This window comes from Marinomonas sp. SBI8L, assembly GCF_001624705.1.
In the GTDB taxonomy this organism is placed as follows: Bacteria; Pseudomonadota; Gammaproteobacteria; order Pseudomonadales; family Marinomonadaceae; genus Marinomonas.
This window is the reverse complement of sequence record NZ_JSEO01000003.1, coordinates 1-57,671: the sequence shown is the minus strand read 5'-3', so window position 1 is coordinate 57,671 and position 57,671 is coordinate 1. Positions and strand designations below refer to the sequence as shown.

Annotated in this window: 56 protein-coding genes and 3 rRNA genes (1 of these 59 running past the window's edge); 26 read left to right on the top strand and 33 right to left on the bottom strand. The window is 40.7% G+C overall.

What is annotated here, in order from left to right; genetic code table 11:
• The 7 genes from OA91_RS04435 to OA91_RS04405 form a co-directional block, all read right to left on the bottom strand.
• Window positions 1-561 carry the 5' portion of a hypothetical protein gene (locus OA91_RS04435; RefSeq protein WP_063336512.1) on the bottom strand. 258 nt of this gene lie to the left of the window's left edge, so 561 of the gene's 819 nt are visible here — the first part of the coding sequence; its start codon is at window positions 559-561; its stop codon lies beyond the left edge, outside the window.
• A 280-nt stretch (window positions 562-841) separates the two neighbouring features.
• A complete protein-coding gene (locus OA91_RS04430; RefSeq protein ID WP_063336511.1) occupies window positions 842-1,594 on the bottom strand; it encodes a M15 family metallopeptidase in 753 nt (250 codons plus the stop codon).
• A 1-nt stretch (window position 1,595) separates the two neighbouring features.
• Complete coding sequence (locus tag OA91_RS04425; protein WP_063336510.1) at window positions 1,596-2,873, bottom strand: TRAP transporter large permease; 1,278 nt, start codon at window positions 2,871-2,873, stop codon at window positions 1,596-1,598.
• Entirely contained in the window at window positions 2,867-3,352 is a 486-nt protein-coding gene (locus OA91_RS04420; protein ID WP_063336509.1) for a TRAP transporter small permease, read from the bottom strand. Before OA91_RS04420 ends, OA91_RS04425 begins: the two co-directional genes overlap by 7 nt.
• 38 nt (window positions 3,353-3,390) lie before the next feature.
• Window positions 3,391-4,425 (bottom strand): TRAP transporter substrate-binding protein, encoded by a 1,035-nt coding sequence (locus OA91_RS04415; RefSeq protein WP_063336508.1) that lies wholly within the window; start codon window positions 4,423-4,425, stop codon window positions 3,391-3,393.
• A 193-nt stretch (window positions 4,426-4,618) separates the two neighbouring features.
• On the bottom strand, window positions 4,619-5,533 hold the full coding sequence (locus OA91_RS04410) for a LysR family transcriptional regulator (RefSeq protein ID WP_063336507.1): 915 nt from the start codon (window positions 5,531-5,533) through the stop codon (window positions 4,619-4,621).
• Window positions 5,534-5,685: 152 nt separating this feature from the next.
• Entirely contained in the window at window positions 5,686-6,591 is a 906-nt protein-coding gene (locus OA91_RS04405) for an AraC family transcriptional regulator (RefSeq protein ID WP_063336506.1), read from the bottom strand.
• Between the two features lie 159 nt (window positions 6,592-6,750).
• Between OA91_RS04405 and OA91_RS04400 the strand changes: the two genes are divergently transcribed.
• Window positions 6,751-8,022 carry an MFS transporter gene (locus OA91_RS04400; RefSeq protein WP_063336505.1) on the top strand — a complete coding sequence of 424 codons (1,272 nt, stop codon included), beginning with the start codon at window positions 6,751-6,753 and terminating at the stop codon, window positions 8,020-8,022.
• Window positions 8,022-8,243 (top strand): DeoR family transcriptional regulator, encoded by a 222-nt coding sequence (locus OA91_RS04395; RefSeq protein ID WP_046018712.1) that lies wholly within the window; start codon window positions 8,022-8,024, stop codon window positions 8,241-8,243. Before OA91_RS04400 ends, OA91_RS04395 begins: the two co-directional genes overlap by 1 nt.
• A gap of 67 nt (window positions 8,244-8,310) precedes the next feature.
• Here the strand turns inward: OA91_RS04395 and OA91_RS04390 are convergent, their stop codons facing one another.
• On the bottom strand, window positions 8,311-8,784 hold the full coding sequence (locus OA91_RS04390) for an Lrp/AsnC family transcriptional regulator (RefSeq protein ID WP_046018711.1): 474 nt from the start codon (window positions 8,782-8,784) through the stop codon (window positions 8,311-8,313).
• A gap of 227 nt (window positions 8,785-9,011) precedes the next feature.
• Here OA91_RS04390 and OA91_RS04385 point away from each other — a divergent pair, with 227 nt between their 5' ends.
• Entirely contained in the window at window positions 9,012-10,283 is a 1,272-nt protein-coding gene (locus OA91_RS04385; RefSeq protein ID WP_063336504.1) for an aminotransferase class V-fold PLP-dependent enzyme, read from the top strand.
• A 125-nt stretch (window positions 10,284-10,408) separates the two neighbouring features.
• On the opposite strand, the gene OA91_RS04380 is transcribed toward OA91_RS04385, so the two are convergent.
• Complete coding sequence (locus OA91_RS04380) at window positions 10,409-12,142, bottom strand: BCCT family transporter (RefSeq protein WP_063336503.1); 1,734 nt, start codon at window positions 12,140-12,142, stop codon at window positions 10,409-10,411.
• A gap of 928 nt (window positions 12,143-13,070) precedes the next feature.
• Between OA91_RS04380 and OA91_RS04375 the strand changes: the two genes are divergently transcribed.
• Both OA91_RS04375 and OA91_RS04370 read left to right on the top strand, forming a co-directional pair.
• Entirely contained in the window at window positions 13,071-13,943 is an 873-nt protein-coding gene (locus OA91_RS04375) for a LysR family transcriptional regulator (RefSeq protein WP_063336502.1), read from the top strand.
• A gap of 120 nt (window positions 13,944-14,063) precedes the next feature.
• Window positions 14,064-14,483, top strand: coding sequence for a secondary thiamine-phosphate synthase enzyme YjbQ (locus OA91_RS04370; RefSeq protein ID WP_063336501.1), 420 nt, complete (start codon window positions 14,064-14,066; stop codon window positions 14,481-14,483).
• A gap of 77 nt (window positions 14,484-14,560) precedes the next feature.
• Here OA91_RS04370 and OA91_RS04365 read toward each other — a convergent pair whose 3' ends face one another.
• A complete protein-coding gene (locus OA91_RS04365; protein WP_082827778.1) occupies window positions 14,561-14,977 on the bottom strand; it encodes a MarR family winged helix-turn-helix transcriptional regulator in 417 nt (138 codons plus the stop codon).
• 144 nt (window positions 14,978-15,121) lie between these two features.
• On the opposite strand from OA91_RS04365, the gene OA91_RS04360 reads away from it, so the two are divergent.
• Window positions 15,122-16,072, top strand: a complete 951-nt coding sequence (locus tag OA91_RS04360; RefSeq protein WP_063336499.1) for a catalase — start codon at window positions 15,122-15,124, stop codon at window positions 16,070-16,072.
• Window positions 16,073-16,118: 46 nt separating this feature from the next.
• Entirely contained in the window at window positions 16,119-16,352 is a 234-nt protein-coding gene (locus OA91_RS04355; protein WP_063336498.1) for a hexameric tyrosine-coordinated heme protein, read from the top strand.
• Between the two features lie 68 nt (window positions 16,353-16,420).
• On the opposite strand, the gene OA91_RS04350 is transcribed toward OA91_RS04355, so the two are convergent.
• The 4 genes from OA91_RS04350 to OA91_RS04335 all read right to left on the bottom strand — a co-directional run bounded on the left by OA91_RS04350 (window position 16,421) and on the right by OA91_RS04335 (window position 19,943).
• Window positions 16,421-16,720 (bottom strand): hypothetical protein, encoded by a 300-nt coding sequence (locus OA91_RS04350; protein ID WP_063336497.1) that lies wholly within the window; start codon window positions 16,718-16,720, stop codon window positions 16,421-16,423.
• Window positions 16,721-16,745: 25 nt separating this feature from the next.
• Window positions 16,746-17,186: a hypothetical protein gene (locus tag OA91_RS04345; RefSeq protein WP_063336496.1), complete on the bottom strand. Its 441-nt coding sequence runs from the start codon at window positions 17,184-17,186 to the stop codon at window positions 16,746-16,748.
• Between the two features lie 162 nt (window positions 17,187-17,348).
• Entirely contained in the window at window positions 17,349-18,644 is a 1,296-nt protein-coding gene (locus OA91_RS04340) for an alpha/beta hydrolase (RefSeq protein ID WP_063336495.1), read from the bottom strand.
• Between the two features lie 183 nt (window positions 18,645-18,827).
• A complete protein-coding gene (locus OA91_RS04335) occupies window positions 18,828-19,943 on the bottom strand; it encodes a substrate-binding domain-containing protein (RefSeq protein ID WP_082827777.1) in 1,116 nt (371 codons plus the stop codon).
• Between the two features lie 79 nt (window positions 19,944-20,022).
• Between OA91_RS04335 and OA91_RS04330 the strand changes: the two genes are divergently transcribed.
• The 4 genes from OA91_RS04330 to OA91_RS04315 all read left to right on the top strand — a co-directional run bounded on the left by OA91_RS04330 (window position 20,023) and on the right by OA91_RS04315 (window position 26,728).
• Window positions 20,023-21,144 carry a substrate-binding domain-containing protein gene (locus OA91_RS04330; protein ID WP_157203755.1) on the top strand — a complete coding sequence of 374 codons (1,122 nt, stop codon included), beginning with the start codon at window positions 20,023-20,025 and terminating at the stop codon, window positions 21,142-21,144.
• On the top strand, window positions 21,141-23,606 hold the full coding sequence (locus tag OA91_RS04325; RefSeq protein ID WP_063336494.1) for an EAL domain-containing protein: 2,466 nt from the start codon (window positions 21,141-21,143) through the stop codon (window positions 23,604-23,606). Before OA91_RS04330 ends, OA91_RS04325 begins: the two co-directional genes overlap by 4 nt.
• Before the next feature lie 352 nt (window positions 23,607-23,958).
• Window positions 23,959-26,169, top strand: coding sequence for an ammonium transporter (amt, locus tag OA91_RS04320; RefSeq protein WP_063336493.1), 2,211 nt, complete (start codon window positions 23,959-23,961; stop codon window positions 26,167-26,169).
• A 94-nt stretch (window positions 26,170-26,263) separates the two neighbouring features.
• On the top strand, window positions 26,264-26,728 hold the full coding sequence (locus tag OA91_RS04315) for a gamma-glutamylcyclotransferase family protein (RefSeq protein ID WP_063336492.1): 465 nt from the start codon (window positions 26,264-26,266) through the stop codon (window positions 26,726-26,728).
• Window positions 26,729-26,808: 80 nt separating this feature from the next.
• On the opposite strand, the gene OA91_RS04310 is transcribed toward OA91_RS04315, so the two are convergent.
• The 9 genes from OA91_RS04310 to OA91_RS04270 all read right to left on the bottom strand — a co-directional run bounded on the left by OA91_RS04310 (window position 26,809) and on the right by OA91_RS04270 (window position 35,609).
• Window positions 26,809-28,305: a methyl-accepting chemotaxis protein gene (locus OA91_RS04310; RefSeq protein WP_063336491.1), complete on the bottom strand. Its 1,497-nt coding sequence runs from the start codon at window positions 28,303-28,305 to the stop codon at window positions 26,809-26,811.
• A gap of 5 nt (window positions 28,306-28,310) precedes the next feature.
• Window positions 28,311-28,865, bottom strand: a complete 555-nt coding sequence (locus OA91_RS04305) for a PAS domain-containing protein (protein ID WP_063336490.1) — start codon at window positions 28,863-28,865, stop codon at window positions 28,311-28,313.
• A 277-nt stretch (window positions 28,866-29,142) separates the two neighbouring features.
• Window positions 29,143-30,003 carry an EamA family transporter gene (locus tag OA91_RS04300; RefSeq protein ID WP_063336489.1) on the bottom strand — a complete coding sequence of 287 codons (861 nt, stop codon included), beginning with the start codon at window positions 30,001-30,003 and terminating at the stop codon, window positions 29,143-29,145.
• 177 nt (window positions 30,004-30,180) lie between these two features.
• Window positions 30,181-31,092: a LysR family transcriptional regulator gene (locus OA91_RS04295; protein WP_046018696.1), complete on the bottom strand. Its 912-nt coding sequence runs from the start codon at window positions 31,090-31,092 to the stop codon at window positions 30,181-30,183.
• Between the two features lie 142 nt (window positions 31,093-31,234).
• The gene (locus OA91_RS04290; protein ID WP_063336488.1) at window positions 31,235-31,759 is read right to left on the bottom strand and encodes a hypothetical protein; all 525 of its coding nucleotides are present in this window, start codon (window positions 31,757-31,759) and stop codon (window positions 31,235-31,237) included.
• Window positions 31,760-31,984: 225 nt separating this feature from the next.
• Window positions 31,985-32,638, bottom strand: coding sequence for a nitroreductase family protein (locus tag OA91_RS04285; RefSeq protein WP_063336487.1), 654 nt, complete (start codon window positions 32,636-32,638; stop codon window positions 31,985-31,987).
• 167 nt (window positions 32,639-32,805) lie between these two features.
• Window positions 32,806-33,252 (bottom strand): hypothetical protein, encoded by a 447-nt coding sequence (locus OA91_RS04280; RefSeq protein ID WP_046018693.1) that lies wholly within the window; start codon window positions 33,250-33,252, stop codon window positions 32,806-32,808.
• A gap of 93 nt (window positions 33,253-33,345) precedes the next feature.
• Window positions 33,346-34,122 (bottom strand): substrate-binding periplasmic protein, encoded by a 777-nt coding sequence (locus OA91_RS04275; protein ID WP_063336486.1) that lies wholly within the window; start codon window positions 34,120-34,122, stop codon window positions 33,346-33,348.
• Between the two features lie 11 nt (window positions 34,123-34,133).
• Window positions 34,134-35,609 (bottom strand): methyl-accepting chemotaxis protein, encoded by a 1,476-nt coding sequence (locus OA91_RS04270; protein ID WP_052702297.1) that lies wholly within the window; start codon window positions 35,607-35,609, stop codon window positions 34,134-34,136.
• A gap of 351 nt (window positions 35,610-35,960) precedes the next feature.
• Here OA91_RS04270 and OA91_RS04265 point away from each other — a divergent pair, with 351 nt between their 5' ends.
• The 4 genes from OA91_RS04265 (at window position 35,961) to OA91_RS04250 (ending at window position 39,519) form a co-directional block, all read left to right on the top strand.
• Window positions 35,961-36,986 carry an AraC family transcriptional regulator gene (locus OA91_RS04265; protein WP_063336485.1) on the top strand — a complete coding sequence of 342 codons (1,026 nt, stop codon included), beginning with the start codon at window positions 35,961-35,963 and terminating at the stop codon, window positions 36,984-36,986.
• 110 nt (window positions 36,987-37,096) lie between these two features.
• On the top strand, window positions 37,097-38,428 hold the full coding sequence (locus tag OA91_RS04260; protein ID WP_063336484.1) for a DEAD/DEAH box helicase: 1,332 nt from the start codon (window positions 37,097-37,099) through the stop codon (window positions 38,426-38,428).
• Window positions 38,429-38,434: 6 nt separating this feature from the next.
• Window positions 38,435-38,794, top strand: a complete 360-nt coding sequence (locus OA91_RS04255) for a hypothetical protein (RefSeq protein ID WP_063336483.1) — start codon at window positions 38,435-38,437, stop codon at window positions 38,792-38,794.
• Between the two features lie 23 nt (window positions 38,795-38,817).
• Window positions 38,818-39,519, top strand: coding sequence for a helix-turn-helix domain-containing protein (locus tag OA91_RS04250; RefSeq protein ID WP_063336482.1), 702 nt, complete (start codon window positions 38,818-38,820; stop codon window positions 39,517-39,519).
• Between the two features lie 19 nt (window positions 39,520-39,538).
• Here the strand turns inward: OA91_RS04250 and OA91_RS04245 are convergent, their stop codons facing one another.
• Window positions 39,539-39,931, bottom strand: coding sequence for a VOC family protein (locus OA91_RS04245; RefSeq protein ID WP_063336481.1), 393 nt, complete (start codon window positions 39,929-39,931; stop codon window positions 39,539-39,541).
• 255 nt (window positions 39,932-40,186) lie between these two features.
• On the opposite strand from OA91_RS04245, the gene OA91_RS04240 reads away from it, so the two are divergent.
• A complete protein-coding gene (locus OA91_RS04240) occupies window positions 40,187-40,600 on the top strand; it encodes a MarR family winged helix-turn-helix transcriptional regulator (RefSeq protein WP_063336480.1) in 414 nt (137 codons plus the stop codon).
• Window positions 40,601-40,643: 43 nt separating this feature from the next.
• Complete coding sequence (locus OA91_RS04235; protein WP_063336479.1) at window positions 40,644-41,489, top strand: alpha/beta hydrolase family protein; 846 nt, start codon at window positions 40,644-40,646, stop codon at window positions 41,487-41,489.
• Between the two features lie 15 nt (window positions 41,490-41,504).
• On the opposite strand, the gene OA91_RS04230 is transcribed toward OA91_RS04235, so the two are convergent.
• The gene (locus OA91_RS04230) at window positions 41,505-43,421 is read right to left on the bottom strand and encodes a winged helix-turn-helix domain-containing protein (protein ID WP_063336478.1); all 1,917 of its coding nucleotides are present in this window, start codon (window positions 43,419-43,421) and stop codon (window positions 41,505-41,507) included.
• A gap of 215 nt (window positions 43,422-43,636) precedes the next feature.
• Between OA91_RS04230 and OA91_RS04225 the strand changes: the two genes are divergently transcribed.
• The 7 genes from OA91_RS04225 (at window position 43,637) to OA91_RS04195 (ending at window position 49,674) form a co-directional block, all read left to right on the top strand.
• A complete protein-coding gene (locus tag OA91_RS04225; protein WP_063336477.1) occupies window positions 43,637-44,434 on the top strand; it encodes an alpha/beta hydrolase in 798 nt (265 codons plus the stop codon).
• A 255-nt stretch (window positions 44,435-44,689) separates the two neighbouring features.
• Entirely contained in the window at window positions 44,690-45,634 is a 945-nt protein-coding gene (locus OA91_RS04220) for an EAL-associated domain-containing protein (RefSeq protein WP_063336476.1), read from the top strand.
• 259 nt (window positions 45,635-45,893) lie between these two features.
• Window positions 45,894-46,181 carry a DUF2607 family protein gene (locus tag OA91_RS04215; protein WP_009832985.1) on the top strand — a complete coding sequence of 96 codons (288 nt, stop codon included), beginning with the start codon at window positions 45,894-45,896 and terminating at the stop codon, window positions 46,179-46,181.
• 50 nt (window positions 46,182-46,231) lie between these two features.
• Entirely contained in the window at window positions 46,232-47,008 is a 777-nt protein-coding gene (gene zrgA, locus OA91_RS04210) for a zinc uptake protein ZrgA (protein ID WP_063336475.1), read from the top strand.
• A gap of 61 nt (window positions 47,009-47,069) precedes the next feature.
• Entirely contained in the window at window positions 47,070-47,879 is an 810-nt protein-coding gene (locus OA91_RS04205; protein WP_063336474.1) for an ABC transporter ATP-binding protein, read from the top strand.
• Window positions 47,876-49,135: an ABC transporter permease gene (locus OA91_RS04200; RefSeq protein WP_063336473.1), complete on the top strand. Its 1,260-nt coding sequence runs from the start codon at window positions 47,876-47,878 to the stop codon at window positions 49,133-49,135. Before OA91_RS04205 ends, OA91_RS04200 begins: the two co-directional genes overlap by 4 nt.
• 2 nt (window positions 49,136-49,137) lie before the next feature.
• Window positions 49,138-49,674, top strand: coding sequence for a DUF3299 domain-containing protein (locus OA91_RS04195; protein ID WP_082827775.1), 537 nt, complete (start codon window positions 49,138-49,140; stop codon window positions 49,672-49,674).
• A 92-nt stretch (window positions 49,675-49,766) separates the two neighbouring features.
• Here OA91_RS04195 and OA91_RS04190 read toward each other — a convergent pair whose 3' ends face one another.
• Both OA91_RS04190 and speB read right to left on the bottom strand, forming a co-directional pair.
• Window positions 49,767-51,107 carry an ATP-binding cassette domain-containing protein gene (locus tag OA91_RS04190; protein WP_063336472.1) on the bottom strand — a complete coding sequence of 447 codons (1,341 nt, stop codon included), beginning with the start codon at window positions 51,105-51,107 and terminating at the stop codon, window positions 49,767-49,769.
• Window positions 51,108-51,405: 298 nt separating this feature from the next.
• Entirely contained in the window at window positions 51,406-52,371 is a 966-nt protein-coding gene (gene speB, locus OA91_RS04185) for an agmatinase (protein ID WP_063336471.1), read from the bottom strand.
• A 146-nt stretch (window positions 52,372-52,517) separates the two neighbouring features.
• Between speB and OA91_RS04180 the strand changes: the two genes are divergently transcribed.
• Window positions 52,518-53,435, top strand: a complete 918-nt coding sequence (locus tag OA91_RS04180) for a LysR family transcriptional regulator (protein ID WP_063336470.1) — start codon at window positions 52,518-52,520, stop codon at window positions 53,433-53,435.
• Between the two features lie 222 nt (window positions 53,436-53,657).
• Here OA91_RS04180 and OA91_RS04175 read toward each other — a convergent pair whose 3' ends face one another.
• Together OA91_RS04175 and OA91_RS04170 are read right to left on the bottom strand one after the other, a co-directional pair.
• A complete protein-coding gene (locus OA91_RS04175) occupies window positions 53,658-55,145 on the bottom strand; it encodes an aldehyde dehydrogenase (RefSeq protein WP_063336469.1) in 1,488 nt (495 codons plus the stop codon).
• Window positions 55,146-55,238: 93 nt separating this feature from the next.
• A complete protein-coding gene (locus tag OA91_RS04170) occupies window positions 55,239-55,658 on the bottom strand; it encodes a GFA family protein (protein WP_063336468.1) in 420 nt (139 codons plus the stop codon).
• A gap of 171 nt (window positions 55,659-55,829) precedes the next feature.
• Here OA91_RS04170 and OA91_RS04165 point away from each other — a divergent pair, with 171 nt between their 5' ends.
• Window positions 55,830-56,546 carry a ZIP family metal transporter gene (locus OA91_RS04165; protein ID WP_063336467.1) on the top strand — a complete coding sequence of 239 codons (717 nt, stop codon included), beginning with the start codon at window positions 55,830-55,832 and terminating at the stop codon, window positions 56,544-56,546.
• 86 nt (window positions 56,547-56,632) lie between these two features.
• On the opposite strand, the gene OA91_RS04160 is transcribed toward OA91_RS04165, so the two are convergent.
• The 4 genes from OA91_RS04160 to OA91_RS04145 all read right to left on the bottom strand — a co-directional run.
• Window positions 56,633-56,911, bottom strand: coding sequence for a hypothetical protein (locus OA91_RS04160; protein ID WP_063336466.1), 279 nt, complete (start codon window positions 56,909-56,911; stop codon window positions 56,633-56,635).
• 197 nt (window positions 56,912-57,108) lie between these two features.
• A 5S ribosomal RNA gene (rrf, locus tag OA91_RS04155) occupies window positions 57,109-57,223 on the bottom strand.
• Window positions 57,224-57,319: 96 nt separating this feature from the next.
• A 5S ribosomal RNA gene (gene rrf, locus OA91_RS04150) occupies window positions 57,320-57,434 on the bottom strand.
• Between the two features lie 144 nt (window positions 57,435-57,578).
• Window positions 57,579-57,671, bottom strand: a 23S ribosomal RNA gene (locus tag OA91_RS04145); the annotation flags it as partial.

Sequence of the window (57,671 nt, the reverse complement as noted above, 5' to 3'; positions counted from 1 at the left end):
ACTGTGATTGGCAGGATAGTTCACGGAATCAGGCTGTAACCTAAAATTATTGGTAGATACAAAATGCCCTTCTGTACGGCGGATAATTCGTACAGACTCTTGGTTAAATGGATTTGGCATGTATTCAATAAATATCGCGACAGGCTGTGTTTTTTCAGCATCAGTCCAACCTGTAATTAAAGAAATATCAGGCGCAGGAAAAGGCTTTGATTTCCCCATTGTTCGATAAAAGTCTGCAAGACTATTTGCAGCTTCTTCAGCGTTAGTATAACTTCTAATACTCGTTTCATAAGCAGCAAATAAAGCTTCAACATCTTCACTACTCGCTGCATAGTTAGCCGCTGTGGTGGTATATGAATCAGCAGCAACAAATGCCACTCCAGCATCATTAACCCCAGCCCAAATACCATCACTCCCCTGCCTTGTCATAGCGGTGTAATGGGTCACGCCATTTATACCTTGTCGAACATCAGGCTCATTAAACTCTGTAATAGGTATTAGATCGCATTGCTTAAATGTATTGATTTTTTTACCTTCAAACACAACACCAATAGTGCACATAGTCGGTCCTTGTTTTATGTATCTAATTATTAAATTGACTGTTTCATGTTCTGATTACTAAGAAGGGAATCTAATTAATTGAGGTTATGACTCAAATTAACCGGACACATAAATATAGAAGGGACTTTGAAATACAGTATTACAGCAAATTACAGCGCATCGTAAATCTGATGAAATACGTTTTGAGGAGGCTAATTAGGTATTAAAAAAACGCCACGCTTTTGGGTAAAAAAGCGTGGCGTAAACCTAACGGAAATTCATTAGGATGCTTAACCTAAATTTAAATAAACTTGTTCTCTACTATCTCGCTTTCCCATTGTTTAATAATGTCCCTTGGGCGAGTTGATCCATAGAGAGCTTCATCTTTGCCTGTTCGATAGGCCCATAATTGATTACCAAAATCATAATGCCACCATTCACTAGGCAGGTTAGTAAACCCCACCTCTAACATGGCGTGATAAAGGATACGTCGATTTTCTTTTGCCCTGCTTTTATCACTTTTTTCAGTTTCAAGGGCATCAGTCCAAGAGCGTTCATTGGCCTCATCAAAGTGAGTGCCCATCTCTAAAAAGCGCCCCATTTCATCACATAGAGTCACATCTACTGAGCCTCCCGTAAGATGTGGACTAGGCGATTTAACATCTGCACTGGGCGGTGAAACCAGCCGCTTTGCTTTTTCATGCAAATGGCTTTCAGGGTGATCTGGGAAACTCTTCTTCAAAATATTAATCAGGGTGTCATACAAGTACTGTTGTACTGAATAAGGACGCCAGCCATCTAGCACCACTATTTTGATGTTCGATGGAATAAGTTTGGTTGCCTGATGCAACTTTTCAAATACGCCTTCTCGCACAAAGCATTCTGGCATGGCGGTGGCTATGCCCATTTTTGCGTAAAAAGGATAAGTCACGAGTCGATCCGATGTGCTTAAGGGAATTAGATCTTCTCCCATATCACGTATCGGAATCTCTTTATAAAACTCCCAAGAAAACTCTGAAGTACTCGGGATTGGCGTCTCTATTAAATGCTTCATATCAGTTAAAAACACCTGGTAAGAACAAGGTTAAGCTAGGCAAAGATATCACCAGAATTTGGGCGCAAATTGCCACCAACACAAAGGGCCAAATACTCTTAAACATATCCAGAATATCCAGTTTGCTGACCGCTGCTGCCACAAAAACACAGGCTCCCATAGGTGGCGTAATCAAGGCGATAGTAATATTCACGGTTATCACGACACCAAAATGGATAGGGTCGATACCCGAGGCAATTGCCACAGGAAAGAAGACAGGTGTCAGCAGCATGAGTGCTGAAACCTCTTCCATCAACATGCCAATAAAGAAAGTCATCAAGCTAATAATGAGCAACACTGTGGTGGGATTTTCTTTAAAGGGCGCTAATAAAAGTGCTAACTCTGAAGGTAACTGAGCATAGGCTAATAACCAACTCACCACAGAAGATGCCGCAATAATAACAAAGATACTGCCGGTTAAAATCGCAGTATCTGCAATCGCCTCACCCAGTTTCTTCAAGGATAAACTGCGATTTAGCAAACCTAACAAAAGCGCATAGGCCACAATCAGTGCACCAGATTCCGTCGGTGTCACAAACCCAAATACAATACTGGCAACTATGATAAAAGGCGCGAGCAAAGCCGGGGCAGAATACCAAAGCGCAATTAAGACGCCTTTCAGACTGGATCTATCTGTTTGGCTTTTAAGACCCACCTTTCTCACATAGAGATAGTTCATCACAATAAAGGCGCCGCCTAACAAAAGGCCTGGAATCACACCCGCTAAAAACAAATCCCCTACGGATGTATTGGTTAGTGACGCATAGAGAATCATGAAAATACTAGGCGGAATGATAGGCCCAATTAAGGAACTAGCAGCGGTTAACCCTGCCGCATAACTGGTGGCATAACCTTCTTTTTTCATGGCAGGTACTAACAAAGAACCTAAGGCAGAAGTATCAGCCACTGCTGAGCCATTTACGCCAGCAAAGAAGACACTGGAAACCACATTCACATAACCTAGACCGCCACGTAAATGCCCAACCAAAGAATTAGCCAAGCGGATGAGCTGAGAAGTTAAGCCTGAAGAGTTCATCAGGTTACCCGCCAATATAAAGAGCGGGATCGCCATGAGCGCAAAAGAGTCTATGCCGCCAAAGAACTGCTGTGGCACCATGCGATACGCAAGGGAGAAATCAATAAAATAAAAGCCAACTAACGAGGCTAGAATCAGGCAAATATAAAGTGGGATACCCAACAATATATTAATTAAAAAGGTAATAATAATGGCGCTTAACATGCCTCATCCTCTTTTTTCTTAGTTGGAAAAGGTCCTTGTAATAACACCATTAAAAATAAAGCGCCGAAACCAATCGGCATACTCAGAAGAGGCAAGGTTTTACTGATGCCTAACCCCATACTGGTGAAACGCCCCATGGATAAAGAGTACTTAGTGCTAATAAAGGTAAAGAATAAAGCGACCGATAACAGCACAAACCACTGATAATATTTAATCAAACGGCGGGTAAAATCATTGACCATGTCTTCCAGAAAGGACACCTTCATATGTCTTGCGTCCACGTAGGCACAGGACATAATCAGCATGACGCTGGCAATAATGGCGTACCTTGAAAGTTCATCCGACCAAATAGGTGCAGAGTTCAAAATATAACGCGTAAACACGCTGTAGAGTATCAGCAGCACATTTAAAGCAAGTATCGTCTTGGATAAAGACATTAACAGGCGATAAATACCTGATCGGATAATATCTAAGGTCATAACAGCCTCAAAGGCGCCGAAGCGCCTAACCAAATAAATTACTGATTAAAACCAACATCTTTTAGAGCAAGATCAACCCATTTCTGGTCTATGCCCTCGTCTTTCAACCACTGGAAGTAAGAGGGTTGGCCAACTTGGCGAAACGCTTCTAGCTCAGCGGCGGTTGGTCTGTAAACCTGCATGCCCTTTTCTTCTAGGTAAGCAATACGTTCATTTACCTTACTTTCAACTGACTTACGGTTCATGTCGTTAGCTTCTTTTACCGCCTCTAATAAAGCCGCTTTCTCAGAAGCAGACAAACTATTTAGCAGCTCATCATTCCCGACTAAGAACTGATCAGAATACTGAATGTTAGCCAGCGTTAGATATTTTTGTACTTCGTATAAACTACCCAAAATGATGTACATAGGTGGGTTCATTTGCCCATCAGCAACTCCCATTTTTAGCCCCATATAAACATCAGTCCATGGAATCGGCGTACCGGATGCACCAAATGAGTTATAGAGTGCAACTTGGCTTTTATCCATAGCGCGGAACCTTAAGCCATCAAAGTCTTTAGGGGATTTAATTGGTTTTTTGTTATTAGTAAAAGCCAGTAATCCACCCTCTTCTACTACTGCTAAAAGGTGTCCACCTGTACGAGCATAAAAGTCTTTTTCAACCGCTTTCCAATACTCACCCTTATCAAAAAATTCGCGTGCTTTATCAAAGTCACTGAACATAAATGGAATCGCACTGACAAAAATCTCCGGGAACAAAGGTGAGATGCCACCAAAAGAAGCAATATTTAAGCTAGGGATATTTAACACCTGCTCCATACGCTGCTCTTCATTTCCTAACATACTGTTAGGGTATAGTTTTAGTTCTAACTCACCTTGTGTTTTTTCTGACACTAAGGTTTTCAAGTTTTGAGCAAAAAGGTGTACCGCATTTTTATTCGCATCTGGCGCACCGTTGTAACTCAAATTGATTGTTTGAGCATTCACAGCAAGGGATAAGGTCGAAAGTGCGGCACCTAAAGCTAGGGATTTGAACACGCTAGTTGCACCAAACACTTTTTTTATAATCGTCATTTTAGATTCCTCTAAGCATTTTTATCAGTTTGATATTTCTGTGTATTTTTGATCATTTTGTAGCCCACCTTTTACAAACTAAACTTGAGCTGTTGACACCACAAGCCCCAAACTGTTGCATTTTAAGCAACACACAAAAACTAAAATTAGAAGCGACAGCGCACAAAGTATTTTTAGTATTAGGCATTAGGTATTAGTTATCAGACAAAAAACGCATCGTTTCTGACAAGTGATCAAGCAAGGCTTGAGCAGCAAGTGTCAGCTCTCGACCCTCTAAACTCAGCACGCAAACCTTGGCTTTCGCAAAAACAAGGTTATCCATAGGCACAACCTCTATCTTGCCTTGCTCTATCTCTTCCCAAATCGTTAGCCTTGGCATAAAGGAAATACCAAGACCAGACATGACATAATTTTTCAGGGCAGAAACAGAGTTAGTCCGTAAACTAGGTGTTAATTTAAAGTGGTTCAACTCTTCTGCCAGTGTGACTAGACGGCCCATTCCCGTGGATTTATCTATCAAAGCAATGGGGTATTTTACCACTGACTTAAAGGTAGCTGGGCCTGCTAGCTGAGTCAGTTCATGGCCTGGTGGCACGATTAACTCTAAAGGATGTTGAGTTTCTAAATGGCAATGTAATTTGGGGTGATTCGCAGAAGCATAGGTTAACGCGAAATCAATATGCTCTTCTTCGAGTAAGCTAACCGCATCTTGTGCACCAGCCATTTCCACCGTGAGCTGGATGTCCTTATGCTTTTTTAAGAAGGATTGCAGTGGAGAAGAGATTAGATCCCCTATGATTCCCTCGCCCACAGCAATTCTCACTTCGCCTGAACGCAAATTAAGCATGTCATCTAAGCGGGACAAGGTGGCTTGTTCACTGGCACACATCTTTCGATAATATTGCAGCAACTCTTCGCCAGCTGGGGTAATAGGGTTACGGCTATTGGTTCTATCCCAAAGAGGGAGCAATAAGCTCTCTTCCAATTGAGAGAGTAAACGACTCACGGCAGACGGGTTAACATTCAGCCTAGCGGCTGCTTTTCTAAGGGTTTTATATCGTGCAATGGCATTAAGATACTCAAGTGCACGAGGCGGAAGTTTATGCATAAATCACCTTAAAAACGAAAAACTGAACCGAATTAGGGAGAGGAGTTTAGATCGAACTATAGCCTAAAGAGAACTAAATTCGATTGAATTTAATATTCTATGGAAAGCTTAACAGCACATTTGCTGAGCAAATATGAGCCTAACCTTAGTTATTAGTGCGTTTCTAAACGGCTCTCCTGTCGAAAGTTTTTAGGCGTTTTCTCAAAGGCTAATTTAAACTTTTTGGCAAAGTAAGCAGGGCAACTAAAGCCTGTATCGTAAGCGACCTTGGTTATGGCCTTGTTACTTTCCACCAGCATTTGTGCGGCAATTCTTAAACGGTAATTGAGCAGATAATTATTAGGGGTCGTTTTTAACGCATTACGAAATAAGCGATAACACTCACTTTCACTAATGTTTGCAGCAAGGCTAATGTCAGCCACACTAATATGAGTCGCATGGTTGTCATGGATATAGTTAAGCAGGGTATGTAAGCGCTTTTCATTGGTACTGGGCACTTGAGCATTAGACAAAATATCAGGTTTATTCTCGCCAAAAAGGTGCCAGAATTTCATCAAAGCCATGGTCATCACAAACTCATAATCATCACTCTCATTTTGCCAAACCACAAAAGCCGCTTTTAGCTCGTCTATGACAGTCTGATGCCAAGTGACCTCTGAAGAGAATTTATAACTTAATAATTGTTTGTTGTTTAACACAGGCAAAACATGCTTTTTATAGATACGACTAAAGCTCTGGCCTCCTATCATTTGAGGGTTAAAAACGGCATTAAGAATACGACAATCACCAGGGCCATTATTGGTCAACTTATGTAGCGCCCCTGCATTTACAAAGATCATATCGCCAGCGTTAAGGAGCTCACACTTACCTATGCATTCCACCTTGGTACTGCCTTCAACCACTAGCACTATTTCCACTTCATCGTGCCAATGCCAAGGGACTTCTCCACCAAAGAATTTAGAAAACCATTCATCATAAGATGCGCAAGGAAAGTCACTCGCTCCATGGGAGGTAAGCTCTCTACCGCTCTCATCTGTTTCAATTTTATAAATCTGCATACTTATGCCATCACGTTTAATAAATCCAAATTTGGAAGGATTGTTATATTTTAGAATAGCATTTACATATTTTTTTAATAGTACTGGCAGTATCGTTATCGCAATTCATTTACTTAATGCTCTTGCTATAAGGCAAGGCGATTAACGGAAACAAACGCCATGCTCATTTTACTTGTGATTATTTATTTAGCCTTTATTAGCTTGGGAATCCCTGATGCGGTACTTGGCTCATCTTGGCCTATCATGAGCCAAAACCTCAATGCGAGTCTTGAATTTGCGGGTGTAGTTTCTCTGGTTATCAGTTTAGGCACTGTCATCTCAAGTCTAATGACGGCCAAACTTATCAATCAATTTGGTATCGGTAAGGTGGTTGCTTTTAGCGTGTTATTAACGGCGAGTGCCCTATTGGGCTTTAGCATGGCGAACTTTGCTTTAGCGTTAATGCTACTAGCCGTACCTCTAGGCATAGGTGCTGGCGCAGTGGATTCGGCATTAAACAATTATGTGGCACAAAACTATGAATCTAAGCATATGAATTACCTACACTCTTTCTGGGGAGTAGGGGCTACGGCGGGTCCGCTCATTATGGCGAACTACCTCATGCTCAATGAAGGCTGGCGACAAGGTTATATGACCATTGCCCTAATTCAATTTGCCTTGGTTATCATACTCTTTGCAAGCTTGCCTCTTTGGAAAAAGGCTATCACGGCAAAGCAAGAAGAAACCGATTCTGACTCTTATATTTCCAGTAAAGCTTCAAATAGCATTACCAATAACACATCTAATAGAAAGGCTTTTGGCATTCTTGGGGTCAAGATTCAGCTTGTCATGTTCTTTTGTTACTGTGCACTTGAAGCAGGTACAGGCCTTTGGGCAGCCAGTTATTTAAGTATCGAGAAAGGCCTTAGCCCAGAAGATGCTGCCTTTTGGACCGCTGTCTTCTACCTAGGCATTACATGTGGCCGTTTTTTGTGTGGCTTTGTCTCAGGAAAAGTTGCAGGAAAAGTTTCGGCAGCAGGCTCAGAAAAGTCAGCACATAAACTCAATGAAGAAGGCCTTATTCGTCTAGGTGTCATCACCATTATCTTAGGTGTGCTGTTACTTATTTCGCCACTTCCTAGTGCACTTTCCCCTCTTGGGTTAATGCTAATAGGGCTTGGATGTGCGCCTATTTACCCAAATACCATACACCTGACACCAAAACGCTTTAGCGCCTCAGCTTCACAAGCTGTCATAGGTTTGTCTATGGCATGTGCGTACATAGGCACAACCTTGGTCCCACCTTTCATTGGGGCTTTAGTGTCTTATTTCTCTTTCGCCTTATACCCCGCTCTCTTATTCATTTTGGCACTTGGCTTGCTTGTAACAACAGAGAGGCTCAGGGGATTTAGCCCAGAGAAAAAACATAATGGAGTATTAGGGGAAGCCTAATGAAACAGCCAGACAATGGGATTAAAAAACGTGCCTTAATTGCCACGAATGAGCGTAGACAAAAAATTCTTTTCTTAGTGGAAATAGAAGGAGAGGTATCCTCGCACCAATTAAGCCAGCGTTTTAAGATTTCTGAAAACGCTATAGTGCGAGATCTCGCCACGCTCGAAGAGGCAAATTTATTGCGTCAAACGAGCGATGGAGCAAGATGCAGAGAATAAGTTAATTAAGCGACTGATAAACAGCTTCTTCTATCAAAAGAAAAACAGAGACTAAAAGCGCCTAAACTTATTTTTTGAAAAGCGTGATCACATCATGCTCTAGTAAAGATTCCATCACCACAAAGGTCACATACTTACAGTCTGGATGAGTATCCAATAAATCATCTATGGTGCTGGCAATGTATTCCACTGAACTTGCTACAATTTTCACAATAATATCGTCTTGTCCTGCAAGGCGAATACATTCAGTAATTTCAGGGATTTGCTTTAAAGAATCCACCACGGATTTAAACTTGGTTTGGTTTACTGACACAGTTAAATAAGCAGAAATTGGGTAACCCAAGGCTTTTAAATTAACATTGGCGCTGTAGCCAGTAATGATATTGGCCTCTTCTAAACGTTTTACCCTTTCTGCAACCGCAGGTCTTGAAAGCGATACCTTTTCACTCAGTTCAGAAAAGGACATTCTGCCGTCCTTTTGCAGCTCACTTAAAATCTTCCAATCAAGGGCATCCGGCTCTTTTTTTAAATGGTAAGTCATACTCGGGTTTCACCTTCACTTTGTCGGTAAATCACAGATTAAAACAGCAATGCGTCATATAAGGCATCAAGCGGCCAAATTATACTTTAATCAAGCTTTGAAGATGTCAAAAAATGATAACAAGGTCTTTTCGAAAGCTAAAACAAAACCCAATAAAAGGCTTACTTTTCAAAAAATAAGCCTTTTAGTAAGCCAGCACAATTGATTGATTAGAAAGGTGAAAAACAATGACAACAGCGCCAAAGACGACTCTTGATGTCGCATTCGCAAGACAGCAGTTTCCTTTTTTCCAGCTAGAGAACCCAAGTATCCAAGGCTTCTTTGATAATGCCGCCGGAACCTTTACCGCTAACGCTGTGATAGAAAGACTGAACCACTTTTACCTACATAATAAAGTACAGCCATACTCAAATAACCCAATTGGTAAGGCGGCAGGTGAGCAAATGGATGCGGGTCGAAAAGCCATTGCCGACCTTTTAGGCCTAGATGAAGAAACCATCACGATAGGTGCCTCCTCTACTCAAAACTTTAATACTCTGAGCCAAGCTTGTGCTGGATTTATCCACGAGGGGGATGAGATTATCGTCACCCAACAAGATCACGAATCTAATATTGGCGGTTGGGAAAGATTAGCCAAAGCGAAAAATATCAGCCTTAAACTTTGGCCTATCAACCCAGAAACAGGCGAACTTGAGCTTGATGAATTTAAGCACCTGCTAAGTGATAAAACCAAACTGGTTAGCGTGACTCACTCTTCCAATATTATTGGTACTGAAAACCCTATCAATGAGATCGCCGATCTCGCGCATCAAGTGGGTGCTAAAATGGTTGTGGATGGCGTGTCTTTCGCCCCTCATACTTGGCCAGATATCCCCTCTTACAAGGTGGACGCTTACTGCTTTAGCACCTATAAAACCTTCGGAACACATCATGGCATCATGTATATTGCCCCCGACTTTATGTCACTCCTGACTCCCCAATGTCACTTTTTTAACGAGCAGACCAAAAGCTGGCGTTTACTCGATTCAGCAGGCCCTGATCATGGCTCGATTGCCGCCCTTGCTGGGTTAGAAAGCTTCTTTTTAAGCATGCACCAACATCACTTTGATCAGGCCGAAGCGCAAGATAATAGCAGTTATGAAAAAGCACAAGAGATAGCCAAACTCATGCAAGACCATGAAGACAAACTTGGTACTATTTTCTTAGAAGGGATCAAAGGTTTACCCGTAAAATTGCTAGGTAAAAATACCATGCAAGGACGAGAAGCAAACTTTGCGCTTGAGGCTCTAGAGCATTGTCCTACCGGTATCACAGCCTATTTGGGAGAAGCTGGCATTGCGGTTTCTAACAGTCACTTTTATGCTTATCGCTTGCTTGAAGCCATGGGGATTAAAGATATGAGCAAAGGCATCATTCGTATCAGTATGGCTCACTACAATACAGTTAAAGAAGTCGAGAAATTGATTAGTTTGTTACAGGACTACTTTGCTAAGCACTAGTAAGTTTGTGTTTGTTTCATAGCTTTAAACGAGGCTAATAGGCGTTGAAGTAATCCTCATATGCTTTAAAAAAATGCTAGTAGCCAGCCGTCTAGTTAGGTGGCTGACTACTAACAGAAGGAAGATTAGCTCAAATCAGAAATTTCTTTATTAATGATTTCTTGCATCTTTTCCTCGTTCTCTATCAGTTCATTATTTTCTGCCATCAGAGATTTTACTAGTCCAATCGACATAGCAATAATGACAAAAGTAAAAGGTAATGCTCCTGCAATAGAAGCTGCTTGAAGTGCTTTCAATGCTTCTTTACCCCCCAATAATAGAATCACCAATGTCACCGCGCCTAGCATGCATCCCCAAATGATACGCTGCTGTATTGGTGGCCTTTTACCAAAGGCTAATAAGCGGCCCAATACCAAGGTGCCAGAGTCGGCAGAGGTCACAAAGAAGACAACCACAACCACCAGAGCGGCGATTTTAGCGATAGTGGCAACCACACCAGGGCTGATCACATCAAAGGCGGTATAGAGGGTTCCGGCGTAATCCCAATTGTTCACAGCGGTAGTGTAAATACTCATATCAGCGCTATAAAGCGACTCATAAATACCTGCAGAACCAATGACACCAAACCAAACAGTGGACACTAGGGTAGGAATAATCATCACCCCAAGAACAAACTCACGTATCGTTCTGCCACGAGAAATACGCGCGATAAACATGCCAACAAAAGCCGCCCAAGCAATCCACCAGCCCCAATAAAAGATGGTCCAACCGCCTTGCCATGTTCGCTCATCGTCACTGCGAGCTGTCCATAGGGACATTTGCACAGCACTCGATATGTATTCACCAAGCCCTGTTAAGGTACTTGCGATGAGGTAGTTAGCGTTACTCGCCATTAAGAAAAACGCGAGAATAATCAGACAGATCCAGCTATTAAGCTCGGACAGCATTTTAATCCCTTTCGCCACACCAGTGGTCGCCGAAAAGGTTGCTATCACAGTAATTAGAACGATAGACACTATGGTAACTGTTTGAGATTTTTCAGTCAGAACACCTAATGACACCAACCCTGCACCGATTTGCTCAACCCCAAGACCAAGGGTGGTCGCAATACCAAAAATGGTACCAAATACCGCTAAAATATCGACAGCATGTCCTATTGGCCCGTAAATTTTATCGCCAATTAAAGGGTAAAGCGCTGAACGCATGGATAAGGGTAAACCCTTTCGAAAAGAAAAATAGGCAAGCGATAAACCAACAACGCCGTACATTGCCCAAGCCACTGCTCCCCAGTGGAAAACCGTAAGCTTTAAACCACCAGCAGCAGCTTCTGCCACAAGATCATTGGGAATCGGAAAGCCTTCATCGCCAGGCAGTAGGCCTGCATTTAATGCCGCTTGTTTAGCCTCAAAGAAAGCGGCGACAGCCCCTTTAACTTCAGCACTAACAAAAGGATTGCCGCCACTCCAACCACTGGCAAAGTGGATAAGGGGTTCTGACATTGAGAAGAAAAGCATGCCTGCTCCGGTACCACACCCAAACAGCATGGAGAACCAAGCAAAATTTGAAAATTCAGGACGTTCATCATCTCGCCCTAAACGAATTCTTCCTGCTTTAGAAAATAAGACGAACATACAAACCAAAAAGGCCAACATCATTATTGCAATGTAATACCAACCTAAGGTTTGCTCAATCCACGTTTTGATCCCAAAAAAATGTTCACTTGCGGTTTTGCCAAGCAATATCGTGTAAATAATAAAAACTGAAATCATCACGATTGCCGTGATGCCGAGTGTCGAATTTATCCCTTTCAGCATCCCTCTTTTTTCAATGAGCTTATCAAGCTCCTTGTCACTATACATATATTCACCTTTTTCATTGCTTTTTTGTAATCTGTGTCACAGCCGCTACGTTATCTAATGAAAAGTGATGAAAAATATTTACCACTAATTAAGTATTAAGAAGCTAATTTCTTGCGCTGCTTTTCTGATTATATTTGCACCGATTTGGCGCAAATTTCTAACCGTCGATTATGAGTGGGTTGATATAGTAATTTTCGATTATCAATTTACATGCAGAGATACCTCTAAGATTGAATAGATAAACTTCATTGGTCAGGCGAAAGGCCCAACTTCTTGAAACCTAAGCCGAAAAAAATCCGCTATCATTAGAAAATATCTGATCACTCAACAGAAATATAACGAATTGTTTCTATAGTTATGATCGCAATCAATGATTGTTAAGGAACCTGCGAATAAGTCCTCCCGCCTCAGCGTGTGGATAAAAGCGCCTAGATTTATGGCGAGGGGCGTAACTTAATAGTTATTCTATTGATAAGGCCCTCAACTTAAAGATAGTGCTTTTAGACCACGCCCTTCGGGTCTTTCAGAAAAAGCGTCACCCTGTGTTGTCCCTTTTCGAAAGGTGCCTACAGCTCTTATCAGAAAAAAGCGGCAAAGTGACGCCTTGCTTGACGCTTTTTCTGAAAAGACTGAGAAGAGGTGACTTAATCGCAGGTTCCTTAATTAAATTTACTGTAATACCAAGCCAAAACTAACACGCTCAAAATTCAAAATAGAACCCTGCTTTTCAATCTATTTTTCTGGTCTTTTTTTAATCACTTTCTCGTCCGACGGTTTCATCAAATTGAGTGTTTTTGAGTAACTTGTATTCGCCTTTCAATAAGTTTTCTGTCATTCGGTTAGTTAAAATTCAATAGATTATTTAAATTGAAACCTTCAATAGAATCTAAATATAAGATAGATTGCTTTCTCTTATATGAGGCGAGTTATGAATTACGTTCAACTAGAAACCTTCTTGAGTGTGGCGAATACTCGAAACTTTAATCGCAGCTCAGAAGAACTGTGTATTACCCAATCAGCAGTCAGTACAAGAATTAGAACACTAGAGAAATCATTAGGAGTAGAGCTATTCACGCGAGGACGATTTGGTGCCGAGCTTACAAGCTCAGGTGTTAAGTTTCAACAATATGCCACCAACATTTGTGAAGTATGGAAACAAGCACAGCAAGAACTCGCCCTACCCAGAGGCTATGAAGGGATTTTACGTCTCTCCACTCAATTTAGTATTTGGGATAAGTTTGTGAATGACTGGGTGATTGATATGCGAGAGCAATATCCTAACATCGCCCTGCACCTTGAGTCGGACTATTCCATGTCTATGATGGAGCAAATTGTTAATAATTTGCTCGATATCGCTGTCATGTATCAGCCTCGTATTTTATTAGACATAGAGATCATCAAGCTATTCGATGACAAGTTTGTCTTAGTGTCGACCCAAGCCTGCGACCTCGAAACGCTAGATAAAGAGAAATATGTATACATAGGCTGGTGTCCTAACTTTCATAGCGCTCACGCCTCTCAAGTTCCTTTTCTCAAAGCCAAAGGCGTCACCATGGGCCTTGGCACTATGGCGATAAACTACTTAAAGGAGAAAGGAGGCTCTATGTATATTCAGGCGTGGCGAGCAAAAGAACTCTTAGCAAGTGGAGAGTTCCATCTAGTCAAAGATGCACCCAGCATCTTACAACCGGTTTATGCCGTCTACCGTAAAAAAACCGAAGATAATGCACTCTATGATGCCGCCATTAAAAGCTTACACTCAGTGGCAAAGAAAATAGGCACTGGTCATAGTGATATATGATTAATCATGACGATAAAGGCTGTCATTGAGATTAGATAGATTGACCCATGTTGCTCATGCCTATTGCCACATTAATTGATAAACTGATTTCATATAGTCGTACCTAGACGAGTGAGCATTATGTGGATTCAAAAAGAAATAACCATTAAAGCCAAGTCACGTGGCTTTCACCTGATTACGGATGAGCTACTGGCTCAATTACCTGAACTTAGAAAACTCAATATAGGCTTGATGAACCTCTTCATCAAACACACCTCAGCATCTCTTACCATCAACGAAAATGCTGATCCAAGTGTGCGTCGAGATATGGAATCTCACTTCAATGTGATAGCTCCTGAAAACGCCCCTTATTATGAGCATATTTATGAAGGCCCAGACGACATGCCGGCTCATATCAAAGCCAGCTTATTAGGGGCAAGCCAAAGCCTGCCTATCTCTAATGGCAAGCTCAATATCGGCATCTGGCAAGGAATTTTTTTGTGTGAGCATAGGGACCATGGAGGCCCAAGAAAAATCGTAGTGACGCTGCAAGGGGAGTAATACTTTTAAGTCATGCCTTTGAATAGCTCAAAGGCATCTACATAATAGAAACTAACTAAAATGAGGCAAATACGGCCTTATGAAGTCATTAACTTGCGGCACAGTTTTATCATTTGTTCTGCTTCCGCTTTACCTAATCCAGTATTACAAAAAGCCTGCTCTGTGATGGATTCACTTTGTAAGGATAACTCTCGTCCTGCACTCGTTAGTACGATACTTTTTTGGCGGTCATTTCCTTCTATCGCATCTCTGCGTATCAAGTCTTTTTGCTCTAAGCGCTTTAACAAAGGCGTCATGGTGGCCTTACTTAACCCTGTTCTTTTTGCCAACAAACTAATTGAAATCTGATCTTCCTGCCAAAGCGACATAAGCACTAAAAATTGCGTATAGGTGAGTTCTAACGGCTCCAATAACGGCCTATAGATACTCGTTAGGTAATTAGAGGCGGAATAAACGGCAAAACAGAGCTGGTTATCTAATTGAGCAACGGACAAAAAATCACCTTTTACGAATAGTTTATATAAAAACATTTTGCCGTTTAATTATTAACAACACAATATTTAGTTGACGAATAGTTAGTGTACGAATAGTATTTACACAAATAGTTTGATCATAAATAAAAACATGAGGTGATCTTTATGCGTAAGTTAGCTTATATCGGTGCGGTATTAGTCGCGGTACAAGCCTTGCCAGCAATAGCTGATAAGACAGCACTTTCAACAGTAAACTCTTTCGAGAAGCTCTTTGGTGTAACCGAAGGCGAACGCCGAAACCATAGTAAAGGTTTCTGTTTTACAGGGACGCTACAACCTATGGATAAAAGGATGACTCTCTACTCAACCAGCCCTTTGTTTAAATATGAATCACAGGTCATTGGTCGACTATCCCATAAAGGGGGCAACTTTCATGCAGCTGATAACAAGCCAGCAGAATATGGCATGGGGTTATCAATCAAACCTGCCACAGGCAAACTCCATATGATGTCGATGAATACCCTAGACTTCTTTCCTGTCTCAACTCCAGAAGCCTTTGCAGCGTTAATGAAAGCAAAAGCAGAGGGTAAAGCAGCTGTTAAAGCCTTTAAAGAATCAAGCAAAGAGCTGCAAAATTTTAAAGCTCACAATGCCACTAAAACCAAAACTCTCACCCCTTACGAAGGCACTCAATTTAATAGCATTAACAGCTTTTATCTTGAGAATGATCTTGGAAAAAAGACAGCCATTAGATGGTCATTTAAACCTGTGAATGAACAAGGTGTCGTGTTAGAGCCTACACATAATTTTTTCTATCAAAACATGCAAAAGAACCTTGCTAATGGGGAAATTAGCTGGGATATGGTTATTACCTTAGCCAATAAAGAGGATGCAATAGATAACGCCGCAATTCCATGGGAAGGAGAGCATACTCAAATCATTGGGGCTAGACTAAAAGTGACGGCTATTAGCCGCCAAGAAACCGGAGCCTGTAGAAACCTTAACTTTGATCCATTGGTTTTATCCGACGGATTTCTCCCTTCTGACGACCCTTTACTGCAAGCAAGACGTAATGCCTATGCGATTTCTTTTGGTCGTCGTTTAAGCGAGCAATAACCCATCCACTAAACAGAACCTTCTAGCAAAAAATAAGGAATACAAAATGAGCGATCAATGGTTAACAAGTTTATTCACAGATGACCCACAAACAGGCTATGAGTTAGCCATCAAGCTATCTAGAATGGGCGTAAAGTACACTCAACCAAGTGATGATGTGCGTAAAAAACTACGCCCTATTTATGAGCAAGATGCCGACAGCCTTATTGCCTCTTCACAGGTAATAGCGACTAATTTTCAAACCGTTGCCCAAGCGAACAACTTCTGGCAAAAGCAATAATGCTATGACTAAAAAAGAGGTTTAAACTCAACTTAAACCTCTTTTTAAGTCTCGTCATAAAAAGTGGATTATTTCAATCCGCTAAGTAAAGCATCAAATACAGCGTCCATGACTTTTTGCACTTTAGCTTTGGCAGCCACCTGCAAAGTCAGTAATTCTGCTTCTTGAATTTTCTTCTCTCGTTCAAGCTCTATTTGGAACTCTTCTGGGCTCAACTCACCCTCAGCTCTCGCTTGAATCAGTTCATCTAATGAGACACTATTTTTTGCAAAACTTGCTTCTATTGCGCTTGATAACTCACTTGTTAAGTCTTCTTTAGCAAGTGTGTGTTTAACACTTTCTAGCGCATTTTCTATTGGGTTACTCATACTTTAAACCTCCATGATAAGTCTTTTATTGTTTCGCCATTTCTGCTTCGATCATGCTAGAAAGTAAACGCTGATATTGGGCTTGTCTGCGCTTAATCATAAAGTCGCTGAGCGTATTTTTTTGCTTATGAGCCTGCATATCCTGTTGCCACAAGCTTGCAAGAATCGCGGCTTGTTTAACGCTTTCTTCATTCTGTTCGCGTAATTGCTGACGTCTTTCATAGGCTCTAATATCCACATCAATTTTCAAATAGTCTTGTTGAAAATTAGAGTAGGTTCGCTGATTTTCTGGCAAAGCCTTCATTTTCAAATACATGAAATCTATTTCTTTATTTATGATCTCTAATTGAGTCAAACTTTGTGGATCATAATTAGCAACCAACTTAATGCTACATCCAGCGAGAAATACCACTGAAAGTAACAGCAGAAAGAAGGCCGAATAGGGCTTGGTCAATGAGCTCTTCATTTTCGATTTATTCCTTAAATTAATGTCCAAAGAGCATATCAAAAAAGTAAAAAATAAATAGGCAGTTAAAAGGTTAAACACCTGTTTTTAAATGAATAAAACATTAAAAAGCCACTACCTCTATTCCTAGAAGTAGCGGCTTAAACCTAGTTTCGCTAAAGGTTATGTTTGCTCAATAAAATGCCAGATCAGCTTGCCAATTTCTTTATCTAGTACATCATTATGGCCGTCGGTTGCATAACTCTCATCATCTTTACCATCCTCATCAGGCCCAATAATACTAGATGCATCAATCATGATGACTCGCTTGTCCTGTAAATCAAACTTTATGGTTGAGGTACCGCCTGCTTTTGGCCAAACTTCTACTTGAAAATGCTGATTATCCTTAGCGCAGTCTAATCCAGATACTAGCCACTTAGTACTCCCAACATGACATGACCAAAAGGCAATCGGGTTTGCGTTATCATGCTTAGATGTTGTCAGCACGATTTGCGTATTTAAAGACTTAAAGCCTTGATAAGGTGATCCTTCTCTTCCCCATTCATCTTTTCCATCTTTACCAAATCGACGGGCACTAAATGCCCCTTGTAGACCAAAAAATAAATCAGGAGACCAAGTCTCAGTCTTATCAGCTGAGGTCAAAAATGCTTTAGAGAAAAGCGCCCGACTTAATAGCCTTGCTCCCATACTATGGCCTAATAAAACCACCTTAGGTCGTTTGCTTTTTGGTAATGTATTTAGCGTGTTAGGGACAAGTTCATTCAGCATTAAATTAGCCCATGTATAACCTATTTCATCAGCGTCATTAGATTTAGTTGGGTAGCTACTTAAATGGCCTAGTAGCCTTTCAGCATCAGAGCTAATGCTGGACCAAACCGATGGCCAAGTAATTCCAACAATGAAAGGTTTGTAATTTGAACCATGCTTACTTGCTGATTTAATCGAGGCCTTTAATCGATTAAAGCGATAGACAGACTCAACTTGATCATTATTCCAACCCATTGAATAAATCATCAGATGGGTATAATTACCTTCACCCAATACCTTTGCTAAACGATCAAAAGCACCTCGCATTTTATTCAATGAATCGTCCATGCTATAGGTGTTTTGTTCAGGTCTGATTTTATAAAGGTTGTAGTGAAAATCTAAGTCACCTTCACTGTCTTGAAATACAATTTGAGTGGGGAGGATAATTTTTGCTTGGCCTGTAATGGCCCGCTTTGCAGTCAGCTTTTGGTTCACGCTGATATCTGTTGGTATGGAGATAAAGGGGTAATCAATTAAGTCACCAGGGAGGATATTTGCTTTTGCTGAATTTATCTTCTCAAAGCCAATAATCAGACTGTCATTTAACTCAAAGTTTTCCGATCGACCTAGCTCTTGATAAGCCCTATCCGTTTGCGCCGCACTACAGGCATATAAAAACAAAGTCATTAATAAAATAAGAAACTGCTTCATGGTTCCATCCTCATTCTTATCATCGAATAAGTTTTGTACAGGCTGGTTCACTTGTCAAAGAAACTGCCAAAATAGCTATTTGGAATAAGAAGAGAATTTGAGTTTAAGCACTTAGAATAAAAGCACTTTCAAGGAGATTTGCTTCCATCCAATTTGATGGAAGCAAGGTCAGAATTTAAGGTTTTAATCTTGCCTAATACCTGAATAGCGAAAGGCTTCTTTGGTATAAGCATCTAGCTCAGAATGGGTCATTTCATCGTGTACAACCAGTATTCTGCCAAGGTAAAGTTCGGGTAAGTCTAACTCTCTTTTTTGAATGTATAGCTTGATAGATTCGGCTGTGGCAACACCAAGATCATCACTCATCCTCATAGGTGTGGCACTCAATTCACCTAGCTTTATTTTTTCAATTTCCTTCGCTGTACCTCCCCAACCGGTTACAAACATATCATCGAGTTTGTTAGCGTCCCCTAGGGTATCTACTGCTCCCATTGTCATGGCAGTATTGGCATTGTGTATCATTTCCACTTCTGGGAAGTTTTCGAGAAATAACTTAACCCCATCAGAACCACCCAATTTTTGATACTGCCCAAAATGCTCATAATTGTTTACCCAGTCTGCTTTTTCTTCCACACAGTCAATAAAACCTTGGGATCTTTGAGTATCAGTAATACCAGGAATACCTCGATTGGCCGCAAACTCAACATCATTTCCTAGACGCTCAACCACATAATGACACAATACCTCGGCTCCCATGGCGCTTGAGAAATCAAACCAGGCATCAGGTTGGTACTCCCAATGAGGGTTTGGTGTATGGAAGGCCCAAATAAAGGTTTTGAATTTATCCGATGCAGCCAGTTTTTGAATGTTATTAGATTGCAGCTCTAACTCAGAAGGGCCAAAAATCACAAAATCATATGACTCTTTATTACTTAAAACTGAGCGAGTATGTTGTGTTTGTAAAGCGTGCTCTATCTGTCTAGAAGAGTACTGATCAATCACAAAAGGCAGTTCTAACTCCATCAAACGTTTTGTCATAGCCGTGTAATTTCTTACCCAAAAATCAGAGATATCAGCACTTGGATATATGATGGCAATACGAACAGGGTCAGTCAGTTTTACATCAATTGGAGCCGCTTTCGCGTTAACGGTTAATTGAAATGCTTTTAGCTTTTCCTGCTCAACTTGTGTCTTTTTCACCTCATTTGGACTAGCTTGATTAGCACTAACAGAAGTCGAAAAAATCAGAGAAGTCAGCAAAAAAACATTACAAAAGTGGCTAAGAGTGCGTATATACATGGTTTACACCAACTAAACAGATTGTGGAATATTCTTATCTTATACTATAAATATTGATAAATTAAGCTTATATAAGAAGATGCTAATTAAAAGATTCTTAACTATTATAGCCATTATTCTAAGCAGCTATGCTTCGTATTCTCTCGCCAATAATTCGCCAGAAAACTATCTGGATTACGCCATTAAGAAGGTAGAACAAGCCACTAAAAGTAGCCAAGTTTGGGATGGTCCAAAAGATGGCCCAAAGCTTGTTAACAATAAGAAAATCATTTTTGTCGCATCGGATTTAAGAAATGGTGGTGTCTATGGTGTTGCCAAAGGAATTTCAGAAGCTATCTCTAATCTTGATTGGCAATTAAAGTTTATTGACAGCCGAGGTTCGGAAATTCGCCAAGCGGCAGGATTACGAGAAGCAATTAGCTTTCGACCTGATGCCATTATTTTGGGGGGAATCGACGCCCTAAGGCATAAGACCATTTTAGAGCAAGCCAAGAAACAAGGCATAGTGGTTGTTGGCTGGCATGCGGCAGAATTAGCAGGCAGAAATGATGAGCTTGGATTATATACCAATATTACGACAGACCCTTTAGAAGTTGCCGAAGTCGCCGCTTTACTTGCTGTTGTTAACTCAAAGGGCAAAGCCAAAGCCATTGTTTTTACAGACCCTAATTATAAAATAGCCTCTATCAAGGCAAGAGTTATGGTGGACACCTTAAAGAAATGCAGTACTTGCAAAGTATTAGAGTTGAAGCCTTTAGCCTTAGATCAGATTGCTGAGAAGATGCCAAATACCTTGAACACACTGTGGAATTCATACGGCGAAAACATCACTTATTTTTTAACCATTAATGACCTCTATATTGACTACGCCATTCCTTCTTTTGAATCTAGATTAGAGGAAAGCAGAGGTATCCCTCGCAATATATCAGCAGGTGATGGCAGTAAGGCGGCTTATAAGCGAATCAGTCAGCAGCAGTTTCAGCTTGCGACTGTACCAGAACCCTTATACTTACAAGGCTGGCAGATTATTGATGAGCTAAACAGAGCTTTTAGCAATCACCCACCTAGTGGTTACTCTACCCCAATTCATTTAGTCATTCCGGATAATGTGGATGACTTAATCACAAGTGAAAGTTCGGGAATTTATGATCCTAAAAATGGCTATCGAGATGTGTATTTGAAGATTTGGGGCGGTGAATGAAATTAAAAGAAGTTACCATTACTCAGCGTCTCATCTTTTCTAACTTGCTGTCTTTGATGATAGTAAGTTTTGCGATACTGATAGTGATTAGATCCCTCTATTTTGTTGAATCTACTCTTAAAACCCAAGCACATGAACACATTACAGTCTTGTCTGAGCATTCGGATATCAGCCGTCGAGTTTTCAAGTTAACCTCTCGTGTAAAGCTGCTTGAGCAAACCTTCTTGTTTAGTGAAAGCACTCTTTCAGAAGAAGCTTTTCATATTGATTTAGAGCTACAAACCCTACGTGAACTATCAACGAACCGAGTACTATCGCAAAAGATGGATTCCTTCATTGATAACTTCCATCGTTTTTTGGGTAGTTCTTTATCACTTAACCGAATACTCAAGAAAACCCAACAAATTGATGCTTTACTCGCCGAGCAAATTGACGAGCTAGAGTTACATATCTCAGCCCAAAGGTTAGTCGACTCACAAGACAGTGAAAACTGGAGTTATTACAACAAGCTAGACCTTATTTCCATGTTGCGAGAATCCTTCTTGATGACAGGCAAGATGGTAGGCAATATCCACAGCCGAATCACACCAGAAACAGAACAAGTGTTAATCATTGAAGTAGAAAAAGAGTTAGATATTCTACTTTTACATCTCGAGAATGTTGATATCAACACGGCTGAGCTGAGAATTCAAAAACAAAAAATGAAGAAAACCCTGCGTAAATACAACGCAGCACTAAGACGTATCAAGGCAAACTTAAAACAACGTTGGATTGTAATGGATGCCCTAGTGACTTCCCAAAACGAACTCTTGTCTATGGTTGAGCTGACCGAATCCAATGTGCAAAAAGATGCCCTAGCCTTAGCAGAAAACCTGAAAAAAGAGATAAGTCAGTCTCGATTTAATGCCATATTGATTAGTATTTCCGCCTTTATATTATCCATTTTGCTTGTCAGCTTAGTGGTTAAACGGCACATAAGAAAACCTCTGGATGATCTTAGCGAAGGGTTTGACCGAATAGAGTCCGACGGCGTGAATAAACCCATTAACTTAAACCGTACGGATGAATGGAGCCATATCGAGAATACCTTTAATAAAATGGCACTGCGCCTTTCCGATGCTTATTCAGACCTGAATGAAGAGAAAAAGAATTTCGACTTCTTAGCCCACCATGACCCTTTGACGGGTCTAGCAAACCGTCTGCTCGGTACTAAAAAGCTCAATGAAAAAATCCTCAAGGCAAAAGAACAAAGCTCATCCTTCTTATTAATTTATTTAGATATCGATGAGTTTAAAACCATTAATGATTCTTTAGGCCACACTTCTGGGGATAACCTGCTAATCAATGTCGCAAAAGTACTAGAGAAGCTAGTAAATGGCATAGGTTTTGTGTCTCGCATGGGCGGTGACGAATTCATGATAGTGGTCGATGATGAAGAGTCAGTACAACAGGGTGAGGCCATTCTCGAACGCATCAATAAGTCCTTGCGTAAAGCTTATTATATCGATGATAAAAGTGTGTTTGTGTCAGCTAGTATCGGGGTTTGCCAGTTCCCAAGCCATGGTAACGACGACGAAACCTTAATTCGAAATGCCGATACCGCCATGTACCATGCGAAGCGCAACGGCAAAGATCAGTACCGCATTTATGTGGATAAAATGACCTTAGAGGTCACGGATATTATTGAGACAAACTTAGGCCTGCGCCAAGCAATTAAAAACGATGAGCTGGTTGTTTACTTCCAACCTAAAGTCGACCTTCACAGTAAGCGCGTCACAGGGGCAGAAGCGCTGGTGAGATGGGAGCATCCTAAATTGGGGCTACTACAACCTGTCGACTTTTTAGAGATTGCCGAGAAAACAGATCTCATCGTCGATATCGATAAATGGGTGTTTAGAAAAGTCGCCTCTTTAATCAGCCAATGGCAAGCAGAAGGCGTAAACCTTGAAGGCGTACTTTTCTCAGTGAACTTCTCGGCTCGCATGTTTTATATGCCAGATCTAGCGGAACAACTTAAAGACATTCTTGATCAAACTAACTGCCAGCCTCATCAGCTCATTTTAGAAATCACCGAAAGAGACATGATGCGAGACTTTGTCACCTGTGTGCAAAATATCGAAACACTCAGGGCCCAAGGTTATAAGATCGCTATTGATGACTTCGGCACAGGCTACTCATCCCTTTCTGTGGTGAAAAACTTATCCGCAGATTACCTAAAACTGGATCGCAGCTTTATCCAAGACTTAGACACGTCACAGCTTGACTATGAGATTACCAATGCCGTTTTGAAACTTGCCAAAATACTGAATTTATCTGTCATTGCCGAAGGCGTAGAAACCCAAAGGCATTTAGATAAGCTTATCAAGCTGGGCTGTAAACGTGCACAAGGATACTACTTTTCCAAGCCGCTACCTGTAACGACTTGGTTGGAATACTTTGAAGCGAATCAGGGAGATAAGTAGATAAACCAAGCTAAACTAACAATCGTTAGCCAAGCTAAAACCTCACTAAAGAACCAAAATGGTGCACTAAAAAATCTCAAGCACATTAATGAGATAAACTGGTGCACCTATTATTTTGTAGCATAAATAAGCCCACTTAAAACATTAGAAATTTCGAATATAAATAATATAGCCTCTCTCACCTCTTCTAAAATTCACTTCTTTTTTAATCACTTAAGCTGATTTTCAAAACTTCATTCCATTTTTACTCTATTCGGCATCAAACCTGCATTCATATCACTCAAATGTCACATTAAAAGAGCATGTTTAAGCACTTAACCCCATTAAAAAAAGAATTAAGAGTCGAACCACTATGGAAGAAATTCAACCAACACTCGATATTATCTGGATCATGATTTCTGCTGCCCTAGTCATGTTTATGCAAACAGGTTTCACAGCCTTTGAAGCAGGCCTCACCAGAGCAAAAAACTCAATCAATGTCGCAATGAAAAACATGACGGATTTTGTCGTCGCCATTTTTGCCTTTTGGTTTATTGGCTATGGTTTGATGTTTGGAAGTGATGCACTGGGTTTATGGGGCACAAGTGCATTTATGCTTAACGGGTTAAGTGAGCCTAGTGATATTGCCTCTTTCGTATTTCAGGCAACCTTTGCAGGTACGGCTGCAACCATTGTAAGTGGTGCCGTGGCAGAACGAATGCAGTTCATGTCTTATGTTGTGATATCGCTGCTTTTAACCGCCATTATTTACCCAATTTCTGGTCATTGGATCTGGGAGAGTGGCGGCTGGTTAGCCGAAAAAGGCATGATAGATTTTGCAGGTTCTACTGTTGTTCACTCTGTTGGTGCTTGGGTTGGTCTCGCTGGCGTTATCATGCTTGGACCTCGTATTGGTCGTTTCGATGCGGAAGGTAAAGCAAAGAAAATTCATGGCCATAGCCTTATTCTGGCCGTTATTGGTACTTTTATTCTCTTCTTTGGTTGGTTTGGCTTCAACGGTGGCAGTACCCTTGCAGCAACCAAGGACATTGCCGGCATAATGGCGAATACCATGTTGGCAGCATCAGCGTCTGCCATCATGTGTTTTGTCATTTCAGTTTCAAGTAAAAGCAAGACAATCGACATTGAGAAAATTTTAAGTGGTGTCATTGGTGGACTGGTTGGTATTACCGCAGGCTGTGCTGTCGTTACCCCGAGTGGGGCTATCATTATTGGCTTAGTAACAGGTGCGATTGTCTACTTTAGCGAAGAGATTATGCTACATGTGTTCAAGTTGGATGATCCTGTTAATGCCATTGCCGTTCATGGGGTAGCAGGGGTTGTTGGTACCTTAATGTTGGCATTTGTCGCCCCTCTAGAGAACTTAAACAGCGTCAGTCGCTTTGATCAGTTCACCGTTCAATTAACCGGTGTATTGGCAGTCTTTGCTTGGTCCTTCTCAACTGGCTTAATTATGTTTTGGGGCTTAAAAACCTTTAATAAGTTAAGAGTTGAACCCGAGCACGAAAAAGAAGGCTTGAATATTGTGGAGCATGGCGCAACGAGTGGCATCATTGAAACCCTAAGTGCTATGCAAGAGTTTGTGAATGCTCACAGTAATCCTGAGGCGATTGCCGATTTAACCAAGCGTCTTGAGGTTGAAAATGGCACTGAAAATGGTGATATTGCCGTTATGTTTAATCGGCTACTTAGCCAGGTTGAGCAGACTTATGCAAACTTCTCTCAGGGTGTAGACAACCTAAAACACCATACAAGTAATATGAATCTAGACTCTTCTGATATAAGTCTGGCAGTACAGAAACAATTAGCTGACATAGCAAATATCACCAAATCTACCGCGGAATTACACGACTCTCTACACAACTTTGCTAATCTCACTATGGATATCACGCAAAGGTCAAACCATGTAAAAAGCAGCTCTTCCGAATCGTTAGAAATGATAGAGGAAATGAAAGCTACCATGCTTGAAATGCAGGCTAAAGCTGATGAGGCCTACGACATTATGCAGGCCCTAAGACAAGACAGTGATCAAATCGTTAACATTCTCTCTGGGGTACAAGAAATCTCAGAACAGACCAATTTACTGGCGCTTAATGCTGCAATAGAGGCTGCACGCGCGGGTGAAAGTGGACGTGGGTTTGCAGTCGTGGCGGATGAAGTTCGTCAACTATCCAGTAAGACAAACCTTGCTACACAAGAAATAGGTGTTGTCATTGACAGTCTGCAAAGTCGAACGACACATGCAAATCACTTAATGGATGATAACAGGCTAAAAGTCAGGGAAAGCAACAGTTTGATGAGCCAAGCAATAGAGCGATTATCCAGAAGTAACGACGAAATAATCAAGGTACAAAGTGCTAACAGTATCATCAATGAAATGGCGCAAACTGAAAAAGACAATATTTCTTTGCAGCTCAGTGCCGTTGAAGATATCGAAAATGCCTGTACCACGAATTTAAATAAGATCTCCTCTATTGAGAACTCAAGTCAGGCACTAACAAACGTCTCTCAATCCTTTGAAGAGGTCACTTCAAGCTTTAAAACCAGTACAAGACTTCATTAAATCATACCTAGACCAGCATTAATCAAGGTGCTGGTCTAGGTAATATAAGTTCTAACAAGGCCTTCAACTCGAATGGAAGCTTCTAGGATAAAAAATGATCAAGATATTCGTGTTCGGTACTCTCAAAGACGGCTTTCCTAACTTTGAATCTAACAAGGGAACTCGCTTTCGGGGAGATTTTGTCACTAAGGAAGCCTTACCACTTATGTTAGTTGGCGAACGCTTCTCTCCTTGGCTGATTTTGCCTGATACCAAACTTTCTGAAGAAATAGACAAGCGCTTTCAGACTCACCCTGTTAAAGGTCAGGTATTCGAAGTTAATCAAGAAGTACTGGATGAAATGGATAAGCTGGAGCGCATCCATGAAGCAGACGGCTATCGTCGTGTTGAAATAGATGTCTTCTGCGAATCTAGCGCCGAGATATTTACCGTTTTCGTTTACGGCAAACCTTATGAGCAATGTAGGGAGTTAGCCTTTGAAGAGTCTGTGAGAAAAGTGCTTGAGGGAGAGTATTTGTTAGAACACGCAAAGCTCTACTCTAGCCGCAACAAACCCTAACCGAATCTCACTCTTACCAAACTCAATCAAAAAAGCCTGCTCAGGGAGCAGGCTCTGATCATATTGACGCTAGCGTTAAATTAAGCGGTTTTCTCTAAAACAAGCACATCAATTTTACCAAATAGTGCTTGGCTTGATGCTTCCATTTTACGGATATTCTCGACGATATGATTGCGTACTTTCATATCTCCCTGCCAGTTTTCATCTCTGTGATTAAGCGCTTGGCGAATCGACTCATGTACATTTTGATAAGGGGATTCGATTGCACTAAAGCTGGCTCTATTATTAAAGTGCTCACCTTGTTCACCGTAATACCATTGTCCAAACTGACACTCATGGTAATCAAGGCTAACTAGCTCGCGGCTCTCTATCGCATCATCATTCGACACAGCGCGATAAGCATTTTGCTTATACACCATGAGATCCGCTTTCACTAAGGAGCCTGAGGCCTGATCTTTCGCCGTATTCACACATTCCGTTGTCTCTATGGCAGAGGCTAACAAGGCTTCAATATTCTCATCTACATTGCCCATTAGGTCATTGGCTGAAGTAGTGAGGTGCACAGATTGCTCGGCTTGAGTGGTGATCTCCCCCACTCTTTGTGAGAAGGAGTTAAGAATACTCGAAATACCATCGGCAATTTCTTTGGTATTGGACGAGAGCGCCTTTACCTCATCAGCAACAACAGCAAAGCCTCGTCCGTTTTCTCCTGCACGAGCAGCCTCGATAGAGGCATTAAGCGCCAGCAAATTAGTTTGATCGGCAATGGCTGTGATTGACGATAAGGCGGTGGCTATCTTTTGGCTGTCCTGATTTAAGCCATTCACAACTTCTACAACAGACACAGCATTATCATTAATATTCTTGAGTGAGGTGTTTATTTCTTTTACCGCTGCTCGGCTGGTTTGAGTATTGGCAACATTGTCTTTTGCCAGTTTATCTACCTGAGACACTTCTTTCGTGATCTTGGTAAAATCTTCCTGAGTGCTATGTAAATCATTGATCAGGTTATTAATATTCAATTCGTATAAGTCACTATTGAGGGCATTTTGGGAGATGTACTCAACATTCTTACTCATGGCATCCAGAGACTTATTAATATGCTCAAGGGAGAGTTTTAACAAGCCAGGTAAGGCAATGGGAAAAGTAGGTCTGGAGAAGTTATTTTTAACCGCATAGCTAAAGCAGGTATCCACTTCATTAAAGTAGTTTTCTAATATATCGAAAAATTCATTTAACTCCCAAGCAACTTTCCCGACTTCTCCCTGCCCTTTTATTCTGGTGATACGCTGATTAAATTGCCCTTTATTGGCATTAATCAATATCTCGTTAATATTATTGAGTGTGATCAAATAGGAGCGAAAACCTGTGTACATTTTGGCTGATATCACAGAGACAACTAGGGCTGTGGCAATTAAAAACCAATCTAATCCATGCAGGAAAAACACATAGATATACATACTAAGGGCAAGCACGGCGAGTATGGCAGAATAAATTTTAACCTTGGTTCTCAATAAAGGAATATTGGCTGAAACTTTCGCGGCTTTACTGATTTTGGCTGAATAGGTATTAGACATCTTGCTTACGACTTCCTGTGAAACAAGTTAATAACAAAGTCCTGATAATCTAGGTTTTGGCTTTTTAGCTCTTCTTGCAAAAATGCGAGTGACTTATCTACAGCATCTTTATCTGAATGAGCTTGCCTCTCTATGCTCAACATCTGTTGATAAATTGGCTCTATTACTTTGATGGCTGAAGCTGGCGGTTTGCGCCTTACAGACAAATAGCCAAGCAGGTTACCTTGTTGATCATATTCTGGGGTGATATTGGCAAACACCCAATAGTAACGACCATCGCTACGTAGATTTTTCACATAACCAAAAAATTCTTGGCCTTTCTTGATCGTTGACCAAACATACTTAAACACCCCCTTTGGCATATCAGGATGGCGAATAATATTATGGTTAAAGTTAATTAATTGATCTTCACTCAGTAGGGATATTTCCATAAACACCCGATTAGCATAAATAATATGGCCACGGACATTGGTTTTACTGACGATAAACTCCTCGTCTCCAATAGAAACTTCTTCATTTACCAGAGGGAGTTGCTTCATTAGCCCTTTCTTCTTTGGCATATACTCGACCTTATATAAGCGCTGATTGAGACAGGTTTGCACCTATTTCATTACCCTAGATCTGAATTATGCAGGGTATTTAGATGCTAAAAATAAGTGGCGCTCTCACACTTACTTAAGATAAATATGATATAGATTTGACTGGGGTCATGGATTGACATTAGACAGGGATAATCGTCATAAACTGAGCTTTTCTAAAACAAAGCACAGGCAATTAGTTTAAACAAAGTGAGTATGCGGGTGATTCTATGGAGCTAAAAAATTAGTCTAATCAGGCCTAGATTAACGCCTCTTCCCTTCGATTCAGATGATATAAATTATAAACCACTAAAATCAATATCAGAGCGGCATAAGCAGCAATACGCCATGAATCCAAGGGTTCATGGTAAAGGTATATGCCTAACAGCATGCCTAATACAGGAGAGATGAACTGGTAAAGTGGCAAGATTTTAAAGTTAACCCTCTTGGCACCGCTGACGAATAAGGCAAGTGGTGTCACGGTTAATATGCCAAGTAAGAACAAAGCTGACAATGACTCTATCCCCAATGCAATCAGCCCCTTGTCGTTATAGATAGAGTCGTCATATATAAAGCAGATGACAATAGAAACGGGCAGCATAAGCAAGGTTTCGTGCAAGAGGCTTTTGATAGGGTTCAATTGATATTTAGTGTGCCAAAGCGCATAGCCTAAAAATGAGAGTGAAATACCGAGGCCGATTAGGGGGAAAACACCACTTATAAAGCACTCTATCACGAGAATAATTAACGTCAGAGTGACACAAAGCTTGGTGCTGAATTGTCTATCTTTTCCTAAGACTAGGTTAATTGACAATAGCAGAATTGGGAGAATCAAATAGGCATAACTTGCTTCTATTACATACCCTGATTTGACTGCGAAAGCATAACCTCCCCAGTTAATTGAAAGCATCATTGCGGGTAGCAAACTTAATATCAGGTCCCTAAGTTTGATACGAATTGAAGTAAAAAAGTAAGTCAGAAAGAACAAGGTCGCAAAGGCACTGCTTATCTGTACGGTTAATAAAAATAAAGGAGAGTATTCTCCAATAAAGAAGAAATAAAGCGGTAGTGAGCCCCAGATAAGGTTAGATGCAAGAATTTTAAGGTGATATTGGAGCATAGTTTTCTGAGCCTGTCATAATCATCGCATAGTCATCACATAGGATTTAACTAGGTGAAATTGAAGCTTAAACGCATGCTTTGCTGCACTCGTTCATTAGCTTCCTAGACTACAGATTCATCCTCTCAATTACTCAGACAGCAGATGTCAGAAAATCAGGCAACTGGCTTCAAATACTTAAAGCGTTGGCATATGTTGGATAAGAAAGTCGACAAAGGCTTTAACTCGCAAGGGCGTTTTGTCTCGCCTTTGATAAAGCGCGCTTAAAGGAATGTTATAAGTCCAACCTTCAAGGCAGGTTTCAAGTTTTCCCTCAGCGATATACTCTCGACAGGTGAAATCCAACAAGGTTGTGACACCAGAACCATCGAGAGCAAAAGAGAGCAGCATTTCATCAGAGTGGCACATATGAGAAGGGCCAATATCCACCAAGAACCTTTCGCCTTTATCACTAAAACTCCACTTATTTCCTGTTTTGCAATGACGGTAATTGATACAAGGTAAGGTTTTTAGCTCATTAGGATGAGAAGGTTTTTGTCTGTTTTCCCAAAAGCTTGGGCTAGAAACAACATGGGAACCAACGCTGAGTAACTCGCGGCTGATATAGCTAGTATCCTCAAGATCACCCAATATTAAGGCCACATCAATATTATCTTCCACTAGATCACCCAGCTCTTGCCTCACCACTATATCAAGTACTACTTGAGGGTAAGCTTGCTTGTACAGACTGAGTATTTGATGGAAGTTTTTAGTATCGAGCACACTGTGGATTTGGATACGTAATTGACCTTCTTGGTTATCAGAAAAACCAGATAACAAGGCATGGCTATCGGATAGCACTCTGTTTAACTTTTTACATTGGACTAAAAGCGCTTCTCCTTCTTGGCTTAAAGCGAAACTGCGTGTGGTGCGATTAATCAGACTCACAGAGTAAAGTGTCTCTAACTCATCAATATGATTCGCTAAAGTACTGCGCGATTGTCCGAGTGCTTTCGCGGCCTTTGAGAAGCTACCTATGCTAGCGATATGATAAAAACTTTGCAGCCAAATGCTCAGCTTTGCTTGTTTATCACATAGATTATTCCGCATTTATAACGCTCCAGTTAGACCCATTTAGCAGTACCTAGGAAACCTCCCAACGCCATTAGAAGGTACAGCACTTTTTTCATGGCCCACTGTATATTTTAAATAACCATTTATCCATTAAACAAAATAGAAATGATTTCTGATACTAAAACCTGTATCCAAACTGGATGGAAGGAAAAAGCTGGACCTCATCATTTTCATAGCGATCGCCTTGGCTTTCAACCTTGTCACCATCATAAAGTAGGATGTCCAACGCTAACCAAGGGGTGATGGTGAAATTGTTATTTTTAACAAATCGATAGCCAATTCTTGGCGCGGTCGTGATGACAGTGCGATCAAATACTTCATTGCTTTTGGTATGGGTATAAGTCACATCTGCAAAGTTTAACTCCCAGCCGATAAAGACCCCCTCATAATGATTAAAAAGGTGATCATACTTAATACCAAAGCCTTCAAACTCCATATCAAAATTATCATTGCCATGGATATCATCGTCAGCCTCTAGTCCGAATACACCAATTTCAAAACGCTTATCCCCAAAAGTTTGCGCAATACTCAAAGAGTAACCTTTTAAAAGAAAAGGCACGGGGTCAACAGCGATGTCAAAACTATGGGCTGAATTAGCCAGTAAAGCGGATATCAATAAGCCTAGCTTTATTACATGTTTCATTATTCTTCACTCTGTGTGTGACTCATGCATACAAGGTAAATACCTGTGATTCACCTGTATGGGAAATTCATTTTATCGAGCAATGATATTGAACAAAGAAAAAGCTGAATAGTTGATTTAGTTGCAATCTGATTAACCAAATCACAAGCGGAATTTAAGCCTTAAAATTCAGATAATGGCATTTTAAGGCTGGGGAAGTATCTGAAGAAAAGCTATTCGAGCAAGTTATACCAGTGTCATTACTTGCTCTACTGGCTTACGAATTTTTTGAGGCCAGTTACCTTCTGCTGGATAACCGACTGTCACTAACATGACTGGCACACTCGCATCATGGATTGAAAAAGCGGCTTGAACAGCCTCTGAATCAAAGCCACCCATGGCACCAGAAACTAAACCTAGCTCTTGCGCTGCAACCATTAGGCTCATTGATGCTAAGGAGCCAGAACGCATGGCTTCATCACGTCTAACTTGGGCATCATTTTCATGGGATTGAGTCACCATATCGACCCAAGTTTGCTGAACACCAGAGCTAATAATACCCGCATCGACAGACGCCTGAAGTACGTCACCTAGCTCTTTATAACCTTCGGTTTTACCGCACACAATAAATGTCACTGCCGCATCCAGCACCTGAGGTTGGTTAAAAGCAAGAGGAAACAAAGTCTGTTTTGCTTCATTTGAATAAACCGCAACAAATTCCCAATTTTGAAGATTAAACGCACTCGGTGCCAAGCTGGCTAATCGCACTAATTCAGATACTAGCTTGGTATCAATAGTGCGAGATTTATCATATTTACCTACAGAGGTACGTTTTTCTAATACTGATTCTGTACCAGCTTGTATAAAATTTGTGTCTTTGAACTCGGCTAGATTTGTCATCGTTTTCCCTACCTTGAATATTAGTTTTTAGCGTAATTTTTATCCCTACCTTAGATGCTTAAATGACACCTAATGGGATGCTCTTGCTAGATAATTAAATTTATCTTGAAGTTAAGATACATTTAGGATGACAGCTTTTTATCTTGATATCAAGATAAAAAGTAAAATTAATATTCTTGGGTTAATTTTTTAATTGAAGCTTCAACTTTATTGATCACATCAGCCATTGCGACTTCTGCATCACGATCTAGCCCTTGAAATTTTGCGGTAGATAACTTCAAAGATTCGAGCACATCTATGTAGGATTTGATTAACTCTTTATTTCTGACTGAAAATTCAATCAGTTGATTTTTACTCATATCAAGGGCTTGATAAGCTTTTAGATAGGATGAAGTCACAATAAGAAGATTGTTATAAACAGTATTCTGATTTATTTGGGGCTTGGGAATGTTGTCAAAATCAAAATTTTGAAAACAATAAATAACTGCCTCAAACTCCTCTATCTGTGCACCGTACTTATCTCGATATGACTTGTGCAGCCTCTTTTCCATCAAACTAATCAAAGAATAAATAAACAAGAGATTCAATATGACTAATAAAACAGCGTCCATCATGGCGGTCACCAAGTATTTAAAAATAAAAAACTAAATTGGCAGTACTGACGCCACCAATTTAGTCCCTTCTTGCTTCTCATTAAGCAGACAGTTTTATAAGAAATCCTGCCAATCACTTAACCCATATTTCGCCATAATATTTTTTATTTCGCCGGATGCTTTGAGAGATGCCATTTGCTGATCAAAGTAATCCATCATTTCTTTTACGTCAGAGGTTTGTCCCGCATCTGGAGTAAAGGCCATATAGATTTTTGCAGTCGAGGTGCAACCTGCTTCTCTAAATTCATTATTGAGCTGCATATTAGCAAGCTCATATTGAGTTGAGTTATAGGTAAATAAAAACGCATCTATCCTATCGAATTTGGTTTTCTTGATGCTGATATCCAAATAGCTGTCGCTATAGGGGATAAAATCGAACTGATCTGGATTATCAGCAATAAAGGAGTTTAGTTCTTCTATCGAAGTGTCCTGGGCAAGGCCTACTTTTAGTCCGGTAAGCGATTCTGGCCCTGAGTACGTCCAGTCAGAGTGAGACTTAGTAAAGAAACACATCCTTTGAATTCCTACTTCTTGTGTTGGAAACATAAGGTTAGGTGCTTCTTGCTTTGCTGGCGCTAGAAGTGCCTGAGCTTGACCTTTTTCAACAGACTTAATCGCACGGGACCAAGGAAAAGTCGTTACCTTGACTTGATAAGGACTGTCTTTAAAAACAGCCTTTACCGTATCCATAACATACCCTTCTTTATCACCTGTACTACAGAGTTGAGGGCACCAATCGATCGAACTAACCAATAAGGGTTCTGCTGCATAAGCCTGCTGAGCAAACAAAATGGCAGATGAAACGAGTATCTTTGACTTTAGCTGAAACATGAATACACCTTTTAATTGACACGGAATTGGGAAGTGTTTTGCTCTAACTTTTTAGAAGAAGTAAGAATGTTTTCTGATCTATCATTGATATCGTAGAGTTGTTCTAGGCTTTGCTTCCCAGCCTCTACAATTTTCGAAATATTATTAGCTAGGTCATCCGATACCATGTTTTGCTCTTCTGTCGCGGAAGAAATATTGTCTGTCATTGAGCTGATTTGCGCAGTTGCATTAAGAATACTCTCAATCAAACTATCTGCATTTTGAGCCGCATCAACAGACTCTTCACTCACCCCATGAGATAGGGCAATAATCTCAATAACAGAGTTTGTCCCTTGCTCTAGCTTCTCAATCGTTTTTTGAATTTCGGTGGTACTTTCCTGGGTTCTATTCGCGAGAGCTCGTACTTCATCAGCCACCACAGCAAAACCGCGACCTTGCTCTCCTGCTCTTGCTGCTTCAATGGCTGCATTCAAGGCAAGTAGGTTTGTTTGCTCTGCAATGGCTCGAATCACATCCAATAAGGCACTAATACCTTGTACATCATTTTCAAGCACGCTGACGGCTTTGGTCGCACTGTTTAAATGCTCGGATAAGGTTTGATTAGCAACGACGCTAGATTGAATGACCAGGGCAATGGCTTTTGTTTCTTTACTCGCTAACTGAGCTTCATCAGCCGTTTGCTTCACATTTACGGCAATTTCACGGGATGAAAGGCTAAACTGCTTTGTCGCACTGACTAGGTTATCTGTTTCTTCCTGTTGAAACTCTAATAAGGACTTACCTTTGCTTGAGACTTCTTGCAGCTCATTGGAAAGTGTATTTGTCCCTACTGCGCTAACTTGTATTTGCGACACAAGCTTTTGAATTTGATCAACAAAGCTATTAAAAGAAATCGCTAGTTGGCCAATTTCATCCTGATTCAGATGTGATATACGCTGAGTAAGGTCACCTTCACCCGATGCAATGTCTTCAAGCTTATTCACGATTAATTTAATAGGTTTGATAACCATGTAAGAGAGCAAAAAGTGGACTAATAGAACGATAATACTGATTAGGAAAAGTGCTTTGATAAACTCGACTAGGAGTAGCTGCTTTAGCTTAGCTTTTATACTGGTATCATCTTTAACAATATGAACACGGCCGACAACAGAGTCTTTACCTGAATTCTGATAGGTCAAAATAAAATGATATTCTTCAGTAGATTCATTTATTAACTCATCTCCTCCTTCGGTAAAATTTATGTCTGAGATGAATTCGAGGTTCTTCTCTGAGTTTAAAATAGACTGGGTTAGATCTGCATTAAAATTCCAAATAGAACTCGGTAAACTTAACTGTAATCTTTGACCAGAGCTTAATATTTCTTGGTGCTGCCTTTCCTTTAATTCATTTTCTTGTTTTTTATAATCATAAATTGAGAACATGATGATTAAAACAGAGATTGCTAACCATATAGATACGATTAGTTTTAGAGAAATTGATTTATTCATTATCAACACCTAAATAAATAATTTAATTAAGACAATAAAAACCCACATCCAAAAATTAATTTAAATGAAAGAGAAAAAGCGTTCTAAATAACAACAAGAGAATTAATGAAACTATTTATTTCATAATATAAGTATATCCATTCATTTTTGCATAGGACTTATTCATTTTTAAATGTATATTATTAATGTATGACTATGTATTATTCGAATTCGAATATTTGCTTTCAGAATTATAATAAACTAAAAACTGAACCCTTCTATAGTATTTGGTATCGCTCATCTTGCTATTTGGTTACAAGGGTTTCATTTAGCTTCAAAAACACAATTTTTATTATTGGTTAGGATTACTAAATGCAAAAATATGAAAATACGGTTTCTTCTGCATCAGTGCTTAGTTTGATGGAATCAGCGGCTACTCTTTCCTTTTTTTCTGAAGACGAATACATACTGAATAAAGAGGATTTTGTTAATACTGAAGGCAGATCGAATGAACAAATACTGATCGACTTATGGCAATACTTAGACAGAAGCGCACAGACGAAAGGTTATGGTTTACTGCTAGGCGCTTACATCAACCCAGCATTTAAAGGCTTGTTAGCAAGCCTTATTAGCCAATGCGAAACCATAAGAGAAGCACTAGAAAATTATATTCAACATTTAGACTGGGTCAGTTCCTCAGAACATTGGGAAATGAAAACTCAAGCAGACCTGATTGAACTACATTTCACTGTCGATGAAAGTAAGGGCTATCCTAATGCGCTTATAGAAAAAAATCTAAGCTCTCTTGTACATTGGGCCAGAAAGTTATCTCGTCAAGATGTACAACTCGTAACGGCAGAGTTCACTTTTGCTGAACCTGATTATGTTGATATGTATCCAGCTACTTTTGGAGATTCAATTCACTTTTCTGCCTCTTCTAATATGATATGTTTTGACAAAAGTATATTAGAAAGAAAAGTGGTTAGCTTTAACCCTTATTTAAAAGAACTTTTGGAAAGTCGTATAGTAAATGCTAAAACAAGTTATAAAGAAGAAAGCAATTTAAAAGTTATAAATAAAGAAACAGTAGAAGAGCTAATATTAGATTTATTGCCTATTAAAAAAGCAAATATAGATGAAGTTTGCCATCAACTCTTTGTTAGTCGACAAACACTTTATCGTCATTTACAAAAAGAAAATACAAGTTTCAAAGAGATATTAAATCAAGTTAGAAAAAGGCAATCAGCCAAACTTTTAGCGAACTCAGAAATTAGTATTTTAGAGATAAGTGACATTTTGGGTTATACCGAAGTTAGTAGTTTTTATACCGCTTTCAATAAATGGTATGACTTAAGCGTGAGTCAATTTAGAAGAAGACTAACTCACAGTAAAGTTTAAAGAAACAAGAGGGCAAGAACAAAAATAACAGCCCTTATTTTTCACCAAGTTACTGCTATACTCCCGCCATCGCACGTCCTCCTGATCTGCTCCCTATCGAGACCTATTTTATGTCATTCGCTAAACTTGGACTAAGCACCCCTATTCTTAATGCGGTTGCTGAGTTGGGTTACACCCAACCTACGTCTATCCAAAAACAAGCCATTCCAGCCATTTTACTGGATAGAAACCTATTAGCTGCGTCTCAAACAGGGACAGGTAAAACCGCCAGTTTCGTCTTACCCCTATTAGAAAAGCTTTACCGCAATCGACGTTATGCAGGCCAAACTAAAGTCAGGGGCAAACGCGTTCGTATCTTGGTGTTAACACCAACGCGAGAACTGGCCACTCAGGTTGAAGAAAGCATCGCTGAGTATGGCAAAGAATTAGATTTTACCTCAATGGCACTTTATGGCGGTGTTGATGAAGCCCCTCAAAAAGAGCGTTTAATTGAAGGTGTCGACTTTTTAGTCGCCACTCCAGGTCGCTTGGTTGATATGGTCCACCAGCGCGCACTTCATTTTGATGAAATTGAAACGCTAGTGCTAGACGAAGCCGATAGAATGCTCGACATGGGCTTTATCGATGACATCTATAACATTATCGATCGTTTACCTGACGATAGACAAAACCTGTTATTTTCCGCGACTTTAAATGATCATGTACGCAATTTATCTACCACCTTTTCAGGTGTAGGTATGGAAAACAAGGAGTTTTATGATGATCTTTTAGAGATCAATATCTCTCCAAAAGAAACCTCAGCATCAAGCATAGATCAATGGTTGATAACCGTAGATAAAGATACCAAGTCAGCCCTTTTGAGCCATTTAATCAAAGAACAAGAATGGGATCAGGCACTTATCTTTATTGAGAAAAAACACGGTGCGGCTAAGTTGGTTAGCCAGTTAGAAAAGCGTGGCATTAAAGCAGATTGTATCCATGGGGATAGAAGCCAATCAATGCGTGAAAAAGTCCTTGCGAGCTTTAAATCTGGCGAACTTAAGTACCTTGTAGCAACAGGTGTTGCAGCCCGAGGCATAGATATTGGTGATCTAACTCGCGTGGTTAACTATGACCTGCCTTTCAAACCAGAAGAATACATCCATAGAATTGGCCGAACTGGCCGTGCGGGTGCTGCCGGTGAAGCCATTTCCTTTGTCGCTATGGGAGACTTTAAGAATCTTTGCGCGATTGAAAGCCGTTTAGGCCACATTGTGAAGCGTAAAGAGATCGAAGGCTTCCCTGTGCGTAAAACTGTGCCAGTATCTATCTTGAACTATGTACGTAAAGCGAACCGCCCTGATGCTGAAAATAAACAAGCGCAGAACAAAGATACGCAGCCAAAAAGCAACAAAACCGCTAATACTAAAACTGAAAAGAAGAGAGCCCCAAGGCATAAATAATTTGTCATGAAAAAAACAGACAAGAAACATGAAAAAGCAATAGTCACAGCCCTTACTAAGGTCTGTGACCAAGCCCTGGAGGCCTTTGAAGGTTTCCAATGGCTAACCCACCAAGTGGATTTCAATGATATGTCTCGCTCAATCAAGGTGACTTGTGTCTTTGAAACTCGTGCTCAGGTAAGCCGTTTTATAGGTAGCCCGACAGGTGGAGAAAAGCGAAAAGAAATAAACCGGCTGATTCAGTCTGAATTAAAACCGCTCGGCATCCAGTTGCAAGATAGCTTTAAGCAAATTAAATTTGATAGTGAAGAGGCCTGTCTTGAAGAACACCAAGGTAAATGGAACCATAGGCTAGGAAACCTTTAAAACACTAACAATGGGAGGAACACATGAGTCACATCACAGATGTCTGGTCAGCTCACTCCCATTCTAATGGCAGCATTTTAATTTTGCCTGATGGCTGTCGTGATCTCATTATCAAGACCCACCAAGCAGATCACCAAACTAAGCCTTCTTTGTGGTTTGTTTCCCCTCTATTTGAACATACTCAAGCGGTTCAAACTCAAGCAAGCACCCATAGTCTTGGCTTTCGTTTAAAGCCTGGCATGCAGATAGAGCAAGAAAAACTCGTCAAATATATGCCACTTTTTAAGCTTGATAGTTACGACGATAAAGCCATTAGCCACGACAAAAAAAACATTAGTCAACTGGAAGACATGCTCAATGAAGTCACGTCTATCAAACCCTGTGTCGAAGAAGCACTGACATCCTTAGCCAGTAATTTAACTAATGTTACCCAAGCAGCAAAACAACTCGGCATGAGCACTCGCAGTTTACAACGTATGCTCATCAAGGAAACAGATAAAAGCCCTAGCTATTGGTTTCAGCTAGCCAGAGCACGCAAGGCGGCCAAGCACTTGAGCCAAACAAGCACCATGGCTGACACCGCTGATTTATATGGTTATTCGGATCAATCCCATATGTGTCGGGAGTTTCAACGCTGGTTTAAGCTCAGCCCAACTCAACTGCTCAATAACCCCATGCTAATGGCTCAGTTAGACAGCACAGGTTATGGTTTTGATCCTTTCTAAATTTATCAGCCAAGATGTACTAGAGAACAATGGGCGAACACAACTCCACTAAGAAACCATTTAAATCTTTCACATAAGCGGTCGTTTGACCCCAAGGCATGGTTTCCACATCCTGAACCAAACTCGCCCCTGCCGCTAACGCCTTCGTTAACGCCGCTGGTACATCTGTGGTTTCAAACGCAATTTCAAAACACGCATTTAAGTCTGCTTGTGTCCCCGGTTTTTTACCCAAAGACGTCATCAAGGCTAAGGACGAAAATGACAATTTAGTATTGCCGGTCACTAGCTCGCCATAATCACCACTTTCATGCAGCATCCCCCTATTAAACCCAAACGCAGCCTCATAAAAAGCTAAAGTTTCAGATACGTTCTGCACATATAAAATCGTATATTTAAAGGTTAGATTGGCCATATTTTCACTCCATTAATATGTTTTTTCATCAAGGCTCAGCGCTAACAAAATCACTAAAAAATCAGTGTGTTAGCGGCTCGCCTTGTCTTTCACTTCTTCTTAAAAGAGTACAGCTTAGCTAGATGTATTAAGACTGTCTTGAAGATATGCGACACAGATTATTTTTCATAACCCTCTTGTTTTTTGTTTTAGTTTGTATGTAAACTATTTTTAGTTCATATACGTACTATTTGGTTTTTAAGGATATTTTTAGTTTTGGATAAGCGTCTCTTTTTTCTACTTAACATGGCTCAACGCAAACTTTTCAATCATGTGGATAAGGTCTGTGAGCAAGAACTTGATACCCCTGTGACTCAGTTAGCTGCACTGCTCTACATAGTGAAACATGAAGGCTGTGTGCAAAAAGAGTTAGCGAAAGCCATATGTCTCAATAAGTCTGCCATTACTGGACTGATTGCCCGTATGGAAAAAAATGATCTGGTAGAACGTATTGTTGACGCTGAGGATGCGAGAGCCATAAAGCTTTATCCAACCCCAAGTGGCTCACAAAAATCCCGAGATCTGCTGCCCTATATTGAGCAGCTAAATAACACCTTTAATGATGAATTCAGTGAAGAAGAAATCCAAACCGTGCTGAAGTTTTTGAACTTTATTATCCAGCGCTTTTAACCAAGGTCGAAAGGAGCAAACTTTGCTCTGATGAGAGGTCATAATGGAAACAAGAATCTTAGAAACAACGGCAGGGCACACAATTACCGCCCAAATATTCTCCCCACTAGGAGAAAGTAAAGGCGTTTGTATTATTGCCACAGCAACGGGTGTGGCTCAGCACTTATATAATGATTTTGCCAACTGGTTAACTGAGCATAATTATACCGCAGTGACCTTTGATTATGATGGTATTGGCCAGTCGATTGACCGCCATGTTAAGTATTCAAAAAGCGATAAGTTAAGTTGGGCCAAACATGATTGCCCTACGGTTTTGAACTTTGTGAAACAAGCTTACCCTGAGCAGAAAATCACTTGGATAGGCCATAGTGTTGGCGCTCATATGCTAGGTTTTATGGAAGACACAAATGCCATAGATAAAGCAATTACTGTTGGTGCAGGTACCGGAACATGGTGGTATAACGCCAAGCCAACTAAACGTGCTGTTTGGTTTTTATGGTATTTTCTTGTGCCAATTGTTGTGCCTCTCATGGGCTACTTCCCAGGAGATAAGCTCAAGGTGATGTGTGACTTACCTAAAGGAGTCATCATGCAATGGCGTCGTTGGTGTTTAAAAGAAGATTACGCCATTGGCTATGAAGGCGATTGGCTAAGAGAGCGTTTTGCCAATACTAAGATGCCAATTACTGCCTTTGCTTTTAGTGATGACGATATGATGTCGATGAAAAATATCACCATGCTACACAGCTTTTTTACTGGCTCGAAACAAAGCATGGTGAAAATCACACCCTCTGATGTCGGGCAAAAACGCATTGGTCATATTGGCTGGCACAAGGAGAGATACCGTACCCTTTGGGATAAGTACTTTTTAAATGCACTAGAGTCTTAGATAAATAATCTCATGCTAATTTGAAAGCGGCTTCAAGAGACTTAGCTGATCTTGGCTTAAATTCTCTTGAAGTGCTTTTAATCTCTCTAATAAAACACTTGTCTCTATTCTAGTCTTTCCAAACTGAGCTTCATTTAATAAGGCGTAAATTTCAATTTCTCTGATCAAGAGTTTTGCCTCTAACCCTGTTGCTATTTCATTGGCTTGGGATAAATACATGGCTGCCTTGTTATTCTGCGTTGCCATGGCCAAACGTCCACGGATCAACCAAGCAATGGCAAGATCATAGGGCTGTTCTAGCTCACTGATAATGTCGATCGCACGAGCCACTAAATTGTCTCTAACAACCCAAGTTAAACTAGGTTTAAGGCTTTGCTTTAACAAAAGTCGAAACAAGACAGGCTTGTGTCCTTTTAACGTAAGTTCTCTGCTTAAAGTTTCGAACTCAGCATACTCTAGGCTGGTCTGAGGTTTATCTGCTAACAGAAGCGTCAATTTGTCATGATTAAAGAGAGGTGCATCCAATAAAGGCCCTTTTAATAATGGAGCATCTTCATTAGGCGTACTTGAAGCAATATTGCCTTTAACCATTAAGCGTTTTGATCGCAACGCATCAATTCTGTGCTGTAACTGGGATCTTAAGCTTTGTACTAGGTCTTGCTGATTAGCCACATAAAAGCGCTGGCTTATCTCTAACTCAGTTTGCGCTTGCTCAAGTTCACCTTGTCGATAGTGAATAAGGGCTAACCAAAAATGAGCAGACTCTAAAATTGCGGCTTCTTTATTGTTATTCACAAGTTCTCTAAACACAGCTTCAGCCGCTTGCCATTCCCCTAGTTGGTATTGGCTAATCGCCTGATAAAGTACTGACCAAGTATGGCTTTTATCAATCTGCATTGAGGCTTTGAAATAATACTGAGCTAAAACATAGCCATCCGTTTGTAGTGCCTGAAGACCTCTGGCGAAGTCATGCATGGCACTAGGCACATAGGTATACGCATCTAGTTCAGTAAGTTGACTATTCGGTCTTATCTCACGGAAGATTTCACTGGCGACATCAGGCATGGAGACAGCAAGATCCAGGCGTTTTATCTGCTTTCCTTCCTGCTCACCCTCTGCAGTAATCAGCTGATAGCTTAAAACTTGCTCTTCTTTCTCGAGTGAAATGGCGGCTGTTAGCACCATATCAGCTTGATATTTTGTCATTAAATCCGCAGACCAAGCGCTGTGTTCTTTAAGGTTTAATGGCGCTCTGATCTGAGTCGGTGCGATCACTTCAATGGATTCAATCAAGGATAAATCATAGGTCAGCATCTCGCTTAAGCCATATTCAACCCAATTCATTACCTGAGTGCCTGTCGCGTTTTTAAAAGGTAAAATGATGATTTTGGTTATGCCATTCTGACTCGCTTTGTGCAATTGAGCACTTGCCTCCAGCTTGATCTCTCCCCCTTTTTCAAACAATACAAAGTAAGCTGTAATTCCAAGTATCACAAGTAAAAGGAAGGCAACCAATATATGAGGGATTCGGATGAAGTTAGAGAGCCTTTGTGGCTCATCAGTGTCTAGCAAATTGTCCTCACTAGACGTTTCTTTGCTACTAGTAAGACTGACATCGAATTCAGCGACATCTACAGCAATCCATTGATAACCCTGATTCGGCAAAGTACGAATGTATTTAGGTTCGCTGGCAGAATCACCCAAGGCTTTGCGTAATTCAAGGATACTTTGAGAGAGGGACTTTTCTCGATATTGACCGTGTTCCCACAGGGTGTCTAGCAACTCTTGTTTGGATACCACCCTTTGCTGGTGAGAGTGTAAATGAGCTAATAAGGCCACCAGCTTTTGTCTTAGATACACTTCTGTATCATGCGTCAGATTCTTCAACCTACCCGATTTAGGGTCGAACTCAAAGCCTTCAAACTTCAACATGGTACAGATATCACCTAACTTTCAAAAAGCCTCACTATATAGCACAGGCCTTATAACTCAAGGGATTTGACTTTATTTGACCTGTCATTTGATAAGATTTTATCCCTAAACTGACTTCTTTTGTGATGAGCGAAATTATTTGGAGCGATTTGGTTTGCTGCGCTTCCTCAGAGCCCCCATGCTGCAGCTATTAATTAATCCATGAGGAAACAGATATGAAAAATATCATGACAAAACTGGCTGGCGCACTTACCTTAAGCATTGGCTTTTCTGGCGCTTTAATGGCGCAATCATCCCCTACTCTTGTCTTTGTTCACGGCGCGCATTTTAGTGGTAATTCTTGGGCTAAGGTTCAGCAAGAGCTTAACTCTAAAGTAGCCAATATCGCAGTCGACTTACCTGGCCGCAAAGACAACATCATACCGAATAAAGTCTCCCTTGAGCTTTCTGCGGCCTATCTCTGTTCTAGCTTGGGCAAGATAGAAGGTGAGAAGGTTATTATCTCTCACAGCCAAGGTGGTGCTGTGACAAACGCATCACTAGACTTATGCCCAACAGAAACAATCAGTAAATTAATTTACGTGACTGCCGTTGCCCCACAAGAAGGGGAGAAAGCATTTGATGCGCTAACCAAGGTTGATGGCAAAAACTATTTTAATGGTGTGGTTTACGATGAAACGAGCACCTTATTGAATATAAGTAATGATGATAAGTTTGCTGAGACATTTGCCCCAAAGGCGAATAAAACACAACTTAGATGGTTGGCAAAACATGCGGTATCTGAACCCTCTGTATTAGCTGAAAGTAAACTGAGCTTAGATACTGAACGCTATGATAATTTAGCTAAATATTATGTCTTTGCTAAGCAGGATAAAATCATCTCCTTAAGCACCCAAGAACAAATTGCAAGCAAGCTCTCTCTGACGCAAAGTTTTGAGATAGATAGTGGCCACCTACCTATGTTAACTCACGCTGATACCCTAGCTGAGATTATTGAAAATATCGTGAAATAATAGGACTTACCTAAGATGCCTACTGATTTATCTACTAGGCATCTTTTACTTTCCTCACTCAAAATCATGCTATCTTATTAAAGATTAGATCATGCCTCCTTAGCATTCATTCACTGTAAAAGCTCACTAAAAGAGTGCAACTTTAGTTAACAAAACACCCTAAATTCTTGGTTTTCAGCCATTACCTATAGTTGGTTTTAATCTTGCTTAGTCTAGTTATCAGATTAAATAGTTTCCGATTAAGAGTACAAGCTAATGGCAAGAATGAGTTATCTAAGCAGCATAGAGCGTTATCACGAATATCAAGAGGTGATTCAGAGCTTACTTGAATCTATCTTGATGAGTGTAGAAGACAGCCTCACAAAAGGGGTTGATGTAGAACCTCTGGTAAAGAAGTTCCCTTTCTTAGAGATCCAATACTATCTTGATGAATTAGGCCTACAAGCAGGCAGTAATTTATGTTTTAAAGCAGAGCACAAACGTACTCTAGGGCAGTCCGGCCACCAGCAAGATCTCAGTCAGCGCCCTTATTTTTTACAGGTAAAATGGAATAACGAAACCTGCTTTACGGACCCCTATTTTTCCATAGCGACAAAAGAGGTCTGTCTTTCTGTTATCAAGGAGCTTAGAAACCCTAAAGCAGAAGAGTTTTATATTGTACTTGATGTGAGCTTAACCCAGTTAATTGAGTATGTGATGGGCGATACCGCTCGCGCTAATATGACGCCTTATTTTAAAGCTGGCTATGGCGTTATTGTAGGCTGTCTATTCTGCCTTGTACTCTTTCTCATCAGTTGTGTCTTTAGTGACATCTATGCCTTAGTAAAGAGTATTCCTCACGCCTTTGATCCATTACAGCCCTTTAGCATTATTATTTATATTACCTTGGCCTTGGCAGTATTTGATCTGGGTAAAACCATTCTAGAAGAAGAGATTTTGATGCATAAGGATATCTTTAGACATTCTTCTACTAGGCGAACTATCACCCGCTTTATTTCTACTGTGTTAATTGCTATTTCGATTGAGGCCCTACTCACCATGTTTAAAGCTGCATTAGGCCAAGCCGAATATCTACTGCCTGCCATTGCCATGATGCTAGCGGTCGTCGGCTTATTAATCGCCTTAGCTATTTATGTGTATTTAGGCGCCAAAGCAGAACACCTATTATTAAACGCAAGACGACAACAGAAATCACCATAGACGACATAAAGTCCATTAAAAAGCTCAGACCTATACTGGGCTTTTTTACACTTCCCACTTAAAGGTTTCTACACTCAACCTTAGTTAAAAACCCCTTAATAATGGCTGTAAACCTACTCGGCATTAGTTAAATTTATAGACTAACGAGGTCAGTTTACGACCCTTTTTGATCCGTCATAACCTAGGCGGCTTTTCTCTATCCTTTATATTTTCCGATATGTTATATTGTAACAGACTGTTTAACGATTAATTTTATATCATGCTGACCTTGCCTTCTCACCTTAGAGCTTTTGCTATTCTTGCTCTTCTTTGCACGCTTTTTATGAGTGTGATGGCGGTCGCCCATGAAAGCAGTTTTGATGATGATTACCACCATGAACATCAATGTGAGATGTTCTCAGGCATTCATCAAGGCCTAGTTTCTGACCCTGCTTTACCTAGCATTATTCCAATGAAATCGCCTGCATTTAAGCAGGAAACCCTCATATTCAGATCGTTTAACCCAGCTAACCTTAGAGCCCGTTCACCGCCATTATTCCTAAGTTAATTCACCTTTTATTACTTTGTTAATTTTAAACTGATGTTTTAGGAATAATCATGATTGTTAAATCTAAATGGGCTGCACTAGCAGGCCTATGTGTTTCTGCTGGCGCAATTGCTGACCACCACGGCGAAGAAGAAAAACGTGACCATAAAGCCCATGTACATGGGGAAGTAAGCTTTAATATCGCACAAGATGGGGAAGACCTTATCCTAGCGATTTCAGCACCTGGTGCCGACATTGTTGGCTTTGAACATGCACCAGAAACGGCGCAAGAAAAAGAAGCCCTGAAACAAGCTATTGCTCGTTTAGAAAATCCTGCAAGCCTATTTATTTTTGATAAAGGCGCACAATGTCAGTTAAGCGATCATTTGATTGAGCAATCCTTGTCTGCCCATGATGAGCATGATGAAGACCATCACGATGAGCATCATGACGACCATGGCAAAGACCACCACGATGATCACGGTGAAGATCATCATGACGACCATGACGAAGACCACCACGATGAGCATGGTGAAGATCATCACGACGACCATCATGATGAACATGGTGAACATGGTGAACATGGTGAAGATCATCATGACGACCATGACGAAGACCACCACGATGAACATGGTGAAGATCATCACGACGAACATGGTGAAGAAAGTCACGCTGCTTTTGAAATCACTTACCAGTACGAATGTCACAATGTTGAAAAACTAACTGAGATTCAAACTAACTGGTTCAAACACTTCCCTAATACGCAAGAAATTCATGTTAATTTGCTAACAGACAATAGCCAAAAAGTGCTTGAGCTGGATGCAAAACACGCTCACATAGACTTTTAATTAATTGCATGAACTCTCACCAAATGGGCTTAGGCCTATTTGGTGAGTATAGGGTAACAGGATGACAGATTTTCAAAGCCAAAATCACACAGACATAGGGGCACTTGAGCCTTCACAGACAACCCAAGCGACCTTTGCCGTTGAACTTAATAAGGTTCAATTTAGTTGGCCTAAAGCCAAACAAGCCATATTAGATATTGCTGACTTTAAGATTCAGGCTCAGCAGCATTTGTTTGTTAAGGGACCAAGCGGTTCAGGCAAATCTACCCTACTGAGTTTATTAACGGCGATTAACACGCCTCAGCAAGGTAGTATTAACCTGCTAGGAACAGATATCTGTCGTCTAAAACAGGGGCAAAGGGATCAATTTAGAGCGGATAATATTGGCTATATTTTCCAGCAATTTAATCTCTTACCCTACTTAAGCGTGATTGATAATGTATGCCTTGCCTGTGAATTCTCTAAGCAAAGAAAACAAAAGGTATTAGATGAAGGAGCTAACCACAAAGACGCAGTGCGTATTGAAGCCAAGCGTTTATTAACGGCCCTGAACTTACCAGATGAAATTCAAGATAAAAAAGCCAGCCACTTAAGTATTGGCCAACAACAAAGAGTCGCTGCAGCAAGAGCCCTAATGGGCAGCCCAGCGCTAGTCATTGCCGATGAGCCAACCTCTGCATTAGACCATGATAACCGTGAAGCATTTATAAAACTGCTCATGCAAGAAGTGAGTCGTAATCAGGCGACTTTGATTTTCGTTAGCCATGATCCAACTTTAGAACCTTTATTTGAACAAACCATCGACCTTGCCAAGCTGAATCAAAACCCACTAGAGCAAGCTCAATTTAATCAGCAAGGAGAGACGGTATGAGAAACCTCCTGCGTCTCGCAATTAACAGTCTATTAAACCGTAAAGCAACCGTACTGCTGAGCTTATTTACCATCGCCATTTCGGTGTTATTACTATTAGGCGTGGAACAAGTCAGAACCCAAGCGAAAAACAGCTTTGCTAACACCATTTCTGGAACAGACCTTATTGTTGGGGCTCGCTCAGGTCAAATAAATTTGCTGCTTTATTCTGTATTCCGTATTGGTAATGCCACCAATAATATTGACTGGAAAACCTATCAAGACTTTAAAGATCATAAATCAGTTAAGTGGACAGTGCCTTTTTCATTAGGAGACTCTCATCAGGGCTTCCGCGTTTTAGGAACTAACCAGGATTATTTTAAACATTATAAATTTGGTAAAAAGCAGCCACTGATTTTTGCTCAAGGCAAACAATTTGATCAGCTTTTCGAAGCCGTTATTGGTGCTGATGTAGCACAAACCTTAGGTTATGAACTAGATAGCCCTATGGTGCTAGCGCACGGCATGAAAGACATCGGCTTTAGTAAGCATGATAACGCGCCTTTCAAAGTGATCGGTATTCTTGCCCCTACAGGAACGCCTGTTGATAAAACCATTCATGTCTCACTTGAAGCTATCGAAGCGATACATGTGGGTTGGGAGTCTGGTGCATTTTTAGGACATGCTCCCAGCGCAGATAACTTAGAAGCAAGAGAGTTTGAACCTAAACAAATTACTGCATTTTTAATGGGTCTTAAATCTAAGATTCACACCTTTCATGTACAAAGAGAGGTCAATGACTATCGCCTAGAGCCCCTTAGCGCCATAGTGCCAGGGATTGCCCTACACGAGCTTTGGTCATTGATGTCTGTTGCTGAGCAAGCCCTATTAATTGTCTCAGTCTTTGTTGTGATAGCTGGCTTCTTAGGTATGTTAGCTAGCCTACTGACCAGCTTAAATGAACGCCGCCGTGAAATGGCGATTCTAAGAGCACTAGGAGCGAGGCCTCATCATATCTTTAGCTTACTAGTTGTGGAAACCGGCATTATCTGTGGCCTTGGCATTATGCTTGGCATGGGCCTGCTTTATCTGATTCTAGCCATTGCTAGCCCTATTATTCAGCAAAACTTTGGCTTGGCGATTAATATCACAGCGCCGTCCCAGTATGAACTTATGTTAGTTGCTTGCATTCAGCTAAGTGGACTACTAATCGGAATTATTCCTGCTATTTCAGCTTACCGCCAATCGTTAAGCGATGGCATGACCATAAGGATTTAATAATGAAAAACCGCTTATCGTTAACCCAGGTGGGGAAAAACAGACTTCACTCTACCTTAATGACACTCAGCCTATTGTTAGCCTCTTTTGTTTTTTCAAGCAATGCGACAGCGAATCTATTAGAGCTTAAATGGCTGGATTTGGTACCTGAATCTGAACGTATCGCTAGAGAAATGATGTCACAGCAACTTGAATATGGTGACGAGGCCTATGATGCTGATATGCAATCAGAGTTTGGGGCAGTAAGACACGAACTCAGTGGCAAGCAAGTTAGAATCCCAGGTTTTGTGATTCCTCTTGAAGGCGATGCCGATGAGGTCACTGAATTCTTGTTAGTGCCTTATTACGGTTCTTGTATTCACACGCCACCGCCACCACCGAACCAGATTATCCATGTCAGCTTCCCTCAAGGTGCGCCAGACCAAGAGCTATGGGATGTAATTTATCTAGAAGGTAAGCTGATGACAGAGCAAAACATGGTCGGCATGATACAAACTGGCTATCACATCATAGGGTCCAACATCACTCCTTATGAATAGGCCTGATTAGGTAGCCTATGATTAGAAAATTAAAAAGGGGGATCAGATTACTGATCCCCCTTTTTCGTTTGCCTGATCCGTCTTGAATCCGACTAGCCATGAACAACTTCTATGATACGTTTTTTCTCAGCTAGCTCTCTCACCTCAGCATGCATATGGGCTTTATTATAAATATCTAAACTGGCATCCCATTCATCTAGGTATAAGGTATCAATCTCTTTTACATGATGCAGAGAGTCAAATAACTTGCGTACACTTTCCCCATCTGACGAAGTGTTATCCCTTAAGTTTGAGAACTCAAGATCTCTAAAGGCACTCGGCACAAAGACATACTTATCTCCTTCTACCAAACGTCTGAGTAAGGTTGATTTACCCGCACCATTCTTCCCTTGTATTGTGTAACGTCCATAGGGCTGGCGCTGAATATAGGCTTTTATCTCATCAATGCTATCAAACTGATTACCATTAATACTGATATTTTCAAGGTTGATATATTGGCTTGTATCTTCACTCTCTAATTCAAGGTGTTGATCAAGATTAGAAAGCTTGTGAGCGACGCCTTTCCACCTTAAATAATGATTAAAAAACATGAAGGTGTTTTGCATAATCTGCACTTGCCTTGGCAAGGTCACCAAGAATACAGCAATGGCTTCGGCACTGGATAAGCTAAGTAAGTAGAGCGCATTGCCAGCACAGATAAAAGCCAGTGCTAGCATGGCACTTACGCTTGAGACTCCCATCAGAAACAATTCATTTTGAGCCGCTTTTTTCTTCCACACATAGGTATTTTTTAAATAACCTTGTTGCCAGTTTTTAAAGGTTTTAGGGCTACCTGAAATCGTATTCACCCACATTCTGGATAGTACAGAAATTACGGCGTTTCTCTTACCTTGTACTAACTTAGCGTTAGCAGCGATTTTATCTTTTGAGAGTATTTTGATGCCTACCACTAAGAAAATAGCGAGGACATACCAGAGCAGGATACTGATATCTAAAATCATACTCACTATGATGATGGAAAGGAGAGTATTTAATACTGTGCCAAAAATGCTATAGATAGACTCGGGGGCCTCGCCATAAAGCAACATAGATTCAGTGGTCACCCAGCCTTCATGCTCATCCTTATTTTTTTGCCTATCAAGGGAACGCTTGCCAAAGTTAAGCGAGGTGAAGCCAAGAATAAAACGTTTTTGGGCGCTGATTTTCCATTTTTCTAAATAAATCGATGAAATCGCACTGGGGAAATACACAAGAAACAGCGAGACCACAAACAGCATCATATAAAAATAAGTCGTGTCTAAATCCGACTCAATATACTTCATACTTGTGGCAATCAAATAGGTTGATAAAGCAACAATAACTTGCATTATCAATAGCCAAAACAAAGAGATATAAGCATCTCTATTCCATAGAAACCGCATACTGCGTGTCATAATCCCCTCTCCTTCCTTGGTTCAGTCATACCCTATTTTTTAACATTCAAGCTAAAAAACACGATAAGGGATGGGAATACTACAAACTAAACTGAACCCTGTTAAACAAAGTCATAACAGAATCAAAATCAAGAACTAAAGGTCTCAATTTTTAAGACCGGATATGATTTATTTGACATAAAAGTCTCACTTTCTGAGCTTAAGATGCAAAAAAAGCGAGACTAGGAAAGCCTAGCCTCGCTTTAATATCCCTTCTGAATTGAATCAAAAGGCTATGTATAGCTACTTCTATGTATAGCTACTTAGTGAGGTAGTCAGTACCAGCACCTTTGTTAGCAGCTAAAACATATAAGTATTCAAGCGCAAGTGTCGCCCCTGCAAGAGAGGTAATATCTGCATGATCATAGGCAGGCGCGACTTCTACCACATCCATACCAATCAAATCATGACCTCTTAAGCCTCGAATGACTTTCAAGCAAGTATCAACGGTCAAACCGGCCTGTACAGGCGTGCCTGTACCTGGTGCTACCGCTGGATCAAGTCCATCAATATCGAAGCTCACGTAAACTTGCTTATCTCCCACTCGCTGATTAATACGCTCTAGAGTCGCTTTTGCTCCATGCTCATTTACCCAGGCGGCATCTAAGACTTCAAACGGATGGTTTTCATAATCGTAAGCGGTACGAATACCAATTTGAATACTGTGCTCAACGTCTATTAGGCCTTCAGTGACGGCATGGTGAAATAGAGTGCCATGGTCGTATTTAGTACCGCCAGAATAGGTATCCGTATGTGCATCAAAGTGCACCACGGCAAAAGGACCATATTTTTTGGCATAAGCACGAAGGATAGGCAAGGTAATGAAATGATCACCGCCAAAGGTCAAGGCTGTCTTACCCGCTCCTAATACCTTATCAATATGAGCTTCTAAATTATCGACTAAGGTTTGTGGCTCACCGTGCTTAAACAGGACATTACCCGAATCTTCTACCTTAAGGTGATCATCCAAGGCAAACTGCCAAGGCCAACGCGCACCTTCCCACACAAGATTAATAGAAGCGCTACGTACACCTTCAGGGCCAAAACGCGCACCTGAACGCCCAGAAGTAGACATATCATAAGGGACACCACTGACAATGACTTCCGCTTGGCTATTCTGCCAGCTCGAAAGTAAAGGGAATTGCATAAAAGTCATTCCTAGACCGCCATAAATTGGCATATCGGCATCGGCAACCTTGCTTGCAGCTGGCTTATTGTCGGACATGGTGTCTTCCTCTAAATTGTTTTTGTAATTCATTAAGAGAAAGATTAACCTGACTAGCACAATTGTTGAAATGCATATTTCAGGTAAGTATATGCAGCGTATTCATACACCAAGTTTTAAACTTATCTTTAAAGGTGAAAGCTAGCATGAGCGCTTTACGTCAATTCGACCTTAACCTTCTTATTATCTTTGAAGCATTGATCTCTGAATGTCATGTGAGCCGTGCAGCAGAGAAGGTTTTTCTAAGCCAATCTGCTATGAGTCATGCTCTCAATCGACTAAGAACTCAGCTTGATGACCCCTTATTAGTTAAAACAGAGAATGGTTTAACTCCCACTCCTAGAGCATTGGCTATGCTGCCAGATGTTCGCCAAGCATTGAGCCTAGTAGAGCGAACCATAAGCCCAGCTGAAAGTTTTCAAGCCAGTTTGAGTGATAGAACCTTTCGCATTGCCAGCACGGATTTTTTCGAAACGGTCGTTTTTCCTGAATGGTTTAGCCAACTGCAACTTAGTGCGCCAAATGTGAGGATTGAGATTGATCTTATTTCAGAAGAGAGCGCTTTACTAAGATTAGAAAAAGGTGAGATAGATCTTATTGTTGGTATGGATAAAGAACAAAGGTTGCCCTCGCACCTTATCGTTCAAGATTGGCTCACTGAGAAGCAAGTTTGTTTGGCCAGTACTCAAAACCAGAACGCTAAAGAATCTCTTACCTTAGAGGCCTATTTGGCTTTACCTCATATACGATTCTTTGACCTTGAAGGGAAAACGGATAGCAATGTTGATCGCTGGTTAGCTGATCAGACTTTAGAACGTAATCACATCGCCAGCACAACCAACTATATGGCCGCTGCACGCATTGTCGCAAACACTGAGGCGATTATTACGCTTCCCTATCATATGGCGAAGCTTTTCACCCAAATGATGCCTGTCTGTATTGTTACGCCGCCTGATGGATTACCAGCCATTGATATGACCTTGGTTCAGCACCCACTTTATGCCAAGGATTCAGGCATCATCTGGCTTAAACAGGTTTTGTGTGAACATGTGAAGTCACTTTAAAATTACTAACTTTAGCGTTTAAAAAGTCAGCTTAAAATGAGCAACCCGACTTCTTAAAATAAGGCTTCTTACTTCTGAGAGCTCTATGTGATAAAGATCCCCAACAAGAAAAAGCATGACCAGCACTTCTATCCAAAGATAAGAGTGCCGGCCATGCTTTTTTGATGAGTATTACTATCAATCATGCCTTAATGGGCGAGATTAGCCTCAAAGCATCATGTATTAACCTATTCGTATCATGACGTTTTTTAGCTCAGTGTACTTCTCTAGTGCATGTAATGATTTATCACGACCATTACCTGATGCTTTAACACCACCAAAAGGCACGGTAGTATCACCTTCACCCCAAGTATTAACCCAGACCATGCCGCTTTCTAATTGACGACTCACTCTGTGCGCTCGAGAAAGGTTATCCGTCCAAAGAGCAGCACCTAGACCATATTTAGAATCATTCGCTAATGCTAGAGCTTCTTCTTCGGTCGTGAACTCGCTCACAGCTAAAACAGGACCAAAGATTTCCTCTCTGACAAACTCCATTTCGTTATTAGCTTTGTCGATTATGGTTGCTTGAGCAAAGTAACCTTGGCCTTCTTGGTAGTCTTTTACACCACCAAAAACTAGTTCTCCACCTTCTGCCTGTGCTGACTCAATAAAACGTTTAACCGTATTCATCTGCACAGCATCAACCATAGGCCCCATCTTAGTATTTGGATCCAATGGATCACCTGCTTGATATTTGCCAGCCGCTTCAACCAAGGCAGCCATAAACTCAGTCTTGATGGTGTCTTGTACATACAGACGTGAACAGGCGATACACACTTCACCCTGATTACTGAAAATTGAAGCCGCTGCTGAAGCGGCTGCTTTTTTCACATCGCAATCATCAAAAATCAACATAGGTGATTTACCGCCAGCTTCTAACCAAACTCGCTTCATATTAGATTTGCCTGCGTATTCCATCAAAAGTGCAGCAACACGAGTCGAGCCTGTAAAGGCTAAAACGTTAACATCATTATGCATAGCCAAGGCTTTACCTGCCGTGTGGCCAAATCCAGGTAAGACATTAAAAACGCCATCAGGGATACCGGCTTCTTTGCTCAATTCTGCTAAACGTAAAACACTTAACGGAGATTTTTCAGAAGGCTTAAGAATCACGCTGTTGCCAGCAGCTAAGGCAGGAGCTAGCTTCCAACTTGCCATCAACATAGGGTAATTCCAAGGGGTGATACAAGCGACAACACCCACAGGTTCATGGCTAATCAGCGCTAGAGTATCTGTCCCTGTAGGTGCAATTTCGCCATAAACCTTATCAATTGATTCAGCTGTCCACTGAAAACAATCGATTACATCTGGCATATCAATATTCACCATCTCACTGATGGATTTACCCATGTCTAGGGTATCAAGCAATGCCAATTCATCTTTATGCAGATCAATCAAAGAGGCGAGTTTAAGTAAGATATTCTTTCTTTTCTTCGGGTGCATTTGCGACCAAACACCAGACTTAAAGACAGCTTTAGCATTGGCAACCGCAATATCCACATCTGCTTGATCACAACTGGCAACATTCGTTAAAAGTTGTTCAGTAGCTGGGTTAATGCAAGCAAAGGTTTCACCACTTTGTGCCGCTTGGAATTCACCATTGATATAAGCTTGCCCATGAAAGGTCTGACTTTTACTTAACGCTTGCCACTCGGTATAGCTTTTCATTAATAAACTCCTGCTAGTTAATGCAATATTCCCTGATTCTAAAAGAACTAAACCATGAGCGGATATACACCTGAGTAGGTATAAAACGTGGATTTAATCTGTATAACGCTCAAAACAATCCACAGACGCAATGTTTTCATGCCAATCACGACTGTCTTCCATGTAGATATGATTCTGTGGCCCTATGTTTGGTTCGCCATCTAAGGTGCCTGCTGGCACAATCAAAGCGCGGCCACTACCAGAAACATAAGGTACGGACGAGCCGCATTGCGTACAAAAGACATTAGAGATTTGACGACCTGGCACATCAAAGCGATGAATTTTTTCTTGCCCTGATAACCAACTAATCGCCTCTTTATTCACAAATAAGTTGGATACATGAGCTGAACCTGAGATTTTTTGACATTGATGACAATGACATAAATGAAACAGCTTAAAATGATTGTCTACTTCAAATGTCACTGCGCCACAAAGGCAACTGCCACTAATCTTTTCTACTTGCTGATTTTCCATTTTGTCCTCCTTTCAAAACATTAAGCACGTCTTATAGTCTCTAAAAGAATTTACTATGACAAACAATATAATGACCCTCAAGATAAGAAAAACTAATCTATAAATCATTGATTGATAAGAGAATAGGTTTCAAGCAATAATTCTAACTAGGATTCATCAGGCGCTTTACTTATGCCATATCTAGTTCAAGTCATACTTCTGACCTTAGCCGCTGGGCTTGCCATGCCAGCAGGTGCTCTTATTGCACGTTTTGAACATATACAATCAGACTGGTTAGAACAAGAGTTACGCCATTCTGTGGTTGCCTTTGGTGCAGGGACCCTACTCTCTGCCGTTGCACTTGTATTAGTACCTGAAGCTATTCAAGAACTCAGTATGAGCAGCAGTGCATTTTATTTCCTGCTAGGAGGTGTCGCATTTATGCTGTTAGATATCCTTCTACAAAAGATAAACACCCCAGCCAGCCAATTAGCCGCCATGTTGACAGACTTTGTTCCTGAATCAATAGCATTGGGAGCAGCCTTTGCCTATGGATCTAGCTCAGCTTTATTACTGGCATTATTGATTGCATTACAGAACCTGCCCGAAGGCTTTAATGCCTATCGAGAAATGCGAACCAGTAAACGCCTCAGTAGTAAAATGATCATTTTAATGTTTGCTCTAATGGCGTTATTAGGACCATTATCAGGCGTAGTTGGTTACCTATGGTTAGCACAGTCACCTTTAACGATTGCAGCTTTAATGATGTTTGCTGCAGGCGGGATTCTCTATTCTATTTTTCAGGACATAGCACCACAGGTGCCGCTGCAAAAACATTGGGCTCCACCTATGGGGGCTTTGTTAGGCTTTTTAATGGGGGTTTTAGCGAGTATGGCTTTAAACCATTAACTCAAATTTAACAAGGTCTACTCAAGCTAGTTCCTAGTGTGAATAGAGCAAGCAACTTATCATGCTTACTCATATTCTCATTGGGCTTATGCGGTAGCCAGCGATTCTTGTCGTCGATATTTATAAATCAAATAAACAATATAAAGCTGTAAAAGAGAGGTAAAAAGAAGCCCAATAATAGACTGCAATTCATCGTATTTCTCTGTATAGGTAAACAAGCAAACATTACCTATAGCAAAAGACCCCCATGCACCAGGCGATACGCCACCTGCTGATTTTGATTTAAGTAAATGTACTAATTGGATTATGGTCGCTGCTGGAAACACAATAGCAGGCACAAAGCCGATTATTTCGATTAAACTCATATCATTCCTAAAACATTAACACTTAACATGGTTTTTTGAGATTCAAATAGTCATCACTATTTGAACAACGTAAGCACTAGAAACGAAAAAACCAAAATTCTCTAATGCCGATCACCTAGGCTCTGCCGAAATATTTTCAATAGACGAAAAAAAACCAGCTCACTGAGCTGGTTTTTTACTTTACTTAAAAAAAGTAATCTTGATAACGACCTACTCTCACATGGGACCTCCCACACTACCATCGGCGATGTCACTTTTCACTTCTGAGTTCGGTATGGGATCAGGTGGTTCAATGACTCTGTGATTATCAAGAAATTCTGTTTGTTGGTTCTGAAATATCAGAATCAACGAATTCTTTGAAATGCTCATACATCGATAAACTGATGTAGAATTTTATCTAAATTATAATCTTGATAACGACCTACTCTCACATGGGACCTCCCACACTACCATCGGCGATGTCACTTTTCACTTCTGAGTTCGGTATGGGATCAGGTGGTTCAATGACTCTATGATTATCAAGAAATTCTGTTTGTCAGAACAAGCTCTGTTTATGGCTTATTCATTGACGAATTCTTTGTCTTTAACAATAACTTTTTGAATAGAACGATAACCAAGCCTCAAACCAGCTTTATCGTAATATAACGCTAAACCATTTTGGCGTTATATGGTCAAGCCTCACGAGCAATTAGTACTGGTTAGCTCAACGCCTCACAACGCTTACACACCCAGCCTATCAACGTCGTAGTCTTCAACGGCT

Bases quoted from the DNA above. Each gene is read 5' to 3' on its own strand.
- OA91_RS04300 (WP_063336489.1), bottom strand. From the start codon at position 30,003: ATGCTCCAATATCACCTTAAAATTCTTGCATCTAACCTTATCTGGGGC.
- OA91_RS04350 (WP_063336497.1), bottom strand. From the start codon at position 16,720: ATGAGTAACCCAATAGAAAATGCGCTAGAAAGTGTTAAACACACACTT.
- OA91_RS04330 (WP_157203755.1), top strand. From the start codon at position 20,023: ATGCTAATTAAAAGATTCTTAACTATTATAGCCATTATTCTAAGCAGC.
- OA91_RS04275 (WP_063336486.1), bottom strand. From the start codon at position 34,122: ATGTTTCAGCTAAAGTCAAAGATACTCGTTTCATCTGCCATTTTGTTT.
- OA91_RS04355 (WP_063336498.1), top strand. From the start codon at position 16,119: ATGAGCGATCAATGGTTAACAAGTTTATTCACAGATGACCCACAAACA.
- OA91_RS04225 (WP_063336477.1), top strand. From the start codon at position 43,637: ATGAAAAATATCATGACAAAACTGGCTGGCGCACTTACCTTAAGCATT.
- OA91_RS04205 (WP_063336474.1), top strand. From the start codon at position 47,070: ATGACAGATTTTCAAAGCCAAAATCACACAGACATAGGGGCACTTGAG.
- OA91_RS04255 (WP_063336483.1), top strand. From the start codon at position 38,435: ATGAAAAAAACAGACAAGAAACATGAAAAAGCAATAGTCACAGCCCTT.
- amt (WP_063336493.1), top strand. From the start codon at position 23,959: ATGGAAGAAATTCAACCAACACTCGATATTATCTGGATCATGATTTCT.
- OA91_RS04340 (WP_063336495.1), bottom strand. From the start codon at position 18,644: ATGAAGCAGTTTCTTATTTTATTAATGACTTTGTTTTTATATGCCTGT.
- OA91_RS04245 (WP_063336481.1), bottom strand. From the start codon at position 39,931: ATGGCCAATCTAACCTTTAAATATACGATTTTATATGTGCAGAACGTA.
- OA91_RS04215 (WP_009832985.1), top strand. From the start codon at position 45,894: ATGCTGACCTTGCCTTCTCACCTTAGAGCTTTTGCTATTCTTGCTCTT.
- OA91_RS04425 (WP_063336510.1), bottom strand. From the start codon at position 2,873: ATGTTAAGCGCCATTATTATTACCTTTTTAATTAATATATTGTTGGGT.
- OA91_RS04415 (WP_063336508.1), bottom strand. From the start codon at position 4,425: ATGACGATTATAAAAAAAGTGTTTGGTGCAACTAGCGTGTTCAAATCC.
- OA91_RS04230 (WP_063336478.1), bottom strand. From the start codon at position 43,421: ATGTTGAAGTTTGAAGGCTTTGAGTTCGACCCTAAATCGGGTAGGTTG.
- OA91_RS04410 (WP_063336507.1), bottom strand. From the start codon at position 5,533: ATGCATAAACTTCCGCCTCGTGCACTTGAGTATCTTAATGCCATTGCA.
- OA91_RS04400 (WP_063336505.1), top strand. From the start codon at position 6,751: ATGCTCATTTTACTTGTGATTATTTATTTAGCCTTTATTAGCTTGGGA.
- OA91_RS04420 (WP_063336509.1), bottom strand. From the start codon at position 3,352: ATGACCTTAGATATTATCCGATCAGGTATTTATCGCCTGTTAATGTCT.
- OA91_RS04430 (WP_063336511.1), bottom strand. From the start codon at position 1,594: ATGAAGCATTTAATAGAGACGCCAATCCCGAGTACTTCAGAGTTTTCT.
- OA91_RS04250 (WP_063336482.1), top strand. From the start codon at position 38,818: ATGAGTCACATCACAGATGTCTGGTCAGCTCACTCCCATTCTAATGGC.
- OA91_RS04370 (WP_063336501.1), top strand. From the start codon at position 14,064: ATGTGGATTCAAAAAGAAATAACCATTAAAGCCAAGTCACGTGGCTTT.
- OA91_RS04390 (WP_046018711.1), bottom strand. From the start codon at position 8,784: ATGACTTACCATTTAAAAAAAGAGCCGGATGCCCTTGATTGGAAGATT.
- OA91_RS04170 (WP_063336468.1), bottom strand. From the start codon at position 55,658: ATGGAAAATCAGCAAGTAGAAAAGATTAGTGGCAGTTGCCTTTGTGGC.
- OA91_RS04285 (WP_063336487.1), bottom strand. From the start codon at position 32,638: ATGACAAATCTAGCCGAGTTCAAAGACACAAATTTTATACAAGCTGGT.
- OA91_RS04335 (WP_082827777.1), bottom strand. From the start codon at position 19,943: ATGTATATACGCACTCTTAGCCACTTTTGTAATGTTTTTTTGCTGACT.
- OA91_RS04345 (WP_063336496.1), bottom strand. From the start codon at position 17,186: ATGAAGAGCTCATTGACCAAGCCCTATTCGGCCTTCTTTCTGCTGTTA.
- OA91_RS04310 (WP_063336491.1), bottom strand. From the start codon at position 28,305: ATGTCTAATACCTATTCAGCCAAAATCAGTAAAGCCGCGAAAGTTTCA.
- OA91_RS04260 (WP_063336484.1), top strand. From the start codon at position 37,097: ATGTCATTCGCTAAACTTGGACTAAGCACCCCTATTCTTAATGCGGTT.
- zrgA (WP_063336475.1), top strand. From the start codon at position 46,232: ATGATTGTTAAATCTAAATGGGCTGCACTAGCAGGCCTATGTGTTTCT.
- OA91_RS04270 (WP_052702297.1), bottom strand. From the start codon at position 35,609: ATGAATAAATCAATTTCTCTAAAACTAATCGTATCTATATGGTTAGCA.
- OA91_RS04165 (WP_063336467.1), top strand. From the start codon at position 55,830: ATGCCATATCTAGTTCAAGTCATACTTCTGACCTTAGCCGCTGGGCTT.
- OA91_RS04200 (WP_063336473.1), top strand. From the start codon at position 47,876: ATGAGAAACCTCCTGCGTCTCGCAATTAACAGTCTATTAAACCGTAAA.
- OA91_RS04160 (WP_063336466.1), bottom strand. From the start codon at position 56,911: ATGAGTTTAATCGAAATAATCGGCTTTGTGCCTGCTATTGTGTTTCCA.
- OA91_RS04195 (WP_082827775.1), top strand. From the start codon at position 49,138: ATGAAAAACCGCTTATCGTTAACCCAGGTGGGGAAAAACAGACTTCAC.
- OA91_RS04305 (WP_063336490.1), bottom strand. From the start codon at position 28,865: ATGCCAAAGAAGAAAGGGCTAATGAAGCAACTCCCTCTGGTAAATGAA.
- OA91_RS04175 (WP_063336469.1), bottom strand. From the start codon at position 55,145: ATGAAAAGCTATACCGAGTGGCAAGCGTTAAGTAAAAGTCAGACCTTT.
- OA91_RS04325 (WP_063336494.1), top strand. From the start codon at position 21,141: ATGAAATTAAAAGAAGTTACCATTACTCAGCGTCTCATCTTTTCTAAC.
- OA91_RS04290 (WP_063336488.1), bottom strand. From the start codon at position 31,759: ATGAAACATGTAATAAAGCTAGGCTTATTGATATCCGCTTTACTGGCT.
- OA91_RS04235 (WP_063336479.1), top strand. From the start codon at position 40,644: ATGGAAACAAGAATCTTAGAAACAACGGCAGGGCACACAATTACCGCC.
- OA91_RS04295 (WP_046018696.1), bottom strand. From the start codon at position 31,092: ATGCGGAATAATCTATGTGATAAACAAGCAAAGCTGAGCATTTGGCTG.
- OA91_RS04265 (WP_063336485.1), top strand. From the start codon at position 35,961: ATGCAAAAATATGAAAATACGGTTTCTTCTGCATCAGTGCTTAGTTTG.
- OA91_RS04385 (WP_063336504.1), top strand. From the start codon at position 9,012: ATGACAACAGCGCCAAAGACGACTCTTGATGTCGCATTCGCAAGACAG.
- OA91_RS04360 (WP_063336499.1), top strand. From the start codon at position 15,122: ATGCGTAAGTTAGCTTATATCGGTGCGGTATTAGTCGCGGTACAAGCC.
- OA91_RS04280 (WP_046018693.1), bottom strand. From the start codon at position 33,252: ATGATGGACGCTGTTTTATTAGTCATATTGAATCTCTTGTTTATTTAT.
- OA91_RS04315 (WP_063336492.1), top strand. From the start codon at position 26,264: ATGATCAAGATATTCGTGTTCGGTACTCTCAAAGACGGCTTTCCTAAC.
- OA91_RS04180 (WP_063336470.1), top strand. From the start codon at position 52,518: ATGAGCGCTTTACGTCAATTCGACCTTAACCTTCTTATTATCTTTGAA.
- OA91_RS04380 (WP_063336503.1), bottom strand. From the start codon at position 12,142: ATGTATAGTGACAAGGAGCTTGATAAGCTCATTGAAAAAAGAGGGATG.
- OA91_RS04395 (WP_046018712.1), top strand. From the start codon at position 8,022: ATGAAACAGCCAGACAATGGGATTAAAAAACGTGCCTTAATTGCCACG.
- OA91_RS04190 (WP_063336472.1), bottom strand. From the start codon at position 51,107: ATGACACGCAGTATGCGGTTTCTATGGAATAGAGATGCTTATATCTCT.
- OA91_RS04405 (WP_063336506.1), bottom strand. From the start codon at position 6,591: ATGCAGATTTATAAAATTGAAACAGATGAGAGCGGTAGAGAGCTTACC.
- OA91_RS04375 (WP_063336502.1), top strand. From the start codon at position 13,071: ATGAATTACGTTCAACTAGAAACCTTCTTGAGTGTGGCGAATACTCGA.
- OA91_RS04220 (WP_063336476.1), top strand. From the start codon at position 44,690: ATGGCAAGAATGAGTTATCTAAGCAGCATAGAGCGTTATCACGAATAT.
- speB (WP_063336471.1), bottom strand. From the start codon at position 52,371: ATGTCCGACAATAAGCCAGCTGCAAGCAAGGTTGCCGATGCCGATATG.